The organism is Nocardioides sp. (assembly GCF_041913365.1).
GTDB lineage: Bacteria > Actinomycetota > Actinomycetes > Propionibacteriales > Nocardioidaceae > Nocardioides.
The window spans coordinates 1-57,671 of record NZ_JAYSFM010000002.1; the positions used below are offsets into that span (position 1 = coordinate 1).

Consider the following 57,671-nt stretch of genomic DNA (forward strand, 5'->3'; position numbering starts at 1 on the left):
GATGGTACTGCAACCGAGAGGTTGTGGGAGAGTAGGACGCCGCCGGACATACATTGTGGAAGTGGGGTCACCTTCGGGTGGCCCCACTTCTGCATTTCCGGAAGCGTTGCGCGTCCAGTCGGCCCACGTTCATGGCCACCAAGTGTCCACAGACGCGGCGGGTCGGCCGTTGTCCACAGGGCTCGGAGCGCAGCTCCGAAGGGTGTCGGTCGACTCCGCGAACGTGGTGCGCCAGGAGGTGCACTGTGGAGAAGACACAGATCAAGGAATCGGCCACGGATGAGGTCGGGGCCAACGACGTACGACTGGTGGGCAGGGTCACCGGAGAGCCGTCAGCGCTGGAGCTGCCGAGCGGGGACGTCCTGGTGACGTTCCGCATCTCGGTGCCGAGGAATGGTCGAGCCGGACCGCGGCAGGGCCGTGCTCAGGGCGTCGACTCGGTGCCCTGCACGGTCTGGAGCCCGCGGTTGCGGCGGAGCGTGCTCGGCTGGCGTGCCGGCGACGTCGTGGAGGTGAGCGGCGCAGTGCGGTGCCGATTCTTCCAGGCCGGCGGTGCGACGAGGTCGCGCGTGGAGGTCGAGGCGTCGTCCGCCAGGATCATCCGCCGGTCACCGGCCGCATGATCACGCCGAGGCTCGGCTTGGGCTGGAAGGACGTCGCCTTCTCCGGGAGCAGGCCACCCGACTCGATGAGGTCCTGCACCTGGGCGAAGTCCGGGCTCGGCAGGAGGACGGCAGGCGAGCTCGCGGAGGCGCCGGCCAGGGCCGCGTCCACGGTGTGGTGGTGCTGGATCTTCCCCAGCCCGCGGGGGAGCAGCGGCAGAGCGCGCTCATGCAGCCACGCGACCGCCGCTTGCCGGCCGAGGTCCAGGGGGGCGACCGTGCGCCAGGTGTCGCCGTCCGTGAGCACGAGGTGGGTGCTGTCGAGGGCGCTGAGCGCATGCTGACGTCTGCTCGTGGTGACGTCCGCGCCCAGCGAGCGGACCGCGTCGGTGAGCTCGTCCACCGTGGTGCCCGTGAGGGTGCGGTGGATGGCGCCGAGGAAGAGGGGAGTGTCGTCCTGGTCGACGATCATCGCGAGGCCGGCGTCCCACGGGGTGCCGGGGTTGTCCTCCTGCAGCCGCAGGTAGGCCGCGTAGCGGTGGTGCCCGTCGGCGAGGAGGCACCGGGTGCGGGCGAGCGAGTCGGCTATGGCCTCGAGCCGGGCGGTGTCACGGATCGCCCAGATCCGTTGGCGCTGGCCGGTGCGGTCGAGGTAGCGCCACGTCGGCCGGGTGCGGGCGACCTCGCTCACCAGGGTGCGCAGCGCCGGGTCCCCGTGGTGGACGAGGAGGATGGGCGCCGGGTTGAGGTCCATCTGCAGCATCCGGTCGGCGAGCTCGCCGGCCTGCTCGGGGTGGATCGCCTCGTGCGGCCACACGGCGCGCTCGGCGGGGGTGTCGGCGCGGCGCGACATGTCGAGTGCTCCGACGAGGCCACGGACGGTGAGGCCGCCGGCGGTGTACTCGTGCAGGTAGATCGCAGGCTCGGTGTCCGACGTGGCCCGGCCCTGGTCGATCCACTGGGTCAGGCGGGCGGCGACGTCACGGTAGGGTCGCGCCAGCGCTCGAGCCGATGCCGGGTCCCCGACGCGCGCCGGAGCCAGCATGACCGCCCGGAACGGGAGGAGCGTGAGGGGCTTCGCGACGTACGGGGGCACGACGGTGAAGTCCATCGGAGCATCGTAGGGGGACGCTGGTCACAGTCCGGAGAGGGGTGGAGCATGCTCGAGGAGTCGACGAGTCCGATCCTGGAGGCGCACGACCTCGTGATGTTCGACCTCGACGGAGTGGTCTACGTCGGCGGCCACGCGATCGACGGCGTGGCCGACCGCGTCGAGCGGGTGCGAGCGGCCGGCGTCCACGTCGCCTTCGTGACCAACAACGCCTCGCGCACCCCCGACCAGGTGGCGCAGAAGCTCCTCGATGTCGGAGTCGCCGCGCAGGCCTCCGACGTCGTGACCAGTGCCCAGGCAGCCGCCCGGCTGCTCGCGGAGGAGCACGGCGAGGGCGCCAAGGTGCTGCTCCTCGGCGGCGAGGGACTGCGGGTGGCGCTGGCCGAGGCCGGTCTCGAGCCGGTGACGGATCCCGAGGGTGCGGTCGCCGTGGCGAGCGGCTACGGGCCCGACGTGCGGTGGCGCGACATCATGCGGGTCTCCACCCTGGTGCGCGACGGCCTGCCCTACGTCGCCAGCAACGCCGACATGACGATCCCGACGCCCTACGGCATCGCACCCGGCCACGGTGTGCTCGTGAGGACCATCACGGGCTTCGCAGGTGTGGAGGCGACCGTGGCGGGCAAGCCGGAGAAGCCGCTGATGGAGGAGACCGTGCTCCGGGTGGGAGGGGACCGGCCGATCATGGTCGGCGACCGGCTCGACACCGACATCGAGGGCGCGCACGCCGTCGGCGTACCGTCCCTGCTGGTGCTGACCGGCGTGACCTGGCTCGAGCAGCTCGTGGCGGCCACCCCGGAGCTGCGGCCGACGTACATCTCCCCGACGTTGGCGGGGCTCTTCGAGCCGCACCCGGCGCCCACCGTGGACGATGGAGCGGTGCGGCTGGGCGGCTGGACGGCGACCGTCGACACCGGCCGCCTGGTGGTCGACGGCGACGGCAGCGACGCGGACTGGTGGCGGGTGGCCGCGGTGGCTGGCTGGCGCCACCTCGATGCCACGGGCACGCCCGTCGACGTCGTCGACACGACCCCGCCCGGGCCGGTCCGGCAGCTCGGCGCCGAGTAGGCTCGCGGCCATGGACCAGGTCTCCGACGACACGTCACCCGAGCCCCACGAGGCCGATGGCGCACCGTCCGGTGAGCCGATCGCCGACGCACGCCCGCCGGTCGACTACGAGCCGACCGGCGTCGAGTCGGTCGACCGGGTGCTGGCCGAGGTGGCGACGGTCGTCGACCGGCCGGTGGGGGAGCACGTCGAGGTGTTCGAGCGTGCCCACGAGCAGCTGCGGCGCGCGCTCGACGCCCAGCCCGGTCCGGCGTCCGAGGGCGGACAGGGCGCCTGACGCACGTGCCCCCACGACGACTTCGCCTCGACCAGGAGCTGGTCCGTCGCGGCCTTGCCCGGTCGCGCGAGCACGCGAGCGAGCTGGTGGCCGCCGGCCGGGTCACGGTCTCCGGTGCGGTGGCGACCAAGCCGGCCACCGGTGTGACGACCGACGTGGCGATCGTGGTGCGCGATGACCCGACGTCGGTCGACTACGTCTCGCGCGGGGGACACAAGCTCGCGGGCGCCCTCGAGGCGTTCGCCGCGCACGGGCTCACCGCTGAGGGCAAGCGCTGCCTCGACGCCGGCGCGTCCACGGGCGGGTTCACCGACGTCCTGCTGCGTGCCGGGGCGCGGGAGGTGGTCGCGGTCGACGTGGGCTACGGCCAGCTGGCGTGGTCCCTGCAGAGCGATGAGCGCGTAGTCGTCCACGACCGCACCAACATCCGGGAGCTGACCCTCGACGTCGTGGGCGAGCCCGTCGACCTCGTGGTGGGCGACCTGTCCTTCATCTCCCTCGCCCTCGTCCTCGACCCGCTGCTGTCGGTGACGCGCGAGGACGGCGCGCTCGCGCTGATGGTCAAGCCGCAGTTCGAGGTCGGCAAGGACCGCGTCGGCAAGGGCGGCGTGGTGCGCGACCTCGCGCTGCGGGCGGAGGCGGTGACGACGATCGCCGACCTGGCCGCCGCACGCGGCTGGGGCGCGGTCGCGGTGACGGTCAGTCCGCTGCCCGGGCCGTCGGGCAACGTGGAGTTCTTCCTGCTGCTGCGCCACGGCGCGGCGGCGATCGGCGCCGACGACATCCGTGCCGAGGTCGGCCGTGCGGCCTCGCTGGGGGTGGCGGGTGAGAGGGTGGACCCGTGACCGACGAGACCCCGGTGCGCCGCGTGCTGGTGCTGGCCCACACCGGGCGTGCGGAGGTGCGCGAGGTCGCGCGCGAGTGCGTCCGGTCGCTGACCGAGCACGGCATCGCCGTACGCCTCCTGGCCGACGAGGCCGATGACCTCGGGCTCGGCCCGGACCCGCTCACAGAGGGGCTCGTGGAGACCACCGTCGCCGAGGACGTGCCGGGCGAGGGGTGCGAGCTGGTCCTGGTGATCGGTGGCGACGGATCGATCCTGCGCGCCGCGGAGGTCACCCACCAGACCAGCACCCCGCTGCTCGGCGTCAACCTCGGCCACGTCGGCTTCCTCGCCGAGGCCGAGCAGGAGGACGTCGAGTCCACCATCAGCGCGATCGTGAACCGCACCTACACCGCCGAGGATCGCCTGACCCTCGACGTCCGGGTCGTCAACGGCAAGGAGACGCTGTTCTCGACGTTCGCCCTCAACGAGGCCAGCGTCGAGAAGGCTGCTCGCGAGCGCATGCTCGAGGTCGTCGTCGAGGTCGACGGCCGCCCGTTGTCCCGCTGGGGCTGCGACGGGGTCGTGTGCGCGACACCGACGGGGTCGACGGCGTACAACTTCAGCGCCGGGGGCCCGGTGGTCTGGCCCGAGGTCGAGGCGCTGCTGATGGTGCCGCTGAGCGCCCACGCGCTGTTCGCCCGGCCGATGGTCGTCGCGCCGACCTCCGTGCTCGCCATCGAGGTGCTGGCCAACACCGAGGGCTCCGGGGTGCTGTGGTGCGACGGCCGCCGCTCGGTGGACCTGCCGCCGGGCGCGCGGATCGAGGTCCGGCGCGGCGAGCGGCCGGTGCGCCTGGTGCGGCTGCACGCGGCGCCCTTCACCGACCGGCTCGTGGCGAAGTTCGACCTGCCCGTCGAGGGGTGGCGCGGCGCGGCCGAGCGTCGTCGCAGGGACAACGGTGACGCCGATGCTTGAGGAGCTGCGGATCAGCTCGCTCGGCGTCATCGACTCCTCGACGCTCGAGCTCGGACCCGGACTGACCGTCATCACGGGCGAGACCGGTGCCGGCAAGACGATGGTGGTGACCGCCCTCGGGCTGCTGCTGGGCGGGCGGGCCGACTCCGGTGCGGTGCGGTCGGGTGCCAAGCAGGCGCGCGTGGAGGGCGTCGTCGCGGCGGGCTCGCTCGAGACGTTCCGCGAGGCCGTGGAGGACTCCGGCGGCGAGGTCGAGGACGACCAGGTCGTCCTCGCCCGCAACGTGGCGGCCCAGGGCCGCTCGCGCGCCTGGGTCGGCGGCGCCGCAGTGCCCGTCACCACCCTGGCCGAGCTCGCGGAGCCGCTGGTCGCGGTGCACGGGCAGTCCGACCAGCACCGGCTGCTGAAGGCGGGCGCTCAGCGCGCGTCGCTCGACCGCTTCGGCGGGGTGGAGCTCGCCGACACCGCGGCGGCGTACGCCGCGCGGTGGGCCGACCTGGCACAGACCGAACGGACCCTCGCCGACGTCGTCGGGTCGGCCCGGGAGCGGGCGCGCGAGGCCGACCAGCTGAGGTTCGGGCTCGGCGAGGTCGAGGCGGTCGACCCGCAGCCGGGGGAGGACGCCGACCTGGCGTCCGAGGAGACCCGGCTGGGCTTCGCCGACACCCTGCGCACCGCCGCCGAGCAGGCGCGCGAGGCGCTTTCCAGCGACGAGGGCACGGTCGACGCGCTCGCCACGACCAGCGCGGCGCGACAGGCCCTCGAGGGGGTCCGGGAGCACGACGCGACCGCCGGTGAGCTGGCCGACCGGCTCGCCGAGCTGAGCCACCTCCTCGTCGACCTGGCTGGCGACGTCGCCTCCTACGCCGCGTCCCTGGAGACCGATCCGGCGCGCCTGGCCGCCGTCTCCGAGCGCCGGGCGGCGCTGACCGCGCTCACGCGGAAGTACGGCGAGACCATCGACGAGGTCCTCGCCTGGGCCGAGGAAGGTGCCAAGCGGCTGCTCGACCTCGAGGACACCGACGGCCAGATCGCCGAGCTCGAGGAGCGTCGCGACGCCATCCGCGGCGAGCTCGGCGAGCTCGCGGCACGGCTCAGCGACCAGCGGGCGCAGGCGGCGACCCGCCTCGGAGCCGCCGTGAGCGAGGAGCTCACCTCCCTCGCCATGCCCCACGCGACCGTCACCATCGCCGTCACCCAGCGGGAGGTGCCCGCGCCCGAGACGCCCGCCGGACCGATCCTGCTCGTCGGTGGCCGCTGGCTCCGGGCGACCGCCCAGGGAGTCGACGACGTGGAGTTCCTGCTCGCCGCCAACACCGGAGCCGACGCCCGGCCGCTGCACAAGGGTGCGTCGGGCGGTGAGCTCTCCCGCGTGATGCTCGCGCTGGAGGTCTCGCTCGCCGAGACGGGCTCGGTGCCGACCTTCGTCTTCGACGAGGTCGACGCGGGGGTCGGCGGCAAGGCGGCGATCGAGGTCGGCCGGCGGCTCGCGGCACTGGCCCGCAGCTCGCAGGTGCTGGTGGTCACGCACCTGCCGCAGGTGGCGGCGTACGCCGACCGGCACGTCGTGGTCCACAAGTCGAGCGACGGGTCGGTGACCACGTCCGGCCTGGTCACCCTCGACGAGGGAAGCCGCGAGCAGGAGCTCTCCCGGATGCTGGCCGGCGTCGAGGACTCCGAGAGCGCTCGCGCGCACGCCCGGGAGCTGCTCGACGCCGCCGCGCCCGAGCGGGCGTGCCTCCCCGAAGGGCAGGGGCGCGGCTGACACCATGGCGCGGTCATGAAGTTCGCAGTCCGCTCCCGTCCAGCCCCCGCCCTGCCGGGCGTGCACGGCCCCGCCCGGATCCACCGGCGCACGGCCAGCGTCCTCGGTCGACTCACCGCCGGTGACGTCGCCGTCATCGACCACACCGACATGGACCGCGACACCGCGCAGTCCCTCGTCGACGCCGGCGTCGTGGCCGTGGTCAACGCGGGGCCCATGATCTCCGGGCGCTACCCGAACCTCGGTCCCGAGCGCCTCGTCGAGGCCGGCGTGGTCGTCGTCGACAACGCCGGGCCCGAGGTCTTCGACCGGCTCAAGGACGGCACCGACGTCCGCATCGACGGCGGCGCGGTCTACGCGGGCGACACCCTGGTCGCGCCGGCGCGCGAGCTCACCGAGGAGCTCGTCCGCTCGGAGATGGACGAGGCGCGCAGCGGGCTGGCCGCGCAGCTGGACAGCTTCACGCACAACACGACCGAGTTCCTGCGCCGTGAGCAGGACCTGCTGCTGCACGGCCACGGCGTGCCCCGGACCGCCACGGAGATGGCCGGGCGGCCGGTGGTCGTCGCCGTCCGCTCGCACGGGTGGGAGGATGAGCTGCGCGGTATCAAGCCGTTCGTGCGCGAGCAGAAACCCGTCCTGATCGGCGTGGACCGGGGTGCGGACGCCCTCGCCAGCGCCGGCCACCGGCCCGACGTCGTGGTCGTGACCGGCGGCAGCGACGACCTGCCCAGCGCCGCCGTGCTCCGCAAGGCGCGCGACGTCGTGGTGCTCGTCGAGCGGGGCGCGGCGCGCAGCGCGACGGAGCACTTCGAGCGGATCGGTGTGCGGGCCCTGCGGTTCGAGACCACGGCGACGACCGAGGACGCGGCCCTGCTCCTGGCGTCGGCCCGGGACGCGGCCCTCATCGTGGGCGTCGGCATGCACGCCACGCTCAACGAGTTCCTCGACCGTCGCCGTGCCGGCCTCGCCAGCACCTTCCTGACCCGGCTCAAGCTCGGCCCCGACCTCGTGGACGCCGCCGCGCTGCCCCGCCTGTACGACGGTGCCGTGCGGCCCCGGCACCTGCTGGGCGCCGTCGTGGCCGGGCTGCTCGCCGTCGGCGCGGCCGTGAGCGTCACCCCGGTGGGCCAGCAGTGGGTGGACGACGCCTCGCCGGCGGTCTCCCGCACCACCTCAGACCTGATCGACAACGTACGAGGAATTCTCCCGTGATCACCCTGCGTCACCACGTCCTGACCATCGTCGCCGTCTTCCTGGCCCTCGCGGCCGGGATCGTGCTCGGCGGCGGCCCGCTCTCCGACGTCGGCGCCACCGTGACGACCGCCAGCAAGGAGAAGGACGCCGCGCCTGCAGGGGACAGCCCCCAGGCCGCCTACAACGGCTCGTTCGTGGACGCGCTCGAGCCGACGCTGCTCGGGGCCAGGCTCGCCGAGCGGTCGGTGGCCGTGGTCACCGTGCCGGGGGCCGACGAGCGGGTCGTGACCGCCCTGGCCGACGCGATCAACAGGGCAGGCGGGAGCATCAGCGCCCGCTACTCCCTCTCCGATGATCTGGTCGACCCCACCCAGAAGTCGCTCGTCGACACCCTGGGCAGCCAGCTCCTCACGCAGCAGACCAAGGACGCGGTCGCCGCGGAGGCGTCGACGTACGACCGGATCGGGCAGCTGCTCGGGCTCGCGGTCGCCGGCAAGGACGCCGAGGGCGAGGAGGTCACCGGCAAGGGCCGCGCCATCCTCGACGCGATCAGCGGCGCCGGCCTGATGGCCGAGCCCGGGAGGGTCGGGCGGCGAGCGCCGCTCGTGCTGCTGGTGCTGGGCACCGACGCCGACGACGAGGGCGCCGACGCGATCCTGGCCGGCCTGGCCGAGGGCCTCGCCGCGCAGGCCACCGGCGTCGTGGTCGCGGGCACCACAGCCGACGGCGCGTCGGGCCAGCTCGGCAGGCTCCGGGCCGACCCGGCCGCCGCCGCGGTCGCCAGCGTGGACGGCACCGACACCACCGCCGGCCGGGTGGCGACGATCCTCTCTCTCCAGCGCGCGCTGGGCACGCAGGGCGGATCCTTCGGAGCGTCGGGTTCGGACGGACCGCTCCCTCTCGGGTAGGATCGAAGCCCGTGAAGAGCCGCACGCCGACCAAGCACGTATTCGTGACCGGAGGCGTCGCCTCCTCCCTCGGCAAGGGGCTCACCGCCTCCAGCCTGGGCAACCTGCTCAAGGCGCGCGGACTGCGCGTCACGATGCAGAAGCTCGATCCGTACCTCAACGTGGACCCGGGCACGATGAACCCGTTCCAGCACGGTGAGGTCTTCGTGACCAACGACGGGGCCGAGACCGACCTCGACATCGGGCACTACGAGCGGTTCCTCGACACCGACCTCAACCAGATCGCGAACGTGACGACCGGTCAGGTGTACTCCACGGTGATCGCGAAGGAGCGACGCGGCGACTACCTGGGCGACACCGTCCAGGTCATCCCGCACATCACCAACGAGATCAAGGACCGCATCCTCGCGATGGGCGGCCCGGACTTCGACGTGGTGATCACCGAGATCGGCGGCACGGTCGGTGACATCGAGTCGCTGCCGTTCCTCGAGGCGGCCCGTCAGACGCGCCACGAGATCGGCCGCGACAACTGCTTCTTCATCCACGTCTCGCTGGTGCCCTACATCGGCCCGTCCGGTGAGCTGAAGACCAAGCCCACCCAGCACTCCGTGGCCGCGCTCCGGTCGATCGGCATCCAGCCCGACGCCATCGTGTGCCGGGCCGACCGCGAGCTGCCCGAGGGCATCAAGCGCAAGATCGCGCTGATGTGCGACGTCGACGACGACGCCGTGGTCACCGCCGCGGATGCCCCGTCGATCTACGACATTCCGAAGGTGCTGCACCGCGAGGGCCTCGATGCCTACGTCGTACGCCGTCTCGACCTGCCGTTCCGCGACGTCGACTGGACCACGTGGGACGACCTGCTGCGCCGGGTGCACCACCCGTCGGAGGAGGTCACCGTCGCCCTCGTCGGCAAGTACATCGACCTCCCCGACGCCTACCTCTCCGTCAGCGAGGCGCTGCGCGCCGGCGGCTTCGCCCACGAGGCCAAGGTCAACATCCGCTGGGTCGCCTCCGACGAGTGCGAGACCGAGGCGGGGGCCGCTCGGCAGCTCGCCGACGTGGACGCCGTCCTGGTGCCGGGCGGCTTCGGCGTGCGCGGCATCGAGGGCAAGCTCGGCGCGCTGCACTACAGCCGGACCCACGGCATTCCGACCCTGGGGCTGTGCCTGGGCCTGCAGTGCATGGTCATCGAGTACGCCCGCAACGTCGCCGGCCTGGAGAAGGCGGGCTCGACGGAGTTCGACCCCGACACGGTCGAGCCGGTGATCTCCACCATCGAGGAGCAGAAGAAGTACGTCGAGGGCGCGGGCGACCTCGGCGGCACCATGCGACTCGGCCTGCAGCACGCCGAGCTGGCCGAGGGCAGCGTCGTGCGCACGGCGTACGGCACGGGCACCATCGAGGAGCGCCACCGCCACCGCTACGAGTTTAACGACGCCTACCGCGAGACTCTCGCGGAGGCCGGCCTGGTCTTCTCGGGGATCAACCCCGACCTCGGCCTGGTCGAGTTCGTCGAGCTGCCGGCCGACGTGCACCCCTACTACGTCGCCACGCAGGCGCACCCGGAGCTGCGCTCGCGCCCGACGCGCCCGCACCCGCTGTTCGCCGGGCTGGTCGGAGCGGCCATCGAGCGGCAGCGCTCCGAGCGGTTCCCGATCGACGAGTCGGGCCTGCGCCGCAAGGACGAGGTCGAGGCAGAGGCCTGAGGAGGCTTGTCGGGCTCTCACTGAACATGTCAGGGCGTGCACGGCCTGACATGATCAGCGATCCCCGGTCAGCCGGCTCTCCTGACTGATGTGTGGGTCAGGTCCGGCCTGGGAGGGCTGGTCGGTGAGGGCCGCGGCTGAGCATCGCGAGGGCGATGAGGGGTTGGGGTGAGTGGAAGCCGAACGCGATGCGGGTGAGGAGTCGGATCTTGGTGTTCACGGACTCGACGAGGGCGTTGGACAGCCCGTGGGTGATGGTGGACTCGACCCGCTCTCGGATGGCCGTAATGCGTGTGGCTAGGCGGGTCATTTCGGGGACGTCGCTGTGGGTGGCCCAGGCGAGCCATTCGTCGAGGGCATCGAGTCCGGCGCGGCCGCGCATGCGCAGTAGCAGGCGTAGTCCTTCCTTGATCCGGTAGGCATCCCACAGCTCGGGGTGGGTGGCGGCGATCCAGTTCAGACGCTGTTGTTGGCGTTGGGTGAGGTCCTCGGGGTTCTTCCACAAGGCGTGGCGGGCATCGCGCAGTTCACGGGCAGCGCCGGTGGAGTCATGCCGTTGCCGCCCACGTTCCATGCCGTTCTTGTGGGTGGCACCACCGGCGCGGGCCGTGCGCCAGGCCCGGGCACGCACGTTGCCCAGGGCTTCGTTGGCCCACTTGATGACGTGGAACGGATCGGCGCACTGGATCGCGCCCGGACAGCGTTCGGTGACCACGTGGCTGATCCAGCTGGCTTGGTCGGCCGAGACGTGCGTGATCATGCTGCTGCGTTCGACGCCGAGGTCGTCGAAGAACCGGCGCAGCGTCTCACGGTCACGGCCCGGCTCTGCCCAGACCAGGTGACCGGTGTCGTGGTCGACGACCACCGTCAGATACAGCTGCCCGCGGCGGTAGGAGATTTCGTCGATCCCGATCCGGCGCAGCCCGTCGAGCTGGTCCCCGGCCGGTCCACCGTGCTCAGCCTGGATCTGGGTCCAGACCCGGTCCACGATCGCGCCGACCGTGCGCCACGCGATCCGCATCAGCTCGGTCACCGCGGTCTTGGAAGTCCGCACCACCAGCCAGGCGGCCTGCTGGTCGAAGGTGTGCGTGTGACCCGCACCATGGGCGGCCCACGGCACGTGCGCGACCACCACCCCGTGTGTCGGGCAGCGGACCCGGGGCGCGTCAGCCTCCAAGAACGCCATAACGATCCCGTGGTCCAGGGTCCGCCACCGCCGGCGCCAAGAACCGGCGTCGTAGCCGGGACAACGACGCCGGCACCGGCCACACCGCCCCCGCCGGCGCGCCATCGGTCGCACGTGGAAGACCAGCGAACCATCCGGGTCCTTGGTCACGTTCTCGATCGCAGTGTGCTCAACACCGAGCAGACCGCGCCATAGGCTGACCCCAGGCACGCCGTTCTCCTGTCACTGGTTCCTGTTCTTCGACAGCTCAGAAACCTAGACAGGGAGCGGCGTGCCCCCATTCCAGACGCACCCACCCACCCACAGATGTGTCAGGAGAGCCGGTCAGCCGGGGATCGCTGAAAAGGGGCCGGGAGCTCAGAGCTGGCGCGCCTGGAGGATCCTGCCGAGCACGAACGAGTTCGAGCGGAGCTGGTTGCGGGCGTAGGCCATCAGGCTCTCGTCGTCCGCAGCCTGCTCCGCGGCGGCGAGGAACGTCGCGTCGCCGGCTCCGAGGGGGTACATCGCGCGGATGGTGAGGCCCTGGTTGAGCAGGCCGCCCTTGAGCGTGTGCAGCTCCTCGAGGTAGCGGTGCGCGAACGGCGCGAGCAGCTCGGCCTGGCCGGGACGCCAGAAGGTCGAGCCGAGCACGAGCGTCTCGCGGCTCGCGGGCACGGCGTAGTCGACGAAGAACGCGCGCCAGACCTCCTCCTTGGCCTCCAGGTCGGGGCGGGCGGCGAGGACGGCCAGGCGACGCATGCCGGCATCGGGGTCGGGGTCGGACTCGAGCAGCGCCTTCACCCTGGCCTCGTCGTAGTCGCCCAGCTCGGCGCGGCGCACCGCCATCCGCCAGGCCAGGTCGAGGTCGGTCGCCTGCTCGGCGGCCTCCTCCAGCACCGCCCAGTGGGCGTCGGTCGAGGCGGAGGCGGCCAGCGTGCGCAGCGCCGCCTGCCGGGCGTCCGGCAGCTCCACGAGCCCGGCGGCGGCGTCGGCGAGGCCGCGCAGCAGGTCGGGCGACTCCGCGGCAGGCGCCCAGCGGTCGGCGACCTGGAGCGCCTGGCCGAGGAAGGGCTCGATGAGCGCGGGGCTGGTCTCCGTGGTCAGGGCGCGGGTCAGGGCCGCGGAGACGTCGCGCGGGGCGACGTCGCCCAGCAGCAGCAGCTGGCCCGCCGTGGCGGCGACGAGGGCACGGTCGAGGGGGTCGGTGAACTGCTGGACCCGCTCGAACATCCCCTGCAGCGAGGTCTCGTCGGGCTTGACCGCAGCGAAGGTGTAGTCGCCGGCGTTGACCAGCCGCAGGCCGCCGGCGGGCAGCTCGACGGCGGTCCGCCGTCCGGACACCTCGTGGGAGGACCGCCCGACGGGCGCGAGGTCGTCGCCGGAGGTGTCGAAGACCGCGATGTCGAGGCGGTGCGGCCGCGGCTCCTGGCCGTCGGTGGTGTCGACGACCAGCTCGCCATCGACCAGGGAGATCACGTCGGTGCCCGCCTCGTCGAGCCAGGCCTTGGTCCAGGCCGAGAGGTCACGCCCCGAGGCGCGGGAGTAGCAGTCCATCAGGTCGTCGAGGCGGGTGTTGGAGAAGGCGTAGCGGCTGAAGTAGTCGCGCAGGCCCTCCACGAACGCGTCCTCGCCGATGTAGGCCACCAGCTGGTGCAGCACGCTCTGGCCCTTGACGTAGGTGATCGCGTCGAAGTTCGACATGGCCGCCGACACGTCGGGGACGTCGCTGCGGATCGGGTGGCGGGCCGGGCTCATGTCCATCTCGTACGCCGTGCGCTTGGCGGCGGCGAGGAAGGTGGCCCACTGCTCGGTGAACTCGCTCGCGCCGGCCATGCCCCAGTTGGCGGCCCAGGACGCGAACGCCTCGTTGAGCCAGAGGTCGTCCCACCACTGCATGGTCACCAGGTCGCCGAACCACATGTGGGCCATCTCGTGGAAGATGAACTCCGCGCGGAGGCCGCGCTGGGCGTGGGTCGGGGGAGTGCGGAAGAGCTGACCGTCGCCGTAGGTCACGCAGCCCCAGTTCTCCATCGCGCCGCCCAGGTTGGGCACGAAGACCTGGTCGTAGCGCTCCTGCGGGAACGGGTAGGCGAACCGCTCGCCGAAGAAGGCGAGGCCCTGCCGGGTGAGGGTGACCAGCTCGTCGAGGTCGCGCTCCATCACTGGCACCAGGGACTGGCGGCAGTAGAAGCCGAGGTCGTAGCCGTCGTGCTGGCGGCGCACCTCGTGGAACGGACCCGCGTTGACCACGACGACGTACGTCGAGAGGCGGGGCGTGTCGGGGAAGGTCCAGACGCGGGCGTCGTCGGTGTCGGCGTCGACGACCGACTCGGGAGCGCCGTTGGAGGTCACCAGCCACGAGGAGGGCGCGGTGACGGTGAACCGGTGCGGTGCCTTGAGGTCGGGCTGGTCGAAGCAGGCCCAGACCCGGCGGGCCTCGTCGGGCTCCAGGCTGGTCCAGACGTAGACGAGCTTGTCGGTGGGGTCGACCGTGCGCAGGATGCCCTCGCCGCTGCCCGTGTTGGTGGTGCTGGCCTCGACCACGAGCACGTTGACCTCGGCCAGCGGGGGCAGCGGCAGACGACCATCGGCGGCGGCCGAGACGTCGACCTCCGCACCGTTGAGCGTGGCGCGCGAGACGTCCATCGCGACGTCGACGAAGGTGGTCGCGCCCGGCTCGGAGCAGGTGAAGGTGATGGTGCTGACCGACGACCAGACCTCGCCCTCGAGCAGCCCGGTCAGGTCGACCGCGATGTCGTAGCGCTGCACCTCGAGGAGGTCGGACCGGGTGGCTGCTTCGTGCCGGGTGAGCGTGCTCAACGTCATACGGCTGACCGTACCCACTCTGTCCATCCGCGCTAGCGTGCGGGGCATGTCGCACCCGTCCACGCCCGAGGCCGGACAACCTCCCGCCGAACCGCTCGCCGACCGGCCGATGTCCTGGCCCGTGGTCGAGAGCCGCGACCTGCACCGCGACGACTGGGTGGTGGCGCTGCGCGAGGACACGATCACCCGTCCCGGCCATCCCGAGGAGTTCAGCCGGATCAGCCTCGAGCACCCGGGCGCGGTCGTCGTGCTCGCGGTCGACGCCGACGAGCGGGTGATGTGCCTGCGCCAGTACCGCCACACCAGCGGCCACGAGTTCGTCGAGCTGCCCGCGGGCCTGCGCGACGCCGGTGACGAGCCGGCGGTCGAGACGGCGAAGCGCGAGCTGCAGGAGGAGGTGGAGCTCGAGGCGAGCGACTGGCGGCTGCTGCTGAGCACCTACTCGAGCGCCGGGATCACCGACGAGGTGCACGAGATCTTCCTGGCGCGCGGTCTCACCCACGCGCCGCGCGGGGACTTCGAGATGCGCCACGAGGAGGCGGAGATGGAGCGCTTCTGGGTGCCCTACGACGCGCTCCTCGACGCCGTGCTCGACGGGCGGGTCCGGCAGGGGCCACTCGTGCAGGCGGTGCTGGCGTACTCCGTGCTGAGGAGCCGGGGCACCCTGGACGCCGGGTGACCCCCCGCGGGAGTAGTGTCATCCCGCTGTGAGGCGGCCCACACCGTGGTGGCCGCCCCGATCCCTGAGGAGCAAGGCATGAAGGTCGGCGTACCCAAGGAAGTCAAGAACCGCGAGTACCGCGTGGCCCTGACGCCCATCGGTGTGCACGAGCTGGTCCAGCACGGACACGAGGTCTACGTGCAGAAGACCGCCGGCGAGGGCTCGCTGATCCCCGACGACGAGTACGTCGCTGCCGGCGCGAAGCTGCTCGACACGGCCGACGACGTGTGGGGCACGGCCGACATGATCCTCAAGGTCAAGGAGCCGGTCGCCGAGGAGTACGGCCGGATGCGGGAGGGCCAGACCCTCTTCACCTACCTCCACCTCGCCGCCGACAAGCCGCTCACCGAGGAGCTCCTGGAGCGCAAGGTCACCGGCATCGCCTACGAGACCGTCCAGCTCCCCTCCGGCGGGCTGCCGCTGCTCTACCCGATGTCCGAGGTGGCCGGCTGCCTCGCGCCCCAGGTCGGCGCGTACTCCCTGATGAAGGCCAACGGCGGCCGCGGCGTCCTCATGGGCGGCGTCGGCGGCGTGGCCAACGCCAAGGTCGTCATCATCGGCGCCGGTGTCTCGGGCCAGAACGCCGCCAACATCGCGCTCGGGATGGGCGCCGACGTGACCCTCCTGGACACCGACCTGGACAAGCTGCGGATGTCGTTCTGGCGCTACAACAACCGGGTCCACGGCCTCGCCTCGTCGAAGCTCGCCATCGAGCAGCAGGTGATGGAGGCCGACATGGTCATCGGCGCGGTGCTGATCCCCGGTGCGGCGGCGCCCAAGCTGGTCAGCAACGACCTGGTCTCGCGGATGAAGCCGGGCTCGGTGCTCGTGGACATCGCCATCGACCAGGGCGGCTGCTTCGAGGACTCGCACGCGACGACCCACGACGACCCGACCTACGCGGTGCACGACTCGGTGTTCTACTGCGTGGCCAACATGCCCGGCGCGGTGCCCAACACCTCGACGTACGCCCTCACCAACGCGACGCTGCCCTACGCGGTCGCGCTGGCCGACAAGGGCTGGGAGCAGGCGCTGCGCGACGACCGCAGCCTGGCGCTCGGCCTCAACACCCACGCGGGACAGCTGACCAACGACCCCGTCGGCGCTGCGGTCGGCATCGAGTCGGTGGGACTCGATACCGTTCTGGGGTGAGCTCCGGGGTGACGCTGCGCCGCGCGGTGCGCACCTACCTCGACCACCTCGCGGTCGAGCGCGGCCTGGCCGCCAACACGCTGAGCTCCTACCGGCGTGACCTGACCCGCTACGACGAGTTCCTCGCCCGCCAGGGCATCGAGGACCTGGGCGCGGTCACCGAGGCGACGGTGACCGCGTTCCTCGTCGACCTGCGCGAGGGCAGCGAGGGGCACCCGCCCCTGAGCGCGACGTCCGCGGCGCGCACGGTGGTCGCGGTGCGGGGCTTCCACAAGTTCGCGGTCTCCGACGGTCTCGCGACCGCCGACCCGGCAGCCGCGGTGAAGCCGCCGACGCCCGCCAAGCGCTTGCCGAAGGCGCTGCCGCTCTCCGACGTCGAGGCGATCCTGGAGGCGGCGGGGGCTCCGGACACGCCGCTCGCGCTGCGCGACCGGGCCCTGCTGGAGCTGCTCTACGGCACCGGGGCACGCATCTCCGAGGCGGTCGGCCTCGACGTCGACGACCTCGACACGGTCGACGGCACGGTGCTGCTGCGCGGCAAGGGCGGCAAGGAGCGGCTCGTGCCGGTGGGGACGTACGCACGGGAGGCCGTCGGTGCCTACCTCACCCGGGCGCGCCCCGAGCTCGTGGGCACCGGCCGCGGGGGGCCGGCGATGTTCCTCAACTCCCGCGGCGGCCGGCTGTCCCGGCAGAGCGCGTGGGCGGTGCTGGTGAAGGCCGCCGAGCGCGCCGGGGTGTCCGCCTCGGTGTCCCCGCACACGCTCCGGCACTCGTTCGCCACCCACCTCCTCGACGGCGGCGCGGACGTCCGCGTCGTCCAGGAGCTGCTCGGCCACGCGTCCGTGACGACGACGCAGGTCTACACGCTCGTCACGGTCGACAACCTCCGCGAGGTGTTCGCCACGGCCCACCCGCGGGCGCGGGAATGACGGTCCGCCTCGAGCTCCTCGGCCCGCCCGCCTGGGACGGGACGCCGATCGTGGGGGCCCGGCTGCACGCCCTGCTCGCAGCGCTGGTGCTCGAGCCGCGCGGCCTGTCCGTCACCCAGCTCGTCGAGCAGATCTGGGAGGACGAGCCGCCGGCGACGCCGGGGAAGGCGCTCCAGGTGATCGTGTCGCGGGTGAGGTCAGCGACCGCTCCGCACGCGGTCGACCTCACCGAGACCGGCTACCGCCTCGGGCTGGACCCCGACGAGGTCGACGTGCTGGCCGTCGGGCTGCGGGTGTCCCACGCTCGCGAGCTGCTCCTGGCCGGCGACGCCGTGGCCGCCGCGGAGCAGGCGCAGGCGGCGCGCGACTGGCCCGTCCCCACCGCGGACGCTGCTGCCGGGCCGCTCGCCCGCCTCCGCGAGCTGGCGGGCCACACCTTCGACGCGACGGACGACCTGCTGGGCAGGGCGCTGGCACGGCAGGGGCGGCACGCCGAAGCGCTCCCGCTGCTCGAGGCCGCGGCCGAGCGATGGTCCGACGACGCCGGAGTCCTGGCCGACCTCCTGCGCACCATGGCGGCACTCGGCGGTCCCGCCGTCGCGCTCAGCCGCTACGAGGCCCACCGGCTCGACCTGGCCGAGCGCCTCGGCGTCGACCCGGCACCCGAGCTGCAGCGCCTGCACCGCGAGCTGCTGGCCGCTGACGACCCGGTGCGCACCGGCGTGACGTACGACGCCGCGGGGCTGCTCGGTCGTGAGCAGGACCTCGCCCGGCTCAGGTCGGCGATGGCGGCCTCGCGACTGGTGACGGTGCTCGGACCCGGTGGCATCGGGAAGACCAGCATCGCGCAGGTGCTCGCACGCGAGTCGAGCCTCGCGCGGGTGCACGTGGTGGAGCTGGTCGGTGTCGGAGCGGGCGACGACGTGGTCGTGGCCGTCGGTGCCGCCCTCGGCGTGCGCGGCTCGGTGACGGCACGGACCGCGCTGACGCCCGCCCAGCAGGCCGACGTGCGCGGCCGGCTCGCGCAGGAGCTCGACGCCGGGCCGACGCTGCTCGTCCTCGACAACTGCGAGCACGTGCTGGAGCCGGTGGCCGCGCTGGTCGCCTTCCTGCTCGCCACCACCCGAGACCTGCAGGTGCTGACGACGAGCCGGGCGCCGCTGCGCCTGGCCGCCGAGCGGGCGGTCCCGCTGAGCCAGCTCTCGCCCGGCGACGCCGAGGAGCTCTTCGTGCGACGCGCGTCCGCGACCCGACCCGACGCCGTGCTCGAGCCCGAGGCCGTACGGGCGGTGGTGGGGCGGCTCGACGGCCTGCCGCTGGCCGTGGAGCTGGCCGCGGCCCGGGTGCGCACGATGACCGTCGCCGAGGTGTCGGCGGCCCTCGACGACCGCTTCGCCACGCTGCGCAGCCGCGACCGCACGATGCCCGACCGGCACCGCACGCTCGAGGCAGTGATCGGCTGGTCGTGGGACCTGCTGGCGGCCGACGAGCAGCGTGCGCTCGCCTGGCTGTCGGTGTTCCAGGACGGGTTCGACCGCGCGACCGCGGTGTCCGTGCTGGGCCGGGAGGGGTCCGACCTGGTCGACACGCTGGTCGAGCAGTCCCTCCTGGTGATGGGTGAGGACGGGGGAGCGGCCCGCTTCCGGGCGCTGGAGACGATCCGCGAGTACGCCGCGGCGCAGCTGTCCCGCACCGGCGAGCACGACGTCGCCGTCGAGGCCCAGCACCGCTGGGCGCGCGAGCTCGCCGAGCGGTGCGCCGACCTCGTCCTGGCCGACGACCAGGTGCCCATGGTCGACGTGCTGGTCCGCGAGCAGAACAACCTCACCGACGTGCTCCGGCACGCGCTGTCCGTCGGCGACCGGGAGCTGGTCGCGCGCCTGGTGGCGCTGCTGGGCAGCCTGTGGACCATCACCGGCGACCAGCCGAGGATCTTCGCGATCTGCGACGCGGCCGCCGAGCTGCTGACCGGATGGGCCGTGCCTGCGGGGCTGCACGCGGCCGCGCAGGAGGCGGCCGGGGTGCTGATGATCCACCTGAGCTGGATGCCCGGCGTCGACCTCGGCGGGCTGCGCGGGCTGCTCACGCAGGGGCAGACGCCGACCGGCACGTGGGGCCTCATCGCGCACACGGTCTACGTGGCCGAGGGGCCTACGGCGGAGCGCCTCGCGGAGGTCGCGGCCCGGCAGTCGCGCCCGGCGACCGCTGCGGCGCTGCTGCTGTGGGCGGCGATCGTCTCGGAGAACGCCGGCGACATCGACGCGGCGCGCTCCTTCGCCGAGGACGCGCTCGCCGGTCCGCTGCCGCCCTACCTCCACGCCTCCCTGCACGCTGAGCTGAGCCAGCTCGCGATGGCGGCCGGCGACCACCACCGCGCGGCCCGCCACGCCGAGGTCGCCTGGCCCCAGCTGTCCCGCGTGCACGCGGAGACCGACTCCTACAGCCTCCAGGTCGCGACCGCGATCGCACCCCTCCTCGACGGCGACATCGACACGGCCGCGGCGCTGCTCGAGGGGTTCGGCCCGCCCGACGGCGAGACCGCACAGATGGGCGCCCGCCTCACCTGGCAGACCGCGCACGCGGAGCTCGCGCTCGCGCGCGGGCAGCACGACGAGGCGCTCCGCCGCTACGACGGGATCATCGACCTCGTCCTGGACGCCGACGGCGGCATGGGCGCGTCTCCGTGGCTCGCCCTCGCGGCCTCGGCCGCCCTGGTCAGTCACGCCCGGCACGGGAGCGCCGACGTCGACCCACGGGCCGACGAGCTGCGCGACATGGTCCTCGGCCCCCGGCTCGGCACCCCGGAGGGGACGCTCTGGTTCACCGACCTGCCGCTGAACGGCGTACTGCTGGTGGCGCTGGCGTCGTGGGTGCTGCGCTTCGGCCCCCAGGAGCAGCGCGAGGACGGCGTCCGCCTGCTCGCCGTCGCGCACCGGTGGGCCTACAACCGCAGCATCCCGGTGATGGCGTGGGAGCCGATGCGCGCGATGGCCGAGGAGGCGCTGCCGGGGCGGGTCGACCGGCTCGCCGAGGAGCTGGCCACCCGCCCCGGGCCGGACCTGGTGCCCGACGCAGCCGCGGTCGTCGACCGGTTGCGGCGCGCCTGGACGGCGTGAGGTCCGGAGGGTCGGTCACATCTTCCGGTTGAACGCCCGCACGGACAGCGGCGCGAACACCGCGATCACGACCGCGCAGCCCAGCAGGGCCCAGCCGACGTTGCCGGTGAGGGCGCCGTCGTTGGCCAGGTCGCGGATCGCGGTGATGACCAGTGACACCGGGTTGACCTCGGCGAACGCCCGCAGCGGGCCGGGCATCGTGTCGGTGGGCACGAAGGCGTTGGACAGGAACGTCAGCGGGAACATCACCAGCAGCGAGATGCCCTGCACGGCCTGGGCGTTGCGCCCGACGATGCCGAAGAGGGTGAAGATCCATGCCAGCGACCAGCCGGCGAGCATCGCGAGCAGGATCGCACCGCCCACCCCGAGGACGCCCCCGCCGGGGCGGTAGCCGATCGCGATGCCGACGGCGAAAGTCAGCGCAGAGGCGATGAAGTAGCGCAGCAGGTCGGCGACCATCGGTCCGGCCAGCGGGGCGATCCGCGCGATCGGCAGCACCTTGAAGCGGTCGAAGACGCCGGTGTCCATGTCCGTGCGGAGCTGGACGCCGGTCGCGACGCACGCCGTGAGCACGGTCTGGCCGATCAGTCCGGGGATGATCAGCGGCAGGTAGCTGCCGACGTCGCCGGAGATCGCGCCGCCGAAGATGTAGGCGAACATGCCGGTGAAGATCAGCGGCTGGATGGTGACGTCGAACATCACCTCCATGCTGCGGCGCATCTTCATCGTCGCCCGCCACGCCAGGGTGAGCGTCTGGCTCAGGGTGTCGGCGAGGCCGACCCGCGGCGGGATCTCGACGTCGGCGGGGTCGGTCACGGTCAGGCCCGCGGTCAGTGCAGTCATCGGGAGGCCTCCATCAGCGCAGGGGAGTCGGTGCCGGCGGTGTCGTCCGCCGAGTGGTCCTGGGTGTCGTGGCCGGTCAGCGCCAGGAAGACCTCGTCGAGGGAGGGCTTCTGGACGGTGACCGACTCGATGGCGACGCCGCGGTCGCGCAGGGCGACCAGCACGTCGACGGACTGGTCGGTCCGCGTGAGCGGGACGTTGACCCGGCGGGCCTCGGGGGAGGGGACCGCCTCCTCGCCGATCAACCGGCGGACCTCCTCGGCCACGACCTGGACGTCGGCGGGGTCGGCGACCTGCAGCTGGAGCGTCGACTGGCCGACCGACGACTTCAGCTGGTCCGCCGTGCCCTCGGCGACCTTCCGACCGCGGTCGATGACCGCGATCCGGTCGGCGAGCTGGTCGGCCTCGTCGAGGTACTGCGTGGTCAGCAGCACCGTGCAGCCCGAGCGCACCAGGTCGCGGATGGTCTCCCACATCTGCCCGCGGGTGCGCGGGTCGAGGCCCGTGGTCGGCTCGTCGAGGAAGATCAGCGGTGGGCGGGTGAGCAGGCTGGCGGCCAGGTCGAGCCGCCGGCGCATGCCGCCGGAGAAGGCCGAGATCGGCTTGGTGGCCGCCTCGGTGAGGTCGAACTGCTCGAGCAGCTCGGCGCCGCGGGTGCGGGCGTCGGTGCGGGACATGCCCTGGAGTCGGGCGAACAGCCAGAGGTTCTCGGTGGCGGTGAGGTTCTCGTCGACGGAGGCGTACTGCCCGGTGACGCCGAGGAGACGGCGTACGGCATGGGGCTCGGCCCGCACGTCGTGCCCGAAGATCTCGGCCTCGCCCGCGTCGATGTGCAGAAGGGTCGCGAGCATCCGGAGCATCGTCGTCTTGCCGGCGCCGTTGGGCCCGAGGACGCCGAAGACCTCGCCGCGGTGCACCTCGAGGTCGATGCCGTCGACGGCGCGCTGGTCGCCGAACTGCTTGACGAGGCCCGTCGCCCGTACGGCGGGCTCCCGGACTGGGTGGTTGTCAGTGGTCATGCCGGCAAGCCTGCGGGCGCCCGGTTTCACCGCGGTTGCGCGGCGCCTTCGCCGGTGAAACCCGCGGATGGTTGGATCGGGCGCATGCCGGACCACGTCGCACGCCTCGACACCCGCGTGCCCACCGGTGCGGATCCCGACGCGGTGTACGACGCCTACACCGGGTGGGTGGCCGACCAGGGCCTCGAGCTCTACCCGCACCAGGACGAGGCCGTCATCGAGCTGCTCGGCGGCAACCACGTGATCCTCGCGACCCCGACGGGGTCGGGGAAGTCGATGGTCGCGATCGGCGCGCACGTCGCGGCGCTGGCACGCGACGAGGTGAGCTTCTACACCGCGCCGATCAAGGCGCTGGTCAGCGAGAAGTTCTTCGCCCTGATCGAGGTCTTCGGCGCCGACAACGTCGGAATGCTCACCGGCGACGCGGCCGTGAACCCCGACGCGCCGATCATCTGCTGCACCGCCGAGGTGCTGGCCAACATCGCGTTGCGCGAGGGCCGCGGCGCCGACGTCGGGCTCGTCGTGATGGACGAGTTCCACTTCTACGCAGAGCACGACCGCGGCTGGGCCTGGCAGGTGCCCCTCATCGAGCTGGTCGACGCGCAGTTCCTGCTGATGTCGGCGACCCTCGGCGACGTCTCGTTCTTCGTCGAGGACCTGCAGCGTCGCACCGGACGTGACACCGCGGTCGTCGACGACGCCGAGCGGCCCGTCCCGCTGAGCTTCCGCTGGTCGATGGAGCCGCTGGACGACACGCTCGAGGAGCTGGTCGCCACCGGCCAGGACCCGGTGTACGTCGTCCACTTCACGCAGGCTGCGGCCGTCGAGCACGCCACCAACCTGCTCAGGCACCCGCCGAAGAAGGTCGACAAGGACGCCATCGCCGAGCGGATCGGCGCCTTCCGCTTCGGCGCCGGCTTCGGCAAGACGCTGTCGCGGCTGGTGCGCAACGGCATCGGCGTGCACCACGCCGGCATGCTGCCGAAGTACCGCCGGCTCGTGGAGACCCTTGCCCAGGCCGGACTGCTGCGGGTCATCTGCGGCACCGACACCCTGGGGGTCGGGATCAATGTCCCGATCCGGACGGTGCTCTTCACCGGGCTGGCCAAGTTCGACGGCAACCGCCAGCGGGTGCTCCGGACACGGGAGTTCCAGCAGATCGCCGGCCGGGCCGGGCGGGCGGGCTTCGACACGGCCGGCTACGTCGTCGTACAGGCTCCGGAGCACGTGATCGAGAACGAGCAGGCCAAGGCCAAGGCCGCGGCGCGCGTGGCCGCCGGGAAGAAGAAGTCCAAGGCGCAGCTGAAGAAGCCGCCAGAGGGCACGGTGGTGTGGACCGAGCAGACCTTCGACAAGCTCGTGGCTGGGGCGCCCGAGCGGCTGGCGAGCCGGATGAAGGTCGACAACGCGATGCTGGTCAACGTCGTGTCCCGCGAGGAGGACGCGTTCGCGGTGATGCGGCGGCTGCTGACCGACAACCACGAGGACCGCCGCCAGCAGCTGCGCCTGGCGCGCCGCGCGCTGCGGCTCTCGCGGTCGCTGGTGCGCACCGGCATCGTCACCCGGCTCGACGAGGTGGACTCCTTCGGCCGCCGCTACGTGCTCGGCGCCGACGTCCCCGACGACTTCGCGCTCAACCAGCCGCTGGCCCACTTCGCTCTCGCCGCCTTCGACGTGCTCGACCCCGAGTCCGAGACCTACGGTCTCGACGTCGTCTCCGTCGTGGAGGCGGTCCTCGAGGCGCCGCGCCAGATCCTGATGGCCCAGCAGCACGCCGCCCGTGGCGAGGCCATCGGCGAGATGAAGGCCGACGGCCTGGAGTACGACGAGCGGATGGCGCTGCTGGAGGAGATCACCTGGCCGCAGCCGCTGCGCGAGCTCCTCGAGGCCCTCTACGAGACCTACCGGCAGACCCACCCGTGGCTCCCCGAGGACGCGCTCGGCCCGAAGTCGGTCGTGCGCGAGATGTGGGAGCACGGGATGGGCTTCACCGACTTCGTCGGCCGCTACCAGCTCGCTCGCTCGGAGGGCCTGGTGCTGCGCTACCTCACCGACGCCTACCGCACCCTGCGCCAGACCGTCCCGGAGGCGCACCGCGCCCCGGAGGTCGAGGACGTCATCGAGTGGCTGGGGGAGACCGTCCGCCAGACCGACTCCTCGCTGCTCGACGAGTGGGAGGCGCTGTCGGACCCCGACCACGCCTCGTCGGCCGTCGCGCACCACGAGCCGCCCCCGCCGCCGCGGCCGCTGTCGAAGCAGGAGCGACCGTTCCGCGTGATGGTGCGCAACGCGATGTGGGCCCGCGTGGAGGCTTTCGCGCGCGACGACCTCGACACGCTCGTACGCCTCGAGCGGGCGGCCGCCGACCGCACCGACCCGCCGCGGGACGTCGTCGTGGGGCGCTCGGTGTGGGACGCGGCCCTCGAGGACTACTACGCGGACCACGACACGGTGCTCACCGACGCCGACGCCCGCGGCCCCGACCTGCTGCTGGTGGGTGAGGAGCGCACCGGTGAGCCCGTCGGCGTCGAGGAGGGCACGACCGCGCGCGTGCGTGACGTACGCCAGACCCTCCACGACCCCGCCGGCGACCACGACTGGGTCATCGAGGCGGTCGTGGACTGCGACGCGACCGACGAGGCCGGGGAGCTGGTGCTCGCCACGCGGGCGGTGCGCCGCCTGTGACCGCGCCGGGGGACCAGCTCCTGGTCAGCGGCTGACCACGTCGACCACCGACCGGACCACGTCCTCGACCGGCTCGGAGACGTCGAACACCTCACCGGCTTCGTCCGCCCGGAGCGGCTCGAGGGTGTCGAACTGGGACTGAAGCAGCGAGGGTGGCATGAAGTGCTCACGCGACTCCATCCGCTGCAGGAGCAGCTCGAACGGCGCGGCGAGGTGCACGAAGAAGACCGAGCCGTCCGGCACCCCCGCACGAAGCACGTCGCGGTAGGACCGCTTGAGGGCGGAGCAGGTGAGCACGCTCGAGATGCCGTCGGCGTGGTGGAAGGCGAGCAACCGGCCCAGCACCTCCAGCCATGGCTGGCGGTCGTCGTCGTCGAGGGGGACCCCGGCGGACATCTTGGCGATGTTGGCGGCCGGGTGGAGGCTGTCGCCCTCGATGAAGCGCCACCCGAAGTGCTCGGCGAGCTCGGTGGCGACCGTGGTCTTGCCGGTGCCCGAGACCCCCATCACCACCAGGTGGCGCGGTGCGTCACCGGGTCCGCTGCGACGCCCCGGGGCAGAGCTAGTCTGCTCGTCGTGTCGACCGCCCACAGCACCGTGCTCGCAGAGCTGGGCCCCCGGATCGTCCGCGGGGACCTGCCCGTGGACGCCGTGATCACCCTGGAGTGGCTCGGTGAGGCCTACGGCGTCTCGCGCACCGTGGCGCGCGAGGTGGTGCAGGTGCTGGTCTCGATGGGACTGGTGGAGAGCCGGCGCCGCACCGGCGTGCGGATCCTGCCGCGCGAGCGGTGGGACGACTTCGACCCTGCCGTGATCAGGTGGCGGCTCGACGGCGCCGACCGGGTGTCCCACCTCCACCAGCTGGCCGAGCTGCGCGCCGCCGTCGAACCCGCGTCGGCGGCCCTCGCGGCCGTGCACGCCGACGACGCGCAACGGTCCGAGATCGTGCGGATCGCCGAGGAGATGGAGGGCTCCGGCGCCGCGGGGGACCTCCGGACCTTCCTCGAGCAGGACATCGCCTTCCACCGCCTGCTGCTGCGGGCGTCGGGCAACGTGATGTTCGCCCGGCTCGGCGACGTGGTGGAGGAGGTGCTGCGCGGGCGGACCGACCACCACCTGATGCCTCCCGAGCCCAAGCGCGAGGCGCGGCGGCTGCACCAGGTCGTGGCGGAGGCGGTCGCCGGAGGCGAGGCCGAGGTGGCTCGCTTCGCGATGACCGCGATCTGTGCGGAGGTCGTCTCCGACCTCGGCCACGCCCCCTGACCTCACAGCAGCCCAGCCACCGGCCACAGCAGTGCGGCGATCGCGAACGCGCACACGCCGAGGGTGGTCTCCATGACCGTCCACGTCTTCAGCGTGGTCTTCTCGTCCATCCCGAAGAACCGGCTGACGAGCCAGAAGCCCGAGTCGTTGACGTGGGAGAGCACGGTGGAGCCTGCGGCGATCGCGACGACGAGCAGGGTGAGCTCGACGTTGCCGAGCCCTCCCGCCTGACCGGCGATCAGTCCGGCGGTCGTGGTCAGCGCGACCGTCGCCGAGCCCTGGGCGACGCGCAGCGCGGTGGCGATCAGGAAGGCCTGCAGCAGGAGGGGGAGCCCCAGGTCGGAGAGCGAGGAGGTGAGGGCGTCGCCGATGCCGCTGGTGCGCAGCACGCCGCCGAACATCCCGCCCGCGCCGGTGATCAGGATGATCGAGCAGATCGGACCCAGCGACTGGTCGAGCACCTCCATGGTGTGCGACAGGGAGCCCGTACGGCGTCCGAGCACGGCGATCGCGACGAGCAGGCTGACGAGGAGGGCGACGGGCGTGTTGCCGAGCAGCTGGAGGAGCTCCACCCAGGTCTGCCCCTCGGCCAGCCTGCCGCTGGTGACCAGCGTGGTGAGCACGGTGTTGAACGAGATCAGGACCAGCGGCACCAGGAGCAGGCCGAGGACCGTGCCGAAGGCGGGCGGAGTCGCGGCAGGACGGTCGGGGTCGGTGCCGCCGTCCATCTCGCCGAAGAGCAGTGCGGGCACCGGCACGTCGTAGCGGCGACCCAGGACGCGCGAGACGAGGTAGACGCCGACGTACCAGGCGACGACCGCCACGGGCACGCCGATGAGCAGGACGACACCGATGTCGGCGCCCAGGGCGGTGCCGGCGGCGACGGGGCCGGGGTGCGGCGGGACGATCGCGTGCATCGCGGCGAAGGCGCCGGCAGCCGGGAGGGCGTAGAAGAGGACCGAGCCGCCGAAGCGCCGGGCGACGGTGAGGATGATGGGCAGGAAGACCACCAGGCCGGCGTCGAAGAAGATGGGGAAGCCGAAGATGAGGGCGGCGACACCCAGTGCGAAGGGGGCGCGCTGCTCGCCGAACCGGTTGATCAGGCTGTCGGCGAGCACCTGGGCACCGCCGGTCACCTCGAGCAGGCGACCGAGCATCACCCCGAAGCCGACGAGCAGGGCGACGGAGCCCAGTGTCGTGCCGAATCCTGCCAGGAGGGCCGCCGGCACGTCGGCGACCGGGATGCCGGCGGCGACGGCGGTGAGCAGGCTGACCAGCACCAGGGTGATGAAGGCGTGCAGCCGCACCTTCATCACCAGGAACAGCAGCAGGGCCACGGCGGCCGCGGCGATCAGCAGGAGGACGGGCGTGCTGTACGCCGGTTCGAGGTTTTCCATGCGGGGGCTCCCTGAGGGGGTCGTTGTGAGCGTCGTCACAGGTCCCAGGCATCCTCGCCGAAAGGTACTACCTTTCGCAACTCCCACGCGGCGCGGACCGCGTGGAGGGCCACGTGGACGATGCACAGACTTGTGCACAGGGGCGACCTGCCTGTGCACGCGAGGCGGGCGGCGTGCACAGATTCGTGCGGCTGCCTGTGGGACTGCCGGACGGTGTTGTTGGTGCTCCCGCGGGGGTCCTAGAGTCGCGCGAGGTCGTTCCCGGAACTGTCGACGTGTCGACAAAGCTCAGGGCCCTCGACGTGATCCAATCGAAGCCAGTCGACGCGAAGGAGCTGACATGAGTGGTGCGGGATTCCCAGGTCCGGGAAGCTCCGGGAGCAGTGCCCCCGAGATGCCGCCCCTGGGCCGACCACCGGTCCCGCACGCCCCGGTTCCTTCCCCCGCGCCGAGCCAGACTTCCCCCCGAGACGAGCACACCGTGACCCAGCCGATCCCGTTCGAGCGTCCCGTCGTCGAGGACACCCTCGACGTCGCGACCACCACCACGGCCGACGCGCCGCTCGGTCCGACGGGTCGCCCGATGCCGGTCTTCCCCGAGCCGCGTGCGCTCACCGAGCACGGTGGCGCGCGGGTGATCTCGATGTGCAACCAGAAGGGTGGCGTCGGCAAGACCACCACCACGATCAACCTCGGCGCGTCGCTGGCCGAGTTCGGGCGCAAGGTCCTGCTCGTCGACTTCGACCCGCAGGGCTCGCTCTCCGTCGGCCTGGGGCTCAACCCCCACGAGATGGACTTCACGATCTACAACCTGCTGATGGACCGCGAGACCACGCTCGACGAGGTCGTGGTCCCCTCCGGCATCCCGGGCATGGACCTGCTGCCCTCCAACATCGACCTGTCGGCCGCCGAGGTGCAGCTGGTGCACGAGGTCGCGCGTGAGCAGACCCTGCAGCGGGTGCTCGCCCCCGCGCTCGAGCACTACGACGTGATCCTCATCGACTGCCAGCCCTCGCTCGGCCTGCTGACCGTCAACGCGCTCACCGCCTCCGACGGCGTCATCGTGCCCCTGGAGTGCGAGTACTTCGCGCTGCGCGGCGTGGCCCTGCTCAAGACCACGATCGACAAGGTACGCGAGCGGCTCAACCCCAAGCTCGAGATCGACGGCGTGCTCGGCACGATGTTCGACGGCCGCACCCTCCACAGCCGCGAGGTGATGGAGCGGCTCGTCTCGGCGTGGGGCGAGAAGGTCTTCCACACCGTCATCCGTCGCACGGTGAAGTTCTCCGACGCGACCGTCGCGGGCGAGCCGATCACGTCGTACGCCTCGTCCTCGACGGGTGCCGACGCCTACCGCCAGCTGGCCAAGGAGGTGCTCACCCGGTGGCCCGCCGAGTGAGCATGCCGGCCGCGGACGACCTGTTCCGGCCGACCTCCGACAAGGTCGCGGAGCCGGCGCCGGACCAGCGTCCCCGCCGCGTCCGCGCGGTCGCCGACGACGACGCGGAGCCGACGCCCAAGAAGCCCAGCGGCCGCGTCCGGCACGACGAGAAGATGACCGTCTACGTCACCGCCGACGAGCTGCTCGACATCGAGCACGCCCGGCTGACGCTGCGCCGTGAGCACGGCCTCGCCGTCGACCGCGGCCGCCTCGTGCGTGAGGCGCTGGCGCTCGTGCTCGCCGACCTCGAGACGCAGGGCGCCGACAGCGCGCTGGTCCAGCGGCTGCTGGACGAGTGAGCGCCACGACCCAGTCCGGCCCGGGCCTCGAGCCGGGCAGCGAGGCACCGGCGTTCGCCGTGCGCCTGGACAACTTCGAGGGCCCCTTCGACCTGCTGCTCGGCCTGATCGCCAAGCACAAGCTCGACATCACCGAGGTCGCGCTCTCGCAGGTCACCGACGAGTTCATCGCCCACGTGAAGAACCTCGGCGACGCGTGGGACCTCGAGCAGACCACCTCCTTCCTCGTCGTCGCCGCGACCCTGCTCGACCTCAAGGCCGCGCGCCTGCTGCCGCAGGGCGACGTGGAGGACGAGGAGGACCTCGCGCTGCTCGAGGCACGCGACCTGCTCTTCGCGCGCCTGATGCAGTACCGAGCGTTCAAGCAGGTGGCCTCGGTGTTCGAGGATCGGCTGGCCTCCGAGTCGCGTCGCCACCCGCGCGCCGTCGGGCTCGAGGAGCGGTTCGCGACCTTGCTTCCGGAGGTGCTGATCGGCATCGGGCTCGAGCAGTTCGCCCAGCTGGCGGCCAAGGCGATGGAGCCCAAGCCGGTGCTCGAGGTGTCGCTCCAGCACATCCACGCGGCGAAGGTCAGCGTGCGCGAGCAGGCCCAGGTCGTCGTCGACCGGCTGCGACGCAGCGGCACGATGACCTTCCGCGCGCTCTGCGGCGACTCGCCCGACCGGCTGACGACCGTGGCGCGGTTCCTCTCGCTCCTCGAGCTGTTCCGCGAGGGCGCGGTGTCCTTCGACCAGGTCACGCCGCTCGGCGAGCTCACGGTCCGCTGGACCGGGAGCGAGGACGGCGAGGTGGACATCCACGACGAGTTCGACGGCGCCCCGCCGACGGACGATGATGAAGGCAGCGACGCGTCGTCCAGCGATGCCGTTGCGGACCAGGTGGCCGACGAGCCCCAGGAGGACGAGTGAGCGAGCAGACCCAGGCCGTCGACGAGCCGGTCGAGCAGCCGGTCGAGCAGCCGGTCGACGCACCCGTCGAGACCGAGCAGCCGGCGCCCGAGGCCGACGACGTGGACACCCTGGCGGTGGCCGTCGCCGAGCTGCGCCCGGCGCTGGAGGCCATCTTGATGGTCTCCGACGAGCCGCTCGACAAGGTGCGCCTGGCCTCGGTGGTGGGGCACCCCGTGTCCGACGTCGAGGAGGCGCTCGAGGCGCTGGCCGCGGAGTACGCCGAGCAGGGCCGCGGCTTCGACCTGCGCTCGGTCGCCGGTGGCTGGCGCTTCTACTCCCGGCCGGAGTTCGCCTCGGTGGTGGAGTCGTTCGTGCTCGACGGCCAGCAGGCTCGGCTGACCCAGGCCGCGCTCGAGACGCTGTCGGTGGTGGCCTACAAGCAGCCCGTCTCGCGCGCCCGGGTCTCCGCGATCCGCGGCGTCAACGTCGACGGCGTGATGCGCACGCTGCTGACCCGGGGCCTCGTGGAGGAGGCCGGCCAGGACGAGCAGAGCGGCGCCAACCTCTACTGCACGACCTCCTACTTCCTCGAGCGGATCGGGATCACCTCGCTCGAGGAGCTCCCCGAGCTCGCGCCGTACCTCCCCGACATGGACGACCTGGAGGACGAGCTCGCCAGCGTCGCCGGCCTCGACGCGCCGACGGAGCCCGAGCCGGCCCCGGAAGCGACTCCCGAGCCGACCGCGGAGCCGGCCCCGGAGCCGGCCCCCGGACCTGCGCCCACCCACGCCTCACCGCACAGCGGGTCGGGCACCGAGCCCGACGGCGGCACCGAGATCGCATGACCACCCCACGAAACCACTCGCTCCGCTCACGCTTCCGCAGGGACCCCGAAACCGCATGAAGCCCCACGACGCACCCGACAACGACCAGCCGGCCTCGCAGCGCCCCGACACCGACGAGGACGGCCTGATCCGCCTGCAGAAGCTGCTCGCCCAGTCCGGCGTGGCCAGCCGGCGCAAGTGCGAGGAGCTGATGCTCGACGGCCTCGTGGAGGTCGACGGCGAGGTCGTCACCCGGCTCGGCACGAAGGTCGACCCGCGCACCGCGTTGATCCGCGTGGACGGCAAGCGGCTGCCGCCGATCAGCGACAAGGTCTACCTCCTGCTCAACAAGCCACGGGGCGTCGTCTCGACCATGAGCGACCCCGAGGGCCGTCGCACGCTCGGCGACCTGGTGGCTGACCGGCCGGAGCGGCTCTTCCACGTCGGGCGGCTCGACACCGACACCGAGGGCCTGATCATCCTCACCAACGACGGCGACTTCGCCCAGCACCTCGCACACCCCTCGCACGAGGTCGACAAGACCTACGTCGCGGAGGTGGAGGGCGAGGTGCACGTGCGGACCATCCGGGAGCTGCTGGCCGGCGTCACCCTCGACGACGGCCCGGTCACGGTCAGCAGCGCCCGGGTCGTCGGTGGCGACCCGCGCCGCGAGGGCAGCAATCGCTCGATCGTGGAGCTCACCATCCACGAGGGCCGCAACCGCATCGTGCGGCGACTCCTCGACCACGTCGGACACCCGGTGCGCCGGCTGACCCGGACCGCGATCGGCCCGCTCACGCTCGCCCGGCTGCGGTCGGGGGAGATGCGCGAGCTGACCGTCGCCGAGCTCGGCGAGCTGATGGACAGCGCGCAGCTCTGACCGCACGTCGGAGCACGCGCCTAGGGTGACCGCATGGCCACCGTGCACCCCGCGCTGGCGCCCTACGTCCGCTCGATCGTGGTGTACGACATCGCGTTCGGCGGGCCGGGCGTGCACATCGGGATGCCCTCCACCGGCGTGACGTTCGTGCTGCCGCTCGACGAGCCGCTCGCGGTGGCGTGGGACGGCGCGCCACAGACCGTCAGCGTCGGCTGGTCCTCGGTCTCCGGGCTGCACACCACGGCCGCCGCGGTCCACCACGGCGACCACCAGCGCGGCATCCAGCTGAGCCTCACCCCGGTGGGCGCCCGTGCGCTGTGGGGAGTCCCCGCGGGTGCGCTCGCGGGTGAGCTGCTCGACCTCGACGCGGTCGACACGGGTCTGGCCGACCTGCCCGAGCGCCTGTCCGGCGAGGCTTCCTGGGACGCGCGCCTCGCCGTGCTCGACCACGCCCTCCTCGATTCGCTGCGCCGCCACGGGACGCCGGTCGTGCGGCCGGAGGTCGGAAGGGCGATGGCGCTGCTGACCCGCGGCGTGCCCGTCGCGGTCGCGGCCGACGACGTCGGCTACAGCCGGCGCCGGCTCAGCACGCTGGTCCACGACGAGGTCGGCGTCACTCCCAAGACCTATCAGCGACTCGCCCGCTTCGCCGACGCCCACGGCCGGCTGCGTCGGGCGGCCCTCGACGGTGACGTCTCGGTCGCCCGGGTGGCAGCCGAGAGCGGCTACGCCGACCAGGCGCACCTCGCCCGGGACTGGTCCGGCTTCGCCGGGTGCAGCCCGACCGAGTGGCTGCGGCGGGAGTTCCCCATCGTCCAAGCCACCGAGCACGGTGGCGGGGGAGCCTGAAGCCCGGCGGCCGGACCAGCCGCCGGGACGAGGAGGATCACCATGCCCGACACGACGGACGTCTCCGGAACGACGCTGTGGCACACGTTCTCGGTGCGTGATGCCGAGGCGATGACCGCCTGGCTGCGTGCCGTGGGCTTCACCGAGCACGCGACCTACCGAGACGAGGCGGACCCCTCTGTGGTCGTGCACGCAGAGTGGGCCTGGCCGGGTGGAGGCGGGATCATGTTCGGCACCGAGCGGCCGGACTCCGCGATCGCCGGCACCGGCCCGGCAGCGGCGTACCTCGTCACCCCGGATCCCGACGCCGCCTTCGACGCTGCGGTCGCCGCCGGCGCCACCGTCGTGCGACCGATGGTCGACCAGGACTACGGCGGTCGCGGCGGCAGCGTGACCGACCCCGAGGGCAACCACTGGTCGTTCGGGGACTACCAGCCCGCCTGACCTCGCCAGCCGAGACGGCCGGTGGGGGAGGGGGTGCCCTGTCCTAGGGTTCTCCCGTGGCAGTGAGGGCAGTACGAGGCGCGACCCAGCTCGACGAGGACACCCGGGAGCACATGCTCGACCGGGTCGCCGAGCTCGTCACCGACGTGATGTCGGCCAACGACCTCGCGGTCGACGACTTCATCTCGATCATCTTCACCGCGACCAGCGACCTGACCAGCGAGTTCCCGGCGTACGCCGCCCGCCAGCTGGGCTTCTCCGACGTGCCGCTGGTCTGCGCGCGCGAGCTCGAGATCGAGGGGTCGATGCCGCGCGTGGTGCGGCTGATGGCGCACGTCGAGACCGACCTGCCCCGCTCCGATGTCACCCACGTCTACCTCCACGGCGCGGCCAACCTGCGGCGGGACCTGGCGCGGACGACGAGCCATGACTGACCCCCACCCCGGGGACGCCCTCCCAGCCCTCACCGGGCCGGTCGAGGTCGTCGGCGCGGGCCTGATCGGGACGTCCATCGCGCTCGTGTGCCGGCGGCTCGGCCTCGACGTGGTGCTGCGCGACACCTCCGAGGAGAACATCCGCACCGCCACCGGCCTCGGTGCCGGTCGGGCTGTCACGCCCGCGGACCGGCCGCAGCTCGTCGTGGTCGCCGTCCCGCCCGTGGCGATCCCCGACGCGATCGTCGCTGCGCTCGGACGCTCCGACGCCGTCGTGACTGATGTCGGGAGCGTCAAGGCCGCGCCGCTGGAGGCAGTGGCCGCGCGGGTGCGTGCGGCCGACCTGGCCCGCTACGTCGGCTCGCACCCGATGGCCGGCAGCGAGCGCTCCGGGCCGCTCGCGGCGAGCGCGGCGCTCTTCGACGGCCGTCCGTGGGCGGTGACGCCCCACCCGGGTGCCCCCGAGAGCGTGGTCGGCCTCGTGGAGGCCCTCGTCCTGGAGTGCGGCGCGGCGCCCCTGCGGATGGCGCCCGACGAGCACGACCGTGCCGTCGCCCGTACGTCGCACCTGCCGCACCTCGCCGCGGTCCTCGTCGCCGGGCGCCTCGCCACGGCCCCGCCCGAGCACCTCGCGCTGTCGGGCCAGGGCGTGCGCGACGTGACGCGGGTCGCGGCCAGCGACCCCGCCCTGTGGCAGCAGATCCTCGAGGCCAACTCAGAGGCGGTGCTGGACCTCCTCGCCGAGGTGCGCGCTGATCTCGACGCGCTGATGACCGCGGTCGCGGCTGACGCGGGGCCGGACCTGGTCGAGATCCTGGTCCGGGGCAACGACGGCACCGCCGCGATCCCCGGCAAGCACGGCGGACCGGCGCGGCCCACCCGGTCGGTCTTCGTCTCGGTGCCCGACCACCCGGGCGAGCTCGCCCGCCTCTTCGGCGACGCCGGCGAGGTCGGGGTCAACATCGAGGACGTCCACATCGACCACGACCCCGGCCGGCCGGTGGGCCTCACCGAGCTGGTGGTCGAGCAGAACAGCGCCGAGCGCCTCCTGGCCGCTCTCGAATCCCGCGGGTGGACGACCCACCGGTAATCTTCTCGCCCGTGAGCAGCGTCGAGAGCACCCCGGACCACACCCTCGTCATCGCCGTCGACGGGACGTCCGGCTCCGGGAAGTCGAGCACCTCCCGCGGGGTGGCCGAACGCCTCGGCCTGCGCTACCTCGACACCGGCGCGATGTTCCGGGCGATGACCTGGTGGCTGCTGCGCGAGGGCATCGACGTACGCGACGTGGCCGCGGTCGCGGCGGCCGCCGGTCGCCCGCGCATCGAGTCCGGCACCGACCCGCAGGCGCCGACGATCACCGTCGACGGCCAGGACGTCTCCGTGGAGATCCGCGGCGACGAGGTCAACGCGGCGGTCAGCCCCGTCAGCGCCGTGCCCGAGGTGCGCGCCCGTCTGCTCGACCTGCAGCGGGAGGTCATCGGCCGCGGCGGGATCGTCGTGGAGGGTCGCGACATCGGCTCCGTGGTGTGGCCGCAGGCAGAGGTGAAGGTCTACCTCAGCGCCGACCCAGACGCCCGCGCCGCGCGCCGCGCCGCGGAGGAGGGTGGCTCCGACCTGGCCACCACGCAGGAGTCGCTGCTGGCGCGCGACCGCATCGACTCCGGCCGCGCCACCGCGCCGCTGACCATGGCCGACGGCGCCGTGCACGTCGACAGCACCCACCTCAGCCTCGTCGAGGTCATCGACCGCATCGTGGCCCTCGCCGGATCCCGGTCGGGGTCGTGACCGGGGCCGACGACCTCGAGCTGCCCCGGAGCAGTGAGCAGCATCCCGCGACCGGGCTGCTGCACCGGCTCCGCCCGACGGCCGCCTGGCTGATCCGGCGTCGCTGGCCGGTCCGGGTGCTCGGTGCCGAGCACGTCCCCGCGGAGGGCGGTGTGATCCTCGCGGCCAACCACGTCGGGGTCATCGACGGACCGCTGCTGGCGATCTTCGCGCCACGGCCGGTGCACGCTCTGACCAAGCAGGAGATGTTCGCCGGCCGTCTGGGCGGCTTCCTGCATGCGGCCGGCCAGATCCCGCTCGACCGCTACGCCGCGGACCCGGCCGCGATCCGGACCTGCCTGCGCGTCGTGCGCGACGGGGGAGTGGCCGGCATCTTCCCCGAGGGCACCCGCGGTGACGGCCTGCTGGGCCGGTTCCACCACGGCGCGGCGTACCTCGCCCTCGTCACCGGCGCCCCCGTCGTGCCCGTCACCATGATCGGCACCCGGCCGTCCGGTGCCGGGTCCAACGCGCTGCCGGCGCGCGAGGGCGGCATCGACGTCGTGTTCGGCGCAGCGTGGCGAACCGCACAGCAGCCCTGGCCGCGCACCCGGGAACACGTGCGGGAGACCTCGGTGTTGTTGCGGTTGCACATGCTGTCCGAGCTGGACGGCGCCCTCGCGCGGACGCGGCGATCCTTGCCCGGACCGCTTCCTGCGGGACAATCCGAGGACGACCCCGACACCGGGCTCGTTCCTCCCTCCCAGAAGCTGTGATCATCCATGACTGAGTACGACGCCGTCAGCGTCGAGGCTGGCTCCGACGAGCCCTCCGGCCCGACCCCCGTCCTGGCCGTGGTGGGCCGCCCCAACGTGGGCAAGTCCACCCTGGTCAACCGGATCATCGGCCGCCGCGAAGCCGTCGTGGAGGACCGCCCGGGCGTGACCCGCGACCGCGTCTCCTACGACGCCAACTGGAACGGCCGCGCCTTCACCGTGGTCGACACCGGCGGCTGGGACCCCGACGCGCGCGGCCTCGCCGAGCGGATCGCGGGCCAGGCCGAGGTCGCCGTCACCCTGGCCGACGCCGTGCTGTTCGTCGTCGACGCGACCGTGGGCATCACCGACGCCGACGAGGCCGTCGTACGGATCCTGCGCAAGTCCGGCAAGCCGGTCGTCCTCGCGGCGAACAAGGTCGACGACCAGCGCACGGAGGCGGAGGCGTACGGCCTCTGGAACCTCGGCCTCGGCGAGCCGTTCCCGGTCTCCGCGCTGCACGGCCGCGGGTCGGGCGACATGCTGGACGCGATCCTCGCGGCCCTGCCGGAGACGCCGGCCGAGTCCTTCGAGGAGGTCGGCGGACCGCGCCGGATCGCCATCGTCGGCAAGCCCAACGTCGGCAAGTCGTCGCTGCTCAACATGCTGGCCAAGGAGGACCGCGTCGTCGTCGACAACGCCGCCGGCACCACGGTCGACCCCGTGGACGAGCTGATCGAGCTCGGCGACCGCACCTGGCGCTTCATCGACACCGCCGGCATCCGCAAGCGGGTCAACCAGGCCTCCGGCCACGAGTACTACGCCTCGCTGCGCACCTCCACCGCGATCGACCGCGCCGAGGTGGCCGTGCTGGTGCTCGACGCCAGCCAGACCGTGTCCGAGCAGGACATGCGGATCATCCAGACCATCCGCGACGCCGGGCGGGCGATGGTCATCGCGTTCAACAAGTGGGACCTCGTCGACGAGGAGCGCCGCCACTACCTCGAGCGCGAGGTCGAGCGCGACCTGGTGCAGGTGCGCTGGGCGCCGCGGATCAACTTCACCGCCCGGACCGGCTGGCACGTCGACCGCCTCGTCCCGGCGATCGACAAGGCCCTGGAGGGCTGGGAGACGCGTGTCGGCACCGGCGCGCTCAACACCTTCCTCGGTCGGCTGGTCGCCGAGCACCCGCACCCGGTGCGCAGCGGCAAGCAGCCCAAGATCCTCTTCGCGACACAGCCCTCGGTCGCGCCGCCGACCTTCGTGCTGTTCACCAGCGGCAAGCTCGACGCGGCCTACGAGCGCTTCGTCGAGCGTCGCCTGCGCGAGGAGTTCGGCTTCGTCGGCACGCCGATCGTCATCCAGCAGAAGCCGCGGGAGAAGCGCAAGCGCTGATCGGTCCCGGGAGGGCGGGTCGATTCCGTGACTCCCGAGGGCCTGCGGTAGTGTTCCCCTCGCTCCGGAGGCCTCGTGCCGAGGGGCACTCGGGCTGTGGCGCAGCTTGGTAGCGCACTTGACTGGGGGTCAAGGGGTCGCAGGTTCAAATCCTGTCAGCCCGACCGAGAGATGTCGCAGGACATCGGCAAGATCCGAACCTACGGACGTGGGTTCGGATCTCGTCATTTCCGGGGTTGAGCGTCCTGCGTGGTGCTGATGGGTGAGCTCTCGGAGCAGCCCACCGTCAGGTCGGCTCACACTACCTTCCCGTCCTTGACGAGCTCTTGCATGATCGCACCCTCCAGCATGGAGCGGTCAACGGGCTGCATGTCCGTGTCGAGCGCGGCGATGGCGCAGTGGTGCGCGACGTTGACGATCGACGCCGCCGTGAGCTCGAAGCGTCCTGCGATGTCGCGCCAGTCGACGTCGGCGTCGACCGCGACCTGGTGAGGGAAGGACCGCTGCCACAGCTCGCGTCGCTGCTCGGGGGTCGGGGGGTGGAAGCAGACGGCCGACTGGAATCGGCGGAGGAACGCTTCGTCGATGTTGCTGCGCCGGTTGGTGGCCAGGATCACGAGGCCGCTGAAGGTCTCGATCCGCTGCAGCAGGTAGGAGGCCTCCTGGTTGGCGTACTTGTCGTGGGCGTCTCGGATGTCGGTGCGCTTGCCGAAGAGCGCGTCCGCCTCGTCGAAGAAGAGGATCCACTCCTTGCCCTCCGCCTTGTCGAACAGCCCTGAGAGGTTCTTCTCCGTCTCCCCGATGTACTTCGACACCACCCGGGAGAGGTCGACCCGGAAGACCGGCCGACCGGTCGCCTTGCCGATCAGGGTCGCGGCGAGGGTCTTGCCGGTTCCCGGCGGGCCGTGGAACAGGACGCGGTACCCAGGGCGTACCCGCTTGCCCATGCCCCACTCGTGGAGCACCGTGTCGTTGAAGCGCATCCAGGTCTCGATGTCGCGGATCTGGCGCCACGTGTCAGGGCGGAGCACCACGTCGTCCCGGTCCATCTCGGTCCCGACGTGCTCTGCCGGGAAGCCGGTGCTGAATCCGGGGAGTGTCGCGTGGCCGGTGGTCATCAGCTCGACGCTCTCGGGGTCGAGGACCAGACGACCGCTCGTCGCCGGTGCTCCCTCGCGGACCCGGTCGAGCCAGAGCAAGTGACGTCTGGAGAACCAGTGCTCGGTGGTGAACATCCGCTGGACCGCGAGACGATCGCGGATGTCGTCCCCGGCGATGACGAACTGGGCCGTCTCACCTGTGGCGAGCACGCCGCGACCGGAGTCGAGCCGTACGCCGCCGAGCTCAGGCAGGTCGCCTCCCTCGGGCAGGTGGCGGCCGATGAGGGCGTCGAAGAAGGCCGGGCGCAGGTGCGGCACCAGCGCCAGCAGCAGCACGACGTGCTCCGCAGGGGTGAGCGGCTCCCCGTAGTGGAGCGCGGAGAAGAGGTCCAGGTCGAAGCCGCGATCGTTCGGCGAGCGCACCGCTCCCGACGCGGTGCCCAGGTGGCTGGCGAGCTGGTCGTCCACCAGGTCCTCGAGCAGCTGGAGGTCCCGGGTGAGCCGGGAGATCTCGTCCATGATCACCTCACTTCTCCGATGGCTCGAAGCTCGAGTCGAGCGCCCAACCCCGCTTGATGCGCTGCACGTGGTCGCGGAGCTTCTGTCCGGCCATCTCGGGGTGGCCCGCGTCGAGATGCTGCTGGATGGAGCGGTTCTCGCTGCTGTCGCCGAGGAAGATGTTCTTGGCGTAGCCGAAGAACCGGCGGTAGCGGCGCACGGCGGCCTTGAGGACCGCTTCGGCGTTCGGTCTCTTGCCCTCGACCGGCTGTCGGGCTCCCTCGATCGACCCGCGTTGCTCGAGGAGGAGCTTTGCCTGGGAGAGCGGCTTCTTGGCGAGGAAGCTCCCATAGTGCTTGGCCATGTCGTCCGACGACACGACATGTCGGCGGTCGATGTCAGCAGCGACGTTGATCTCCCGCCCCCGGGCGTCCTTCACGAGGTGGGAGGTCGCGGCGACCGCGCTCCCCACGAGGCGCGCCTTCTGGGCCAGGTACTCGCGGGCGATCCCGGCCTTCTGGGTCACGGTGAAGCCTCCCGAGCGCTCGATCTCGATGCTGTCGGGCATCGCTCCCTCACCACCCCACTCCGTCAGTGCCTGACCGATCACAGTCGCAAGGGTCCGCAGCGTCGTGTCGAGCGTGGCTGACATCGCATCTGCCTGCTTCGCGCGTGGGCCGGCTGCAGCGGCCCGCTCGTTGTCGTCCACCGACGCGAGGAACGTCTGGAGGGCGACGATCTCGCGCTCGTGCTTCTGTGTCGCCGCGAGCGGCTTCGTGAGGGTGGCGGGTTCCTGCTTGCGTCGGCCGTGCTCGTTGGTGAGGAAGGCTGACGGTTTCTCGGGCTCAGATCGGATGACCAGCTGGGCCGAGCGCTTCTCTCCGGTGAAGGTGAGGGTGTGGGGCTGATCGCCGCCCGTGACCGGCTCCTTCTTCCTCCACCACATGAGCAGCCGTTTCGCACCCTCCCGTGCCGAGGCGAGCAGCTTGGACAGCAGGCCGGCGAGCCAGCCCACGATCTTGTCGAGCGCCGTGTCCACGGGTTGCCGGATCCTCCGGACGATGCCGACGAGCTTGTCCGGGATGCTCCCGAGACCGGCGAACTTGGCCAGGAACGCGATCATCACCGTGAGGGTGCGGGCCATGGTCTGCTCCACCCGGTTGGCCGCCGCGTCGACGCTGCCCGCCGCGATGGCCGAGATCGAGTCGACGAACGAGGCGACGACGGCGCCGATCTGGCGCGCCTTCGCGACGAAGAAGGTGACGGTGTTGTAGACGGCGATGATCGCCTGCACCACCGCTCCCGCCGGGTTGATCATGCTGACGAGCTTCGTGACGGCGGCCTTCACGACCTCGGTCTGGATCATGCCCGTGACTTGGCTGATGAGCTGCGTCTTGAGCTCGGTGAGCTCGCCCTGGACCTGCGCCCAGGCGGCCGCTGGGCCCTGGGAGACGAGTGTCGTGAGCACCGCCGCCGACTTCTCCAGCGCTCCGAGCACCGGATCGGGGATGACCTTCACCAGCTTGCCGCGGACGTTCTGCCACGTCAGTCCGAGCACCGACAGCACCAGCTTGACCACCTCGACGAGGCTGAACGATCGCGGGACGTGCACTCCGGCCTCGCCGAGCGGGCCGGTCAGCCACGAGATGAGGGCGGCCTTGAGGTGCGTGACGATGTTGTGGGCGAACTTCTCGAAGCCGAGCCGCCCGGCGCGGACCAGGTTCCTCACGAAACCGACCGGGTTGCGCAGGATCTGGTGGAAGGCGGCCCTGGCCTTCGCGATGTAGGGCATCACGCCCGGTGCCACCACCGAGAACAGGATCTCGAGCAGGCTCAGCACCTGGCCGCCGGCCCAGCTGATGAAGCGCCCGGCGAGCCCGAGGAAGGCGGAGGAGACCTTGCGGAACGCGCCGACGACGGTGACCACGTCCTGGAACGTGAGTGACCTGAGGGTCTGCACGATGTGGCCCGGGATCGAGCGGACGAACCCCATCAGCCCGGCCAGCGCACCCTGGAACCAGGTGAATGCCCGCCCCACTGCGTTGCCGCGCTTGATGTTGAGCCACACCTCCTCCTGACCGATCAGCTTCATGAAGCCGCCGATGAGGGTCTCGGCGGTTCGGGGGTAGGGCTCGCCGGTGACGGGGTCCTGCTCAAGGACGGCCTTCAGCAGGTCGTAGCCGGGCGTCCCTTCGGCGAGCGCGGCGAGTGGGCGGAGGATCACGCGCTTCACGATCGCGAGGAGCTCGATCACGACGCCTGTGCCGAAGGAGATGAGGCTGCTGATCGGATCGGTGAAGATGCGCTTGGCGCGGTCCCACACCCCGCCCAGGTCGAAGATGTCGGTCCAGCTCAAGGAGTCGATGAAGCGGCGCAGTCCGGTCACGATCTGGGCGCCGATGTCGCCGAGCTGTGACACCTTCTGATCGACCCACTCTGCTGCCTCGTTGGTCACGCCGTGGTTGTCCAAGGCGCGAGTGATCAGGGCGCCGCCGGGCACCAGCTCGATCAGCGCCCGCAGGAAGTTGGCCGGCGTGCGCGCCACCGAGCGTTGGTTGACCGGGTTGAATCCGAGGATCAGCGTCAGCATCCGGAACCCCGGGATGTGGTGAGCCTTGTCCGCAAAGTAGTCCAGGGCGTCCTGCACGCCGAGGCGCTGCACCGTCGGGGTGCCGCCGGGGGTGCTCACCTCCGGCCGCATCCGGTCGACGTCGTGCCGTGCAGCCTGCCGCTGGACGGTCGCTCCCTGCTGGATGGTGTGTGTCAGCTCGTGGGCGAGCAGGTGGCGACCTGCGTCGGTCTCCGGCCGGTACTGGCCGCGCCCGAAGAACACGTGGTTGCGGTAGGTGAAGGCCTGCGCACTGAGGTGGTTGCTCAGGCTGGCAGCCTGGTCGTCGGCATGGATCCGTACGTCGCCGAGGTCGGCGCCCAACCGAGGCTCCATGTCGTCGCGGACCCGGCTCGGCAAGGCCTGCCCTCCCGTCGTGGCGCCTTGCATCGCCGTGTGCGGCGGAGGGGCGAGGGCTGGTGCCACGGGTGCCCCCACGCTGCTCCGCTGCACCTGGGCGCCGGGCTCGTCCCTCTGCACCACCCGCTCCTCGGGCTTGCGGTTCACCGCGACTGCGGTCGCCTCGGCCTCACGCTCGAGGGGGTCGCTCGGCTTGCTCACCGTGAGTCGTGGCTGCACCTCCGGAGCCGACGCGGACCGGGCGACGGAGCGGAAGAAGCCGGACGACCCGACCCCCCGGAAGAAGCTGCCGGGGCGGTGGACCGAGGCCGAGCGGGACCTCGATGCCTTGGCGGGTGCCGAGCGCATGTCAGGCCCGCCACTCGACGCGTAGCATCCGATCCATCCAGGGTGTCTGCACCATCGAGACACCCCAGGGCAGCTGCTCGAGCAGGATGTCGACCGACCGGTCCTCGACCCGGAGCACCCAGTCGTCGCCCTCGGCGAACAACGTCCCGGGCCTGGTGAGGAACTCGGCCCGCAGCGCGTCGGGCGAGGTGCTCCGCAGCGCCTCCCAGTGCCCGACGACCGCCCTGAGCAGGGCCGATGCCTCGGCGACCTCGTCCTTGGTCAGGGCGGGGTCGCGCTCCACGGGTTGTCCGAGCGGCACGCCGCACAGCACTTTGGCGAGCGGCGTCGCGTGCTCCGGAACCACCTCGTCACCGGTGGCGAGGTGGTGCAGGAGCGCGACCGCCCGGTCGGCATCGAGCAGCTCCTCTCCTGCTGCCACCCCGAGTCCCGCGAGGAAGCGAGGCAGGAACGGGTGGAGCAGCACCACCCCGGCGTGGTCGACGAGGAGGGAGTGGGCGCCGCTTGGTACACCTGCGGTCGTCCGTCCGTCGGCTCCCGTGGCGCCGTGCCTCGCGGCGGCGCGTACGTCGTGCGATCGATCGGTCACGTCGGGCGGCGGAACGTCGAGCGAGGCTCGCGACCCTTGTCGACCCGGGCGCTCCACCAGCTCCGGATCTGCCCGCACCTCCTCTGGCAGCGAGCCCAGGGTCTGTTGCACGAGCTCGTCGGCCGTCACCGTCCGCCCCTCCGCAGCAGCCGCTAGGGCGGCGAGCTGGATCTGGCGGAGGAAGGCCGACCACTCCCGGCCGTCCGGCCCAGAGGCCGCCGGTGGTTCGGAGGCCTCGGCCAGCGGGCCCGCCACTCCGGGCGCGACCCGGCGGACCAGGTCGAGGACGAATGGGGCGGAGAACTGCTTGACGACTCGCAGCCGGACGGCGGGTTCCTGGAGAGCGTCGGCCACTCCCGCGCGACTGACCTGGCTGGCCGTGGCATCGCTGGCCCACGCCTCCGTGACAGCCCGCTCGAGATCGCCGTCCGGCGGACGGAACGCCCATGGGAGCCGCCCGTCCCGCAGGAACGCCACGAAGGCCGCCTCGATCGTCGCGGAGGCCCGCCATCGCACGATGGGGCCGGCCGTCCCGGTCGTCGCGCCCGGCGCCTCGGTCGAGCTGTCGGTGCGGCCGAGCGGCGGGGGCACATGACGCCGGAAGAACGCCTCGACGTCGTGCCGGACCGCCTGGGCCAGGGCATCGTCCAGCAAGGCGTACGGCACGCCGTCGAGCTCGATGTCGAGCCGCTCGACGACCAGGCGGTCGTCCTCCGGCACGACGCCCGCCAGCGCGCGTTCGAGCGCCCGCGCGACCACCCCGTCGACCGTTCCGGACAAATGTCGTTGCACTAGCAGCCCGTCGTTCTCGCTGCCGTGCACCTCGACCTCCACGACGTGGCGACGGACGGCGATCGTGGCGGGGGGTGACATGGCTCAACCGTCGATCTCGATGACGGTGCGGAAGGCCGCCCAGCAGCCGCGTTCGTCGTAGGCGGTCAGGCGGACCGACTTCGGCCCGGGTTCGACCTCCCGGAAGGTCACGACGACGTGATCGCCGTTCGCGAGCGAGGGCTCCGCCTCCTCGACCTCCCAGAGGAAGGCGTCGACCGACCCGTTCGTGACCTCGGCCCTCAGCTCCACGAGCCGGTCGTCGAGGCGCTCCTCGTGGATCTCCACCTTCAGGTCCGTGCCCTCGCACACGGGGTGCTGCTCGTCGGACTGGCACTTGTTCGAGGTGGACCCTCCGAACGGTGGGATGAGCACCGCCGACTGCTCGGTGTGCACCTCGGTGCCCTGCGAGCCGTAGCCAACGGAGATCTTGTGCTCCGCGCGACCTTGGATGAACGACACCGTGAGGCGGAATTCCAGCTCGAGGCACACCAGCCGGTCGATCCACAGCACCCCCGTGGACGTCTCGTCAGCCGCCGACTCGTACTCCAGCAGGAGCCACTGGTCGGATCCGACCTCCTCGGCAACCACGCCGTTCACCCCTTCCAGCCACTTGGTGACCGCGGAGAGGAACCTGGCGAAGCTGATCGGGCTGGAGCCGTGTGCCAGGGCCCGTCCGACCCGGTCGGTGAGGTCGTGCTCGGTCCCGTCGGCGTCCACGAGGCGGAACATCGAGACTTCGGCCTGATACTCGTTCAGAGGCAGTCCCTCCCTCGCCTCCGGGACCCAGAAGCGATGTCCCCGCCGCACGGCGGCACCGCCGCACGGCAGGGTGCACGGCTCCACACCGGACTCGGTGGTGCGTCGCACCACACACCCGGCGGCGTCCCTCACGGTGACGGCCAGCACCTCGGCGGCGGGGAGGGTCGGGCTGGTGTAGACCGTCCCGGCCACGGTGCCGGGGCTCGCGACGTACGGCGGCGTCCCCCCGGTGATCTCGAACGCGACCTGGAAGGTATTCCGGGTAGCGTCCACGCTCACCTCGGGGTCACCTACCGCGAGCACCGGTGGGACCGTCACCGTCGTCGGGGTTGTCTCGGCACCGCTGGCATCGCGCGCCGCGATCGTGTGCTCTCCCTCCGCCAGCCGCAGTGGCCCACTGAGCCCGGTGAAGGAGCCGTCGTCGACACGCACCGAGACGGGGCCGTTCGCACCCTCCACGGTCACGGTCACGTCTGCGGCGCCGTCGTCACCGGTGCAGGCCACGGCGACATCCATCCGGAGTCGCACCGGCGGCAGGGTGTACTGGATGGGCGGGCAGTGCGAGCAGCACTGGTACGGCAGGAAGAAGTCCGCTACCACCTCGCCCTCGGTGAGGGCGCGTACGGCGGCGGCGTACACCCGCGCCGCGGCCCCCTGACCGATCGGCACCTTCGGTACGAGAGGCCTGCCGGTGAGGCTGCGGAACATGAGCTGGATGGCGGGGTCGGTCGCGAGCTCGAGCGGGTGTTGGAGCCGGTCGAGGGCGCCCTCGACCGGGTCGGGCTCGCGACGTGCGGCGAGCACCTCCCGGGGGCTGAGCGTCGCGACCTCGCCGGTCAGCGGTCGGAACACCTCCTCCCGGAGGAGCGGTGGAATTTCCCGCGGCGGCACGTCGCGGCGAAGGGCTGGCGACTCGTGGTAGACCACGACGAACGTGCCGCCCAAGGGGACGCCGGCGCCGTGCTGCAGACCCGGGTGGTGCTGCGCGTAGTGCGCGAGGAACTGGGCCTGCTTGACGTCCCGCACCCGTCGCTCGTACTCCGCGGCGAGGGACTCCAGCGGGTCGAGCCGGCAGCGGAAGACGATGTCGTCGATCCGGTCGGAGAGCCCGGGGTGGTCGAGCTTGACCCGGCGCCGAGCGGCATCGAACTGCTCGGCGACCGCCACGAGGTGGGCGTAGCGCTCGGCGAACGACGTGATGTCGAGGGAGCCGATGTCCTCGGTGACCCGGTCGGCCAGGTCGCTCATGGCGGTCGTCAACGCGTACACGCTGTACGCCACGTCGGGCTGGTCGGTGGGTCGCACCGCCTCCGGGGCGACGCCCTCGGGCTGGAGAAACCCCACGAACGGCATTCCGGGGGTCCAGCTGAGGTTCGCCTCGATGGCGCGTCCCAGAGTGCCCGGTCGCACCCGGTAGGCCGGGGCCCACCTGCGGAGCACGGCGAGCGTCGGCATGACCTCGGGCGCATCGACGAGCTTGCCGCTGGGCAGGTCGAAGAAGTACTGGATCTGCTTGGCAAGGAAGCAGGTCAGCTCGGAGGTGAGGGCGGCGTAGAGGGCGTCGAGGTCGTCGAACCGGCACCTCTCCTTGCTCAGGTCGACCTCGATGTCCTCGTCGAAGGCTCCGGTGCGCAGGGCGACCACCTCGAAGGGGAGTCGGTGCTGGCTCCGCAGCGTGAGCAGGGTGCTGACCACGTCACGGACGTCCTTGCCCAGGTGGCCCTCGATCCGCAGGAAGTCCTGGGGCTCGAGATCGAACCCGAGCGGCTGGGTGACGAAGTCGGGAGGCACGGGCTGCTGCTGGGCCGCTCGGTAGCCCACGTTGTGGTGGGCCCGCTGCCGCTCGGTCTTGATGGGGTCCCACAGCCGGTACAGGGGAGGGGCGCCGTCCTGCTCGTAGTAGTAGGGGATGGCGCGCACGCCTAGGGGCGCGCCCCCCGCGCGGCTCGGGGTGATCCTGATCTGCTGGTCGGGGGAGGCCTGGCTCGGCGGCTGCAACGCCGGAGTGTCGGTGAACGCCTGGGTCATCGCAACCAGCCGGTCGAAGAGCATCCGGAACCTGCCCGTCCGCTGCTCGCACCGGCCGACGGCGGGCGAGGCGACGAAGCGGTGGCGGAGTGGGTCGGGCGCGATGCCGGCCGGTGCCAGCGCGCCGGCGACCAAGTGTCGCGGGAAGAGGCCCTCAGGTGGGCAGCACGCGCACATGAGGTCAAGCCCGGCCCACCGGACCTCGTCATAGGCGGCGAGGAGGTCGCGGAACAGGTCCCAGTAGTACTGGAGGAAGCGCACCTGCGTGGTCGTCGTCGGGTTGGCGTCGAGGAACCCGTAGCGGTTGACGAAGGTCGTGAAGGGGTTGGTCGGATGCTGGTCGAGGACCAGGGGCTGGAACGCGTCGTACGCCGCCGAAAGTGCCGCGGCAGTCGCGGCGACCAGCTTGTGGGCGCGGAACGGGCCCTGGAAGGCTGCGAGCACCTCCCCCGTCTCGACCGGACTCGAGTTGGGCACGTCGTAGCGCGGCATCCTCAGGTCCGGCAGCTGCAGTCGCGCACCCACGTCCTGAAGCGTCGCGACGCTCGGCGACGCATCCGCCACCTCGTGGAGGTCGGAGGTGTCGACGAGAAGGCGCCGCACCGTCGCGGTCACCTGGGAGCCGCGGTCGTCGCAGCTGCTCGGGCTGCACGTGCGCAGCCCGCCGCGGCGGAGCTCGAGGAAGAGGACGAGCGCCTTGTCCTCGAGCACCAGGCCGCTGGCACCCAGCGGCTGCGCCCCGGGTTCGTCGTCGTCGGCGAAGAGCTCCCACATGTCGTACTGCTGAGGTGGGTCGGTCCCCGGCTGCACGAGCGGGGCGTAGGGACCGCCCGGCGGGTACGGGTCGTCGCCCGGCAATCGGTAGGGCCGCACCGCCACGAGCTCGAGGTCCTCGGGTTCGACGACGAGATACCCCTGCGAGGTGATGCCGCACCCGCGGGACAGCCGCACGGTCCCGGATCCGGTCACCTCGACACCGAGGCCACACACGACCCCGATCCCGATCAGGTTCGCCCGGGTGAGGCGCTGCTGCTCGTCCAGGTACTCGAACAGGTCGTTGAGGTGCGCCTTCGTGAGCACCTGGTTGGCCTCGAAGATCGGGTAGGTGAGTTGCGTCGTGTCCATGTCAGTTGCTCCCAAGTGCCGAATGTCCGAGGCGGACGGGGTTGACGTCGGATCCCGCGTCGCAGTCGTGGAGCGTCGCGCGTGGGTAGGTGTTGCGGAGACCGGCGAGCACGTGCACCAACCGGTCCAGGCGGTAGGACACCTCGACGTAGCGGTCGTAGCGCTGCGTCAACAGCTCCCGCAGGTCGTTGAGCGCACCGGCGTCGAAGGTCAGGTCCGGGCACTGAGCGAGGGCGGGCGCGGCGAAGGGCGTGAACTCACCGGGTTCGCGGCCGGCCGCGATGTTGGACTCCATCCAGCCGCGGAACGCGGCGCCGAAACCGGCGAGCACGGTGGCGGCGCACCGGCACAGCGCGTCCGGCGTCGGCCCCGGTGTGGTCACGGCGCGGGTGAGCTCCTCGACGACGGTCTCCTGCAGACGCTCCTCGGGCCAGTCGACCGCCGCGTCCGCACGCACCCACCGGGACCACACGTCGTGGAAGCGCTCGAACTGGTAACCGTGGCCTACGACCTCCGCGAAGTGCTCCACCAGCAGCTGCCACAGCTGGTCGCGGAGGGCGTCGTCGATGTGGTCGGCACAGGACAACCCGGCCAGGTCGACCTCCGTGGCGAAGAGCTCGGCGAGGGCCTGGGCCGCGACGGACGCAGGAAGGACGCGGAGCGAGTGCGCAGCGAGCCAGCTCCGGAAGGCCGCGGCGTGCGCCTCGTAGATCTCGGCCGCGCAGGCACACGCGGCGTCCGTGTCTTCGACGGCGTCGCCGAGCAGCTCGGCGAGGCGGTCCACGACGGGGTCGCACGGGTCGGGGACGAAGCCGTCGTTGCCCACCCAGCACGTCTTGATCAGCAGGTGTGACGGTGTCTGCTCCTGGATCGTCCGCTCGGCGAGGCGGCGCATGGTGATGTCCGTGCTCAGCGGCGCGGTCCAGCCGGGCACGACGAACGTGAGGCGGAACGAGTACGGGTCCTCGTCGCCGCAGGTGCAGCAGTCGCCGTCACTGCACGCGGGGTGGAGCGCGTCGCCCGGGAACTTCGGGCGCAGCAGGAGGTGTTCGACCACGACCGACCTGGCGTGCGCGGCGGCGCCGGCGATCTCGGCGGCGGCGTCCCCTGCAGTCCGCTCGGACGGGTAGTCGCCGTCCACGACTCCGGTGAGCCCGGTCAGGGGGTCCTCGACACTGATCCGCCACGGTCCGAACGGATCACCGGCGTCGAGCGGGCCGACGACGAGGTGGTCCGGCCGGGTCAGCGACGAGAGAGCGGCCTGACGGGCACCAGAGAGGGCTGCGACCAGGTCGGCGACCGCTCCGTCGGGAGCCATCGTGAGGTCCTCGCTCGGCTGGCCCTGGGGGACGCGGGTCAGCACGACACCCGCGTCGTCTGCCGTGAGCCCCCAGTCCGACAACGTGTCGAGGTCCTCGTCGGTGATCAGGGTGGTCAGTGCCGCGGTGACGTCGGCGGGTGGATCGAGCACGACCTCGGCGGTCGCACCCACGTGGAGCGCATGGACGTAGCCCGGCGCGGCAGCCTGCTTGCTCGCGCGGTAGGAGAAGGTCACCTCCGGCAGACCGAGCATCAAGGTCACGCGCCGCTGGAGACCCGAGACGGTGGCCGGGTCGCCCAGCTGGGCCGAGCGGTCGAAGGCCCTGCCGCGGTCGTGGCCCAGCTCGGGCAGCGCCCGCAGGAAGGCGAGCTTCGCGTCGATGAGCGCGGCCCTGGCGGCCGCCGTGCCCTCGCTGCTCGCGAGCTGCAGGGCGACGTCGCGGAAGGTCTCGGCGAACCGGGAGAGGAGGTGGTCGAGGAACCGGTTGCGCCGCTCGACGAACACGCTCCTGGTTTCGCTCATCTCGGCCAGCGCGTCGCTGGTCAGCCCCGCGACCACGTCCTCGTACCCCGCGACCCGCGACGGGCCCTCCAGGCCGGTGAAGTAGGTGTGGTCGATCCCGTCGTCGAGGGAGAACAGCTCGCCCACTCGCGCGACCTGCAGGTAGGCGTCGTGGAGCAGCTGCTCGAACACCATCAGGTAGGCCTTGAGCTGCTTGGCCTGGGCACGTCGCACGGGTGGCGCCGTCGACGGCAGCCCGGCCGGGCCCAGCCCGTAGGTCTGCGGCAGGCTGTGCTGGACGGGGTGGTAGGCGCGCATGTCGCGGCGGGCCCCCACCGGCACGGGGAGGTCGAGGTCGGTGTCGAGCAGCTTCGGGCGCGCGGCCCGGCCGAGCAGCTGCACCAGCGTGTCCTCGGCCTCGTCCGTTCGGGGCACGAAGGGCAGCCCGCCCTGCGTGAAGGCGAACGACGAGAGGCGCCGGTGGAGCCGCGGACGATGCCGCGCCGGCAGGAACATCAGCCACGAGGCCGTGGTCCGCTCCGGGTCGAGCACGGGGGTCCCGTCGGTCCAGGTCGGGTCGGAGATGCCCGGTATCGCGGTGCCGTCGCCGGCGTACGCCGTGAGCCGGAGGCGCTCGACACTGACCACGCCCTCGAGGTCTGCGAGCCGGTCGAGGAGGTCCGACACCCTGATCTCCGCCTGGATCTGGCTGCCTGTCAGCGCCTCGTCGGTGATGAACCCGCTGTCGAGCTCCGGCCCGTTGAAGATCGTCTCCACTGGCACTCCTCGCGCCCGGAGCTCGGCGAGGGCGCGGAACTCGACCGGCGGGTCGAGGGCCCGCTGGATCTCGAACCAGATACGTGCCAGGACCAGCTCGAGGTCGGCTCCGGGCTCGACCTCCACGTCGGCGCAGACCGCGATGTCGACGATCTCCACGAGCTCCACGCGGCACACGTCCTCGTCGAGATTGCGGTGGCGCTCGAGCGCGGTCCGGGCGGTGCTGATCCCGGCGTCGACGAGCGCCAGCTTCCTCCGGTAGGGATCGGCGAACCCGTCGACGCGCGGGTCGGTGAGCCACGCCAGGAGGTCCGCCACGGTCATCTGGTCGCGGGCCCCCGAGCTGCCGAAGATACGGACCGCGACGTTGTCGATGTCGATCGAGGTCGTGTCCGACAGCAGGATCGTGAGGTCGACGTAGAACACGTCTCCCCAGTTCGCCCTGAGCTCCGCGTCGTCGACGGGAGTGGTGCCGCCCTTGGTGCGGTTGGGGCCTGAGGCCGTGACCTGGATGGGGTTGTCGTCCCGCGCGAGGCGGCCGCGCTCGTCGCGGCGGCTCAGGCGCCAGTCGGGGAACGTGGTCTCGACCGTGACGACGTGCCGACGGAGCTCCGCGTCGCTGACCACCCGGCGCCGGACGATCGTGCGGTTGTTGAGGTCGCCGAGGTCGGGGTGCGGCTCGAGCTCCAGCAGGACGTCGCTCAGGCCGCGTGGCTCCACCCGCACGGCGGTGGAGGCGCTATCGGGCCGCCCGGTCGGGTCATGCGACAGCACCAGCGCGCCGTCCTCGCACCACGCGTAGTACGACGCCTCGCACGCGCGCGACTTGCACACCAGCCAGGCGTTGCGAACCGGCGCGAGATCGATCAGGAGCCGACGCAGGTCGTCCGGCGTCGTGGGGTTGACGGTGAGGATCGTCCTGGCCGAGAAGAAGGCCTGGTCGGGGTAGGGGTCCTCGGGGCTCGTCCCGCTGGCGACCGACGCGAGGATGTCGGCGATCGGGAACTCGGTCCGGTAAGCGAGCTCGGTCAGCGCGAACGACAGCGCCTCGAGGATGGTGATCCCGGGGTCATGGAGGTTGTAGTCGGTCCAGTCATCGCTGCCTGCCTGCTGGATCCAGCCGACGCCCTCGCGGCGCAGGGCGTAGAAGTCGAGTGCTGTGGCGCTGCTGTCGAGCGGGCCGGGAGTCGTCGTCATCGGGGGGCCTCCGGGTCGCACCCGCACCGCTCACCCGACGCGGTCCGGTCGGGTCGTATCACCTTCACCACGTGCGTCTCGGCCGGGACCGACACCAGGATCGAGATGGCGCGCGCCCCCACGACCTGGTCGAGGTCGCCGCTCTCGCCTTGGTCCGGGTCGATGTGCGTCAGGCGGACGTCGGTGACGTACTCGACGTAGGGCCGCTCCTCGACGTAGTTGACGAGCACCGACTTGGCGATGCGGCCGTTGAAGGACGGTCGGGCATCGTCGCGGAAGGCCCACGGCGACAGGAATCGGGTGATCTCCCGCTGGAGCTCCTGCACGTGGAAGGTCTCGTCGACACCGGGGCGGAAGCGCACGTTGAGCCCCGCGCGGACCTCCTCGAAGCGTGGGTTCCGCACGTGCAGGGTCGCGAAGCACGACATCCGCGACGCGAGGAAGCGTTCGACCTCGCCGAGCAGGCGCAGGCTGGTCGTCGGCCGTAGCGGGTCGCGGCGCTCGGCCACTGCGAGGTCGGGGATGGTCACGACGGTCACGTGCCCCGGTGCCAGCTCGCGGTAGATCCCGGTGCCCGACGCGTTCGGCTCGTAGCGGGTGTGGTTGAGGCAGCGGGCCTGGTAGATCTCCGGGAACGCAGCCAGCACGAGGTGCTCGTGGTCCCAGAGCGTGATGGCCCGGTCCTTGTGGCGGAGTCGTTCGCTGACGCGGGACCTGAATGCCTCGTCGGACTCGAGCGGCCGGCCGCCGAACGACGAGAACGGCTGGGTGACACGCTTCACCGCCGCCTCCGGGGGGTCCAGCTTGGTGATCGTCCCTGCCGGGAGCTGCCGGGTGTGGGAGATCGATCCGTTGCGACGGTCGACGTAGGTGGCCCGCAGCCCCTGCGCTGCGACAGTGAGCATCCGGCACACGGCGTCGGGCGCCTCGGCCACTGCGACCCGTATCCAGTGCAGCCCGGTCGGGAGCTCTGTGTGCTCGGTCGAGGCGTCCGAGGGGACCGACAGCGTGATGATTCCCGAGGAGAGCAGTCCGTCGGTGCTGTCCGAAACGGTGTTCGCGGGGAACGGCTCCCAGCTACCTCCGGACAGGTAGCTCCAGTGGAGGTGGTCGTCCGGCTTGGCGACCAGTGGGTTCGCCGACCCGTCGACCACCTCGAACAGCAGCTTCAGGTCCTGGGGCGGGGCGAGGTCGCGCACCCCGATGTAGAGGGCTGCCTCGGCGTCGGTGGCGCCGGTGGCCCGGAATGGGCCGAGGAGCGGCAATGCCCCTGTCGCCTGTGCCGGCGAGGGCGCCAGATGGCCGAACGGCATCATGTGGAAGAAGCGCCCGGCGGCCTCTGTCGGGTTCGCGAGGCTGAGCTCCTGCGTCGCGGTGTAGTCGAGGGTCAGCGACTCCAGCATGGGCAGCACGGGAACGGGGCTCGGCTCCCCGTCGCCGGCGCCGGCGGCGATCCACTTGGCGAGGGCGAGCGGGTAGGCCTCGGTCCCGAATCCGGCGTCGAGCCGCAGCCGGATGAAGCCGCTGCGGCTGCGGGTGTCGAAGGCGACACCCTGCTCGAGCACGGGGTCGGCGTCGGGTGTGGTGGGGACGGCACCGATCTGGAGGGCCTGCGCGGTGACATCCGTCGACGGCATGGACAGTGGCCCCCAGATGCCGGCGTCAAGGACCTGCGCGGTGACCCGGGGCGTCCCTGTGCCCCCATAGGCGGTGGGAGGCGTCAGCCACGTTGTGTGGAGGGTCACCTCCACCGGCGACTTCTGGAAGGCCTCCGCGGAGCCGATGACGAGCGCGCTGTTGTCCCGAGGCACGGCCCCGAAGGCCAGGAACGGCTTCGACGGGTCGATCGGCCCCTGGTCGTTCGCCAGGGCGAGGGACCGCAGACCCTCGACCCGGACACCGAGCGTCACGCCGGTGAGCTCGACCTTCTCGAGCAGGGTGTAGGTCGTCCACGGGGTCGTGGGGCGATGGCGGAGCGTGATCAGGAGGACTGGTAGGCGGGTGTCGAGGTCGTAGCCGTGGGTCGCGGCGTCGTAGGGCGTGACGGCCGGGTCGTTGCCGTCGAGCTCGATCTGCAGCTCGCCGCCCTCGGGGTCGAGGGAGAGGATGTCGACGCTGCGCTCGAGCCACCCGTCCGCGGTGGTGAGGCGGCACCGGAGGTCGACCGCGGCCGTCGTCTGGTCGGCGATCGCTGTCGAGGTCTGGAGCCGCACCGCTATGGTGCGCCGACCCTCCGCGAGCCACAGGTGGTGGGAGGCGACGGCGAAGCCGAGCTCGGCGGGCGGCATCCTGATCCCCGTCAGCGTGCCGTGCTCGTGGGTCTTGTTGGCGAATGGGTGCCATGACCCGTCGACGGCGTCGGGCGCGCCCCCGACACCGTCACCCGACGCCGCCACGGGCGAGGCGAACAGGCGACCGTCGTCGAGCGGCAGCTGCTCACCGGGGGTGTCGCGGTGCCGGTAGACGCTGGCGAGCCGCTCGACCGAGGCACGGTTGACCACGACATCGGCGTCCACGGCGAAGTGGGCGTCCTCGCCGACGTCGTCCTTGCCCGCCCGCAGCAGCGTCCCGGCCGGCAGTCGGTGAGAGGCGACGTGCTTCGCGAGCTCCACCAGCACGTGGGCGTGGCCCGACTCCGATGGCTGGTCCCTCAGGCGCAGCACATCACGGTAGTAGTGGTCGAGATGCCTCGCCGTGAGCTGGTTCGCCTGCGTGCGAGTGTGCTCGAGCAGGCGCACGAAGGCCAGGAACAGAGCGTAGTGGGGCTGGTGGCCGTTCGAGTCGAAGCTCGCGTGCAGGGCGGTCCGGGCACCGTCGACGATGCGCGCGTACGCCCCCAGGAAGGTCTCGCAGATTGCCCGGAAGAGGTGGTGGGTGGCGAGGTGGTTGGCGCGGTCGGCCACGGTGCCGCCCTGCCCGTAGGCGTCCATGTGGGGGAGTGGGTCCACCGCGACGTACGCCACCCAGTCGGGTAGGTCGACGCCCGCGGGCCACTCCCCGGACAGGGCATCGCCGGGTTCCACGAGGAGGCGCTGGAATGGCTCCACCTGCCGGCCGAGGATGCGGACGTCGCCGGGAGGGGGTGTGTCTGCGTCCACCACCCCGAGGGTCTGGCCGGCCACGTGGTAGCCGATCAGGCGACGCAGCATGGGGCTCAGCTGCGCGCGCACCAGGTCGACGATCGTCGCGCGCAGCGGATCCGCCGGTGGCAGTGCCACGGTCACCGCGTCGATGCCTCGGGCGAGGCTGCCCACCGCGTCGAAGATCGCGCCGAGCGCCTCCTGCATGTCGGCCTCGGACACCGCGAGAGGCGGGTCCTCGAGGCGACGCAGCCATCCCTGCAGCGCCGTTCGGTAGGCATCGACGTCGTCGACCGCGACGACCGCGAGGAGCGAGGAGATGTCGGAGCCGAAGAACTGGTGCCAGTCCGGGTCGGCCGGGTCGACGTTGTCGTCCATCCCCACGTACCGGAGGTACCTGCTGTAGGCGGCAGCGAAGACGATCGCGTGCTCGGACCCGCGGTCGTCGACGGGAGCGCTGCCGGGATCGGGTGCGCTGAGCGCCCGGTCCTCCTGGTCCGTGCCGTGGCGGAGCAGTTGTCCCGGGTCGTGGCTGGCCGAGCACCCGCAGGAGGTCATGGCGACTCCGGGAGGAGCTGCACCGTCGTGGTGAGGTTGATGTCGGTGCCTTCGTCCCGGTAGTAGGGGAAGACGAAGTTGAACCGTGAGTTGGTGGCCTTGACGCGATAGGTCACCCCGATCTGGAGGCGCCCCCCGATCGCCTCGGCCGGGTCGTCCTCGACACGCACGTGCTCCAGCTCGATGCGTGGCTCGTGGTAGAGGATCGCCGACTCGATCTTGTCGGCCATCAGCGTCCGCATCCGGGTGTCGAGGTTCTCGAAGACCAGCTCGTCCATGTTGCAGCCGTACTGCGGGACCATGATCCGTTCGCCGGGCGCGGTCGAGAGCAGGATCTGCAGGCTCGACACGATGTCGTCCTGGTCGTCGAGCATCCGGACTCCGCCGACTCGCCGGTCGAACGTCGGCGGGAATGACCATCCCCGGCCGAGGAACGAACGGTTGTCGGGCTCCGTCGGTCCCACGTCAACCCCCGATCAGCACGGTCGGCTCGCCCGGCGGCATCACGACGCCACCAGCGGCGGTGGGGTCCGTGACGCGGGCGGCGGACTTGCCGCCGACCTGGACCGTGCTGGATCCCTTGACGATGGTGTCGACCCCGCAGCTGTCGCCGAGGGTGGCCGCCGGGAGGGTGCCGATCAGCACCGTCGTCGTCCCCGGCGGGATGATCGGCACCGGGGCACCCTGCGTCGCCGGGCTGACGATCTGGTCGGTGACTCGGGCTGCCGGGAACATCCTGCTTCCTCTCAGTTGATCTGGACGAGCGATCCCTTGACGACGGTCGTGCTGCTCGAGGAGACCTTGACCCCGCCCTGGCCCTCGGCGGTGAACCGCGCCTGGGCCGAGGCCGTCACGTTGGCGCCCCCCTCGAGGGTGATGTCACCGGAGGACTTGAGGACGATGTCCTTGCTGCTCTCGAGCGTGATGCCGTGGGCGTCGAGCGTGATCGAGCTGCCGTTCTGGTCCTCGATCGTGACCGCCTTGTCGGTCTCGGACAGGCTCAGCCGGTTGCCCTCGGGCGTCTCGAGCGAGGCGACCTTGCCGTCGTCGTCGAAGGTCAGCTTCAGCTTCGACCTGCTCACGTAGCCCTTGACGTGGTTGTCGTCTGCCCCCGGGACCGGCGCCGGCTTGGCGCTGCTGTGGCACTGCCCCAGGACGACGGGACGGCGCGGGTCGCCGTCCAGGAACCCCACGACGACCTCGTCATCGAGCTCCGGCCGGAAACAGGTCCCGCGCCCGGCTCCCGCGTCGAGCGTGGCCACGCGGGCCCACACCCCGTTCTCGCCGGTGCTGACCAGCGGCAGCCGGACCTGGATCCGGTCATCGCCGTCCGGGTCGCCCTCGAGGGCGAGGACGATGCCGACCTGGAGGCCGTTGACCGACGGCAGCAGCCCAGCGGCGGGGAGTGCCGTCACCTGGAACCTCTCGAGCTGGGTCTCGGGCTTCAGGCCGAAGGCGACGTCTGTCTCCCAGTTGCCGTTGGCGAAGGTGTGGCGGACTCCCGACACGAGCTGGGGGCCGGCGAAGCGGTCGCCGATGCCGTTGACCTCGACGACGTCGCCCGCCGTGACGCCACTGAACCCTTGGAAGCGGACCCGGCCACGCACCTTGGCGAGCCGGCCACGGAGCAGGTGCGCGTCGGCCAGGGCCTGCAGCTCGGGATCGCCGAGCCCGCCGCCGTGGCGCACGACAACGGGATCGCCCCCGAGCACGTCGGCGAGGTCCCTCGGCGAGAGGTTGCCGCTGTTGGGCAGGCTCGGCTCCGAGCCGTCGACCTCGACGACCTCCTGGTCGGTCGCGTTCCACGTCGTCGCAGTGACGCCGGGCACCTGGTGCCGGGCATCGATCTCGGCGTCGAGCTCGAGCACGGTGGCGCCGAACCGGGCCGCGACCACCGGCGAGGCGTCGGTCGACGGTGGCCGCACGGTGACCGTGCCGTCACGCACGGCCACCACGTGACCGTTCGCCTCGGCACGGCACACGACGAAGTCCCAGTCGGTGGCGTCGTACTGGACGACCTCGTGGAGCGTCGGCTTCGTGCTCGCGACGTCGCGCTGCAGGCCGTACTCGCCGATCAGGCCGTCGATGAGGTCGCCGTCGGTCGTGTCGAGGTGGAGCCGGCTCCTGCGGCCACGGGTCATCCGGATGGCCTCGTCGCGGCACTCCAGGGACAGCAGGCTCCCGTTCTTGCGGACCCGGATCCGGTGCGTGACGACCAGGCCCTTGAAGACGGTCTCGGTCTCACCGCGATAGCCGAGCCGGATCTCGATCGGCCGGCCCGGGACGAAGTGCTCGGTGTTGCTCGCCGGGAACGTCTGCTGCGAGGCCTCGCCGTCTCGCAGCTGGACCGATGCCGTGGGGATCCGGTTGAGCTCCCTGAAGACCGACGCGGACAGCACGTGGAAGGCGGTCGAGATCTCCTCGCCGTCGATCAGCAGGCTGATCGAGCAGACGTC

The 57,671-nt window shown here is 71.9% G+C and carries 43 protein-coding genes and 1 tRNA gene (1 of these 44 running past the window's edge); 28 read left to right on the forward strand and 16 right to left on the reverse strand.

From position 1 onward, the window contains the following. Positions 1-245 precede the first annotated feature (245 nt). Positions 246-623 (forward strand): single-stranded DNA-binding protein, encoded by a 378-nt coding sequence (locus ACE3QY_RS05080; RefSeq protein WP_374454924.1) that lies wholly within the window; start codon positions 246-248, stop codon positions 621-623. On the opposite strand, the gene ACE3QY_RS05085 is transcribed toward ACE3QY_RS05080, so the two are convergent. Further along, positions 598-1,713: a DUF1015 family protein gene (locus tag ACE3QY_RS05085; protein ID WP_374454925.1), complete on the reverse strand. Its 1,116-nt coding sequence runs from the start codon at positions 1,711-1,713 to the stop codon at positions 598-600. The two genes, ACE3QY_RS05080 and ACE3QY_RS05085, sit on opposite strands and share 26 nt — an antisense overlap. A 48-nt stretch (positions 1,714-1,761) precedes the next feature. Here ACE3QY_RS05085 and ACE3QY_RS05090 point away from each other — a divergent pair, with 48 nt between their 5' ends. From ACE3QY_RS05090 to ACE3QY_RS05125, 8 genes are read left to right on the forward strand one after another with little or no spacing between them, the layout of a single operon-like run. After that, entirely contained in the window at positions 1,762-2,781 is a 1,020-nt protein-coding gene (locus ACE3QY_RS05090; protein WP_374454926.1) for an HAD-IIA family hydrolase, read from the forward strand. Positions 2,782-2,791: 10 nt separating this feature from the next. Continuing rightward, on the forward strand, positions 2,792-3,058 hold the full coding sequence (locus ACE3QY_RS05095; protein WP_374454927.1) for a hypothetical protein: 267 nt from the start codon (positions 2,792-2,794) through the stop codon (positions 3,056-3,058). Between the two features lie 5 nt (positions 3,059-3,063). Beyond that, a complete protein-coding gene (locus tag ACE3QY_RS05100; RefSeq protein ID WP_374454928.1) occupies positions 3,064-3,903 on the forward strand; it encodes a TlyA family RNA methyltransferase in 840 nt (279 codons plus the stop codon). After that, entirely contained in the window at positions 3,900-4,859 is a 960-nt protein-coding gene (locus ACE3QY_RS05105; RefSeq protein WP_374454929.1) for an NAD kinase, read from the forward strand. Before ACE3QY_RS05100 ends, ACE3QY_RS05105 begins: the two co-directional genes overlap by 4 nt. Further along, complete coding sequence (recN, locus tag ACE3QY_RS05110) at positions 4,852-6,624, forward strand: DNA repair protein RecN (protein ID WP_374454930.1); 1,773 nt, start codon at positions 4,852-4,854, stop codon at positions 6,622-6,624. Before ACE3QY_RS05105 ends, recN begins: the two co-directional genes overlap by 8 nt. Before the next feature lie 15 nt (positions 6,625-6,639). Next, positions 6,640-7,839, forward strand: a complete 1,200-nt coding sequence (gene steA, locus ACE3QY_RS05115) for a putative cytokinetic ring protein SteA (RefSeq protein WP_374454931.1) — start codon at positions 6,640-6,642, stop codon at positions 7,837-7,839. Then, positions 7,836-8,729 carry a copper transporter gene (locus ACE3QY_RS05120; protein ID WP_374454932.1) on the forward strand — a complete coding sequence of 298 codons (894 nt, stop codon included), beginning with the start codon at positions 7,836-7,838 and terminating at the stop codon, positions 8,727-8,729. The genes steA and ACE3QY_RS05120 overlap by 4 nt, the downstream gene beginning before the upstream one ends. A gap of 11 nt (positions 8,730-8,740) precedes the next feature. Beyond that, the gene (locus ACE3QY_RS05125) at positions 8,741-10,438 is read left to right on the forward strand and encodes a CTP synthase (protein WP_374454933.1); all 1,698 of its coding nucleotides are present in this window, start codon (positions 8,741-8,743) and stop codon (positions 10,436-10,438) included. A 97-nt stretch (positions 10,439-10,535) separates the two neighbouring features. Here the strand turns inward: ACE3QY_RS05125 and ACE3QY_RS05130 are convergent, their stop codons facing one another. Next, positions 10,536-11,834 (reverse strand): ISL3 family transposase, encoded by a 1,299-nt coding sequence (locus ACE3QY_RS05130; protein ID WP_374454934.1) that lies wholly within the window; start codon positions 11,832-11,834, stop codon positions 10,536-10,538. Between the two features lie 147 nt (positions 11,835-11,981). Next, the gene (pepN, locus tag ACE3QY_RS05135) at positions 11,982-14,429 is read right to left on the reverse strand and encodes an aminopeptidase N (RefSeq protein ID WP_374454935.1); all 2,448 of its coding nucleotides are present in this window, start codon (positions 14,427-14,429) and stop codon (positions 11,982-11,984) included. A 46-nt stretch (positions 14,430-14,475) separates the two neighbouring features. Here pepN and ACE3QY_RS05140 point away from each other — a divergent pair, with 46 nt between their 5' ends. The 4 genes from ACE3QY_RS05140 (at position 14,476) to ACE3QY_RS05155 (ending at position 20,347) form a co-directional block, all read left to right on the forward strand. Next, on the forward strand, positions 14,476-15,108 hold the full coding sequence (locus ACE3QY_RS05140; RefSeq protein ID WP_374454936.1) for an NUDIX domain-containing protein: 633 nt from the start codon (positions 14,476-14,478) through the stop codon (positions 15,106-15,108). A gap of 78 nt (positions 15,109-15,186) precedes the next feature. Further along, complete coding sequence (gene ald / locus ACE3QY_RS05145) at positions 15,187-16,302, forward strand: alanine dehydrogenase (protein WP_374454937.1); 1,116 nt, start codon at positions 15,187-15,189, stop codon at positions 16,300-16,302. Next, the gene (gene xerD, locus ACE3QY_RS05150; RefSeq protein ID WP_374454938.1) at positions 16,299-17,231 is read left to right on the forward strand and encodes a site-specific tyrosine recombinase XerD; all 933 of its coding nucleotides are present in this window, start codon (positions 16,299-16,301) and stop codon (positions 17,229-17,231) included. The genes ald and xerD overlap by 4 nt, the downstream gene beginning before the upstream one ends. Continuing rightward, a complete protein-coding gene (locus ACE3QY_RS05155; protein WP_374454939.1) occupies positions 17,228-20,347 on the forward strand; it encodes a BTAD domain-containing putative transcriptional regulator in 3,120 nt (1,039 codons plus the stop codon). The genes xerD and ACE3QY_RS05155 overlap by 4 nt, the downstream gene beginning before the upstream one ends. A gap of 15 nt (positions 20,348-20,362) precedes the next feature. On the opposite strand, the gene ACE3QY_RS05160 is transcribed toward ACE3QY_RS05155, so the two are convergent. Then, positions 20,363-21,190 (reverse strand): ABC transporter permease, encoded by an 828-nt coding sequence (locus tag ACE3QY_RS05160; protein WP_374454940.1) that lies wholly within the window; start codon positions 21,188-21,190, stop codon positions 20,363-20,365. After that, entirely contained in the window at positions 21,187-22,209 is a 1,023-nt protein-coding gene (locus tag ACE3QY_RS05165) for an ATP-binding cassette domain-containing protein (RefSeq protein WP_374454941.1), read from the reverse strand. Before ACE3QY_RS05165 ends, ACE3QY_RS05160 begins: the two co-directional genes overlap by 4 nt. 84 nt (positions 22,210-22,293) lie before the next feature. Here ACE3QY_RS05165 and ACE3QY_RS05170 point away from each other — a divergent pair, with 84 nt between their 5' ends. Further along, positions 22,294-24,894, forward strand: a complete 2,601-nt coding sequence (locus ACE3QY_RS05170; RefSeq protein ID WP_374454942.1) for a DEAD/DEAH box helicase — start codon at positions 22,294-22,296, stop codon at positions 24,892-24,894. A gap of 24 nt (positions 24,895-24,918) precedes the next feature. Here ACE3QY_RS05170 and ACE3QY_RS05175 read toward each other — a convergent pair whose 3' ends face one another. After that, positions 24,919-25,401 carry a gluconokinase gene (locus ACE3QY_RS05175; protein ID WP_374454943.1) on the reverse strand — a complete coding sequence of 161 codons (483 nt, stop codon included), beginning with the start codon at positions 25,399-25,401 and terminating at the stop codon, positions 24,919-24,921. Positions 25,402-25,470: 69 nt separating this feature from the next. Here ACE3QY_RS05175 and ACE3QY_RS05180 point away from each other — a divergent pair, with 69 nt between their 5' ends. After that, positions 25,471-26,157 (forward strand): FadR/GntR family transcriptional regulator, encoded by a 687-nt coding sequence (locus ACE3QY_RS05180; protein ID WP_374454944.1) that lies wholly within the window; start codon positions 25,471-25,473, stop codon positions 26,155-26,157. Between the two features lie 2 nt (positions 26,158-26,159). Here the strand turns inward: ACE3QY_RS05180 and ACE3QY_RS05185 are convergent, their stop codons facing one another. Beyond that, a complete protein-coding gene (locus ACE3QY_RS05185) occupies positions 26,160-27,554 on the reverse strand; it encodes a GntP family permease (protein ID WP_374454945.1) in 1,395 nt (464 codons plus the stop codon). Positions 27,555-28,035: 481 nt separating this feature from the next. Between ACE3QY_RS05185 and ACE3QY_RS05190 the strand changes: the two genes are divergently transcribed. The 13 genes from ACE3QY_RS05190 to ACE3QY_RS05250 all read left to right on the forward strand — a co-directional run bounded on the left by ACE3QY_RS05190 (position 28,036) and on the right by ACE3QY_RS05250 (position 37,696). After that, a complete protein-coding gene (locus ACE3QY_RS05190; RefSeq protein WP_374454946.1) occupies positions 28,036-28,953 on the forward strand; it encodes a ParA family protein in 918 nt (305 codons plus the stop codon). After that, the gene (locus tag ACE3QY_RS05195; RefSeq protein ID WP_374454947.1) at positions 28,938-29,294 is read left to right on the forward strand and encodes a hypothetical protein; all 357 of its coding nucleotides are present in this window, start codon (positions 28,938-28,940) and stop codon (positions 29,292-29,294) included. The genes ACE3QY_RS05190 and ACE3QY_RS05195 overlap by 16 nt, the downstream gene beginning before the upstream one ends. Next, positions 29,291-30,202 (forward strand): ScpA family protein, encoded by a 912-nt coding sequence (locus tag ACE3QY_RS05200; RefSeq protein WP_374454948.1) that lies wholly within the window; start codon positions 29,291-29,293, stop codon positions 30,200-30,202. Before ACE3QY_RS05195 ends, ACE3QY_RS05200 begins: the two co-directional genes overlap by 4 nt. A gap of 101 nt (positions 30,203-30,303) precedes the next feature. Continuing rightward, positions 30,304-31,029 (forward strand): SMC-Scp complex subunit ScpB, encoded by a 726-nt coding sequence (gene scpB / locus ACE3QY_RS05205; protein WP_374455543.1) that lies wholly within the window; start codon positions 30,304-30,306, stop codon positions 31,027-31,029. A gap of 55 nt (positions 31,030-31,084) precedes the next feature. Continuing rightward, the gene (locus ACE3QY_RS05210; protein WP_374454949.1) at positions 31,085-31,888 is read left to right on the forward strand and encodes a pseudouridine synthase; all 804 of its coding nucleotides are present in this window, start codon (positions 31,085-31,087) and stop codon (positions 31,886-31,888) included. Positions 31,889-31,921: 33 nt separating this feature from the next. Beyond that, positions 31,922-32,737, forward strand: a complete 816-nt coding sequence (locus ACE3QY_RS05215; RefSeq protein ID WP_374454950.1) for a helix-turn-helix domain-containing protein — start codon at positions 31,922-31,924, stop codon at positions 32,735-32,737. Positions 32,738-32,779: 42 nt separating this feature from the next. After that, positions 32,780-33,181: a VOC family protein gene (locus tag ACE3QY_RS05220; protein WP_374454951.1), complete on the forward strand. Its 402-nt coding sequence runs from the start codon at positions 32,780-32,782 to the stop codon at positions 33,179-33,181. Between the two features lie 56 nt (positions 33,182-33,237). Continuing rightward, on the forward strand, positions 33,238-33,615 hold the full coding sequence (gene aroH / locus ACE3QY_RS05225; protein ID WP_374454952.1) for a chorismate mutase: 378 nt from the start codon (positions 33,238-33,240) through the stop codon (positions 33,613-33,615). Beyond that, positions 33,608-34,705 carry a prephenate dehydrogenase gene (locus tag ACE3QY_RS05230; protein WP_374454953.1) on the forward strand — a complete coding sequence of 366 codons (1,098 nt, stop codon included), beginning with the start codon at positions 33,608-33,610 and terminating at the stop codon, positions 34,703-34,705. The genes aroH and ACE3QY_RS05230 overlap by 8 nt, the downstream gene beginning before the upstream one ends. An 11-nt stretch (positions 34,706-34,716) precedes the next feature. Further along, positions 34,717-35,403: a (d)CMP kinase gene (gene cmk / locus ACE3QY_RS05235; RefSeq protein WP_374454954.1), complete on the forward strand. Its 687-nt coding sequence runs from the start codon at positions 34,717-34,719 to the stop codon at positions 35,401-35,403. Further along, on the forward strand, positions 35,400-36,158 hold the full coding sequence (locus tag ACE3QY_RS05240; RefSeq protein WP_374454955.1) for a lysophospholipid acyltransferase family protein: 759 nt from the start codon (positions 35,400-35,402) through the stop codon (positions 36,156-36,158). The genes cmk and ACE3QY_RS05240 overlap by 4 nt, the downstream gene beginning before the upstream one ends. A gap of 6 nt (positions 36,159-36,164) precedes the next feature. Then, positions 36,165-37,532 carry a ribosome biogenesis GTPase Der gene (der, locus tag ACE3QY_RS05245; RefSeq protein ID WP_374454956.1) on the forward strand — a complete coding sequence of 456 codons (1,368 nt, stop codon included), beginning with the start codon at positions 36,165-36,167 and terminating at the stop codon, positions 37,530-37,532. Between the two features lie 90 nt (positions 37,533-37,622). Continuing rightward, a tRNA-Pro gene (locus tag ACE3QY_RS05250) sits at positions 37,623-37,696 on the forward strand. A gap of 132 nt (positions 37,697-37,828) precedes the next feature. On the opposite strand, the gene ACE3QY_RS05255 is transcribed toward ACE3QY_RS05250, so the two are convergent. From ACE3QY_RS05255 to vgrG, 9 genes are all read right to left on the reverse strand, one after another. Then, positions 37,829-39,151 (reverse strand): ATP-binding protein, encoded by a 1,323-nt coding sequence (locus ACE3QY_RS05255; protein ID WP_374454957.1) that lies wholly within the window; start codon positions 39,149-39,151, stop codon positions 37,829-37,831. Between the two features lie 7 nt (positions 39,152-39,158). Further along, the gene (locus ACE3QY_RS05260; RefSeq protein ID WP_374454958.1) at positions 39,159-42,317 is read right to left on the reverse strand and encodes a DUF4157 domain-containing protein; all 3,159 of its coding nucleotides are present in this window, start codon (positions 42,315-42,317) and stop codon (positions 39,159-39,161) included. A gap of 130 nt (positions 42,318-42,447) precedes the next feature. Beyond that, entirely contained in the window at positions 42,448-43,908 is a 1,461-nt protein-coding gene (locus ACE3QY_RS05265) for a contractile injection system tape measure protein (protein WP_374454959.1), read from the reverse strand. A gap of 3 nt (positions 43,909-43,911) precedes the next feature. Beyond that, positions 43,912-47,781, reverse strand: a complete 3,870-nt coding sequence (locus tag ACE3QY_RS05270; protein WP_374454960.1) for a hypothetical protein — start codon at positions 47,779-47,781, stop codon at positions 43,912-43,914. Position 47,782: 1 nt separating this feature from the next. Then, positions 47,783-51,577, reverse strand: a complete 3,795-nt coding sequence (locus ACE3QY_RS05275) for a hypothetical protein (protein ID WP_374454961.1) — start codon at positions 51,575-51,577, stop codon at positions 47,783-47,785. After that, complete coding sequence (locus ACE3QY_RS05280) at positions 51,574-55,215, reverse strand: baseplate J/gp47 family protein (RefSeq protein WP_374454962.1); 3,642 nt, start codon at positions 55,213-55,215, stop codon at positions 51,574-51,576. The genes ACE3QY_RS05275 and ACE3QY_RS05280 overlap by 4 nt, the downstream gene beginning before the upstream one ends. After that, entirely contained in the window at positions 55,212-55,589 is a 378-nt protein-coding gene (locus ACE3QY_RS05285) for a GPW/gp25 family protein (RefSeq protein WP_374454963.1), read from the reverse strand. Before ACE3QY_RS05285 ends, ACE3QY_RS05280 begins: the two co-directional genes overlap by 4 nt. Positions 55,590-55,680: 91 nt before the next feature. Next, positions 55,681-55,950, reverse strand: a complete 270-nt coding sequence (locus ACE3QY_RS05290; RefSeq protein ID WP_374454964.1) for a PAAR domain-containing protein — start codon at positions 55,948-55,950, stop codon at positions 55,681-55,683. A gap of 11 nt (positions 55,951-55,961) precedes the next feature. Continuing rightward, positions 55,962-57,671, reverse strand: partial view of a type VI secretion system tip protein VgrG gene (vgrG, locus tag ACE3QY_RS05295; RefSeq protein ID WP_374454965.1) — the 3' portion only. The gene runs 39 nt beyond the window's last position; 1,710 of the gene's 1,749 nt are visible here — the last part of the coding sequence; its start codon lies beyond the right edge, outside the window; the stop codon is at positions 55,962-55,964.

Coding starts and splice junctions, on each gene's coding strand:
- ACE3QY_RS05275 (WP_374454961.1), bottom strand. CDS start 51,577: ATGACGACGACTCCCGGCCCGCTCGACAGCAGCGCCACAGCACTCGAC.
- ACE3QY_RS05085 (WP_374454925.1), bottom strand. CDS start 1,713: ATGGACTTCACCGTCGTGCCCCCGTACGTCGCGAAGCCCCTCACGCTC.
- ACE3QY_RS05095 (WP_374454927.1), top strand. CDS start 2,792: ATGGACCAGGTCTCCGACGACACGTCACCCGAGCCCCACGAGGCCGAT.
- ACE3QY_RS05185 (WP_374454945.1), bottom strand. CDS start 27,554: ATGGAAAACCTCGAACCGGCGTACAGCACGCCCGTCCTCCTGCTGATC.
- ACE3QY_RS05270 (WP_374454960.1), bottom strand. CDS start 47,781: ATGGACACGACGCAACTCACCTACCCGATCTTCGAGGCCAACCAGGTG.
- recN (WP_374454930.1), top strand. CDS start 4,852: ATGCTTGAGGAGCTGCGGATCAGCTCGCTCGGCGTCATCGACTCCTCG.
- ACE3QY_RS05280 (WP_374454962.1), bottom strand. CDS start 55,215: ATGACCTCCTGCGGGTGCTCGGCCAGCCACGACCCGGGACAACTGCTC.
- pepN (WP_374454935.1), bottom strand. CDS start 14,429: ATGACGTTGAGCACGCTCACCCGGCACGAAGCAGCCACCCGGTCCGAC.
- ACE3QY_RS05155 (WP_374454939.1), top strand. CDS start 17,228: ATGACGGTCCGCCTCGAGCTCCTCGGCCCGCCCGCCTGGGACGGGACG.
- ald (WP_374454937.1), top strand. CDS start 15,187: ATGAAGGTCGGCGTACCCAAGGAAGTCAAGAACCGCGAGTACCGCGTG.
- der (WP_374454956.1), top strand. CDS start 36,165: ATGACTGAGTACGACGCCGTCAGCGTCGAGGCTGGCTCCGACGAGCCC.
- ACE3QY_RS05175 (WP_374454943.1), bottom strand. CDS start 25,401: ATGGGGGTCTCGGGCACCGGCAAGACCACGGTCGCCACCGAGCTCGCC.
- ACE3QY_RS05220 (WP_374454951.1), top strand. CDS start 32,780: ATGCCCGACACGACGGACGTCTCCGGAACGACGCTGTGGCACACGTTC.
- ACE3QY_RS05265 (WP_374454959.1), bottom strand. CDS start 43,908: ATGTCACCCCCCGCCACGATCGCCGTCCGTCGCCACGTCGTGGAGGTC.
- ACE3QY_RS05165 (WP_374454941.1), bottom strand. CDS start 22,209: ATGACCACTGACAACCACCCAGTCCGGGAGCCCGCCGTACGGGCGACG.
- ACE3QY_RS05170 (WP_374454942.1), top strand. CDS start 22,294: ATGCCGGACCACGTCGCACGCCTCGACACCCGCGTGCCCACCGGTGCG.
- ACE3QY_RS05230 (WP_374454953.1), top strand. CDS start 33,608: ATGACTGACCCCCACCCCGGGGACGCCCTCCCAGCCCTCACCGGGCCG.
- ACE3QY_RS05285 (WP_374454963.1), bottom strand. CDS start 55,589: ATGCTCGACGACCAGGACGACATCGTGTCGAGCCTGCAGATCCTGCTC.
- ACE3QY_RS05210 (WP_374454949.1), top strand. CDS start 31,085: ATGAAGCCCCACGACGCACCCGACAACGACCAGCCGGCCTCGCAGCGC.
- steA (WP_374454931.1), top strand. CDS start 6,640: ATGAAGTTCGCAGTCCGCTCCCGTCCAGCCCCCGCCCTGCCGGGCGTG.
- ACE3QY_RS05290 (WP_374454964.1), bottom strand. CDS start 55,950: ATGTTCCCGGCAGCCCGAGTCACCGACCAGATCGTCAGCCCGGCGACG.
- ACE3QY_RS05255 (WP_374454957.1), bottom strand. CDS start 39,151: ATGGACGAGATCTCCCGGCTCACCCGGGACCTCCAGCTGCTCGAGGAC.
- ACE3QY_RS05140 (WP_374454936.1), top strand. CDS start 14,476: ATGTCGCACCCGTCCACGCCCGAGGCCGGACAACCTCCCGCCGAACCG.
- ACE3QY_RS05215 (WP_374454950.1), top strand. CDS start 31,922: ATGGCCACCGTGCACCCCGCGCTGGCGCCCTACGTCCGCTCGATCGTG.
- ACE3QY_RS05160 (WP_374454940.1), bottom strand. CDS start 21,190: ATGACTGCACTGACCGCGGGCCTGACCGTGACCGACCCCGCCGACGTC.
- ACE3QY_RS05090 (WP_374454926.1), top strand. CDS start 1,762: ATGCTCGAGGAGTCGACGAGTCCGATCCTGGAGGCGCACGACCTCGTG.